The organism is Paraburkholderia phymatum (genome assembly GCF_038900715.1).
GTDB classification, from domain to species: domain Bacteria; phylum Pseudomonadota; class Gammaproteobacteria; order Burkholderiales; family Burkholderiaceae; genus Paraburkholderia; species Paraburkholderia phymatum_A.
This window is the reverse complement of sequence record NZ_JAYMRZ010000005.1, coordinates 285,048-341,453: the sequence shown is the minus strand read 5'-3', so window position 1 is coordinate 341,453 and position 56,406 is coordinate 285,048. Positions and strand designations below refer to the sequence as shown.

At 64.9% G+C, this 56,406-nt stretch carries 55 protein-coding genes (2 of these 55 running past the window's edge); 22 read left to right on the top strand and 33 right to left on the bottom strand.

What is annotated here, in order from left to right:
* Together VSR68_RS12595 and VSR68_RS12590 are read right to left on the bottom strand one after the other, a co-directional pair.
* Nucleotides 1-935 carry the 5' portion of a zinc-dependent alcohol dehydrogenase family protein gene (locus VSR68_RS12595; RefSeq protein ID WP_342940159.1) on the bottom strand. Its footprint begins 46 nt before the window's first position, so 935 of the gene's 981 nt are visible here — the first part of the coding sequence; its start codon is at nt 933-935; the stop codon falls past the left edge of the window.
* 410 nt (nt 936-1,345) lie between these two features.
* Complete coding sequence (locus VSR68_RS12590; RefSeq protein ID WP_342940158.1) at nt 1,346-3,124, bottom strand: hybrid sensor histidine kinase/response regulator; 1,779 nt, start codon at nt 3,122-3,124, stop codon at nt 1,346-1,348.
* A gap of 228 nt (nt 3,125-3,352) precedes the next feature.
* Between VSR68_RS12590 and VSR68_RS12585 the strand changes: the two genes are divergently transcribed.
* Nucleotides 3,353-3,763, top strand: a complete 411-nt coding sequence (locus tag VSR68_RS12585; RefSeq protein WP_342940157.1) for a GFA family protein — start codon at nt 3,353-3,355, stop codon at nt 3,761-3,763.
* A gap of 177 nt (nt 3,764-3,940) precedes the next feature.
* Here VSR68_RS12585 and VSR68_RS12580 read toward each other — a convergent pair whose 3' ends face one another.
* The gene (locus VSR68_RS12580; protein WP_177200307.1) at nt 3,941-4,093 is read right to left on the bottom strand and encodes a DUF6496 domain-containing protein; all 153 of its coding nucleotides are present in this window, start codon (nt 4,091-4,093) and stop codon (nt 3,941-3,943) included.
* A gap of 291 nt (nt 4,094-4,384) precedes the next feature.
* Here VSR68_RS12580 and VSR68_RS12575 point away from each other — a divergent pair, with 291 nt between their 5' ends.
* From VSR68_RS12575 to VSR68_RS12565, 3 genes are all read left to right on the top strand, one after another.
* Nucleotides 4,385-4,723, top strand: a complete 339-nt coding sequence (locus VSR68_RS12575; protein ID WP_342940156.1) for a hypothetical protein — start codon at nt 4,385-4,387, stop codon at nt 4,721-4,723.
* A gap of 160 nt (nt 4,724-4,883) precedes the next feature.
* Nucleotides 4,884-5,165, top strand: coding sequence for a DUF6723 family protein (locus VSR68_RS12570; RefSeq protein WP_342940155.1), 282 nt, complete (start codon nt 4,884-4,886; stop codon nt 5,163-5,165).
* A gap of 178 nt (nt 5,166-5,343) precedes the next feature.
* A complete protein-coding gene (locus VSR68_RS12565; RefSeq protein ID WP_342940154.1) occupies nt 5,344-6,084 on the top strand; it encodes an SDR family NAD(P)-dependent oxidoreductase in 741 nt (246 codons plus the stop codon).
* Nucleotides 6,085-6,123: 39 nt separating this feature from the next.
* Here VSR68_RS12565 and hpnR read toward each other — a convergent pair whose 3' ends face one another.
* Nucleotides 6,124-7,665, bottom strand: coding sequence for a hopanoid C-3 methylase HpnR (gene hpnR / locus VSR68_RS12560; protein WP_342940153.1), 1,542 nt, complete (start codon nt 7,663-7,665; stop codon nt 6,124-6,126).
* Nucleotides 7,666-7,932: 267 nt separating this feature from the next.
* On the bottom strand, nt 7,933-9,231 hold the full coding sequence (locus tag VSR68_RS12555) for a sugar efflux transporter (protein WP_342940152.1): 1,299 nt from the start codon (nt 9,229-9,231) through the stop codon (nt 7,933-7,935).
* Nucleotides 9,232-9,474: 243 nt separating this feature from the next.
* Between VSR68_RS12555 and VSR68_RS12550 the strand changes: the two genes are divergently transcribed.
* Nucleotides 9,475-10,014, top strand: coding sequence for a hypothetical protein (locus VSR68_RS12550; RefSeq protein ID WP_342940151.1), 540 nt, complete (start codon nt 9,475-9,477; stop codon nt 10,012-10,014).
* Here the strand turns inward: VSR68_RS12550 and VSR68_RS12545 are convergent.
* The 5 genes from VSR68_RS12545 to VSR68_RS12525 form a co-directional block, all read right to left on the bottom strand.
* Entirely contained in the window at nt 10,011-10,877 is an 867-nt protein-coding gene (locus tag VSR68_RS12545) for an LD-carboxypeptidase (RefSeq protein ID WP_342940150.1), read from the bottom strand. The genes VSR68_RS12550 and VSR68_RS12545 overlap by 4 nt on opposite strands.
* The gene (locus VSR68_RS12540) at nt 10,874-11,401 is read right to left on the bottom strand and encodes an ankyrin repeat domain-containing protein (protein ID WP_342940149.1); all 528 of its coding nucleotides are present in this window, start codon (nt 11,399-11,401) and stop codon (nt 10,874-10,876) included. Before VSR68_RS12540 ends, VSR68_RS12545 begins: the two co-directional genes overlap by 4 nt.
* 352 nt (nt 11,402-11,753) lie before the next feature.
* Nucleotides 11,754-12,218 carry a hypothetical protein gene (locus tag VSR68_RS12535; protein ID WP_342940148.1) on the bottom strand — a complete coding sequence of 155 codons (465 nt, stop codon included), beginning with the start codon at nt 12,216-12,218 and terminating at the stop codon, nt 11,754-11,756.
* 122 nt (nt 12,219-12,340) lie between these two features.
* Nucleotides 12,341-12,868, bottom strand: coding sequence for a GNAT family N-acetyltransferase (locus tag VSR68_RS12530; RefSeq protein ID WP_342940147.1), 528 nt, complete (start codon nt 12,866-12,868; stop codon nt 12,341-12,343).
* The gene (locus VSR68_RS12525; protein WP_342940146.1) at nt 12,865-13,455 is read right to left on the bottom strand and encodes an XRE family transcriptional regulator; all 591 of its coding nucleotides are present in this window, start codon (nt 13,453-13,455) and stop codon (nt 12,865-12,867) included. Before VSR68_RS12525 ends, VSR68_RS12530 begins: the two co-directional genes overlap by 4 nt.
* Nucleotides 13,456-13,614: 159 nt before the next feature.
* Between VSR68_RS12525 and VSR68_RS12520 the strand changes: the two genes are divergently transcribed.
* Together VSR68_RS12520 and VSR68_RS12515 are read left to right on the top strand one after the other, a co-directional pair.
* Nucleotides 13,615-16,146 (top strand): penicillin acylase family protein, encoded by a 2,532-nt coding sequence (locus tag VSR68_RS12520; protein WP_342940145.1) that lies wholly within the window; start codon nt 13,615-13,617, stop codon nt 16,144-16,146.
* A 33-nt stretch (nt 16,147-16,179) separates the two neighbouring features.
* Nucleotides 16,180-16,548, top strand: coding sequence for a nucleotide pyrophosphohydrolase (locus VSR68_RS12515; protein ID WP_342940144.1), 369 nt, complete (start codon nt 16,180-16,182; stop codon nt 16,546-16,548).
* A gap of 239 nt (nt 16,549-16,787) precedes the next feature.
* Here VSR68_RS12515 and VSR68_RS12510 read toward each other — a convergent pair whose 3' ends face one another.
* Entirely contained in the window at nt 16,788-17,399 is a 612-nt protein-coding gene (locus VSR68_RS12510; RefSeq protein ID WP_342940143.1) for a hypothetical protein, read from the bottom strand.
* Between the two features lie 28 nt (nt 17,400-17,427).
* Nucleotides 17,428-18,822, bottom strand: a complete 1,395-nt coding sequence (locus tag VSR68_RS12505; protein ID WP_342940142.1) for a selenium-binding family protein — start codon at nt 18,820-18,822, stop codon at nt 17,428-17,430.
* A gap of 279 nt (nt 18,823-19,101) precedes the next feature.
* Between VSR68_RS12505 and VSR68_RS12500 the strand changes: the two genes are divergently transcribed.
* From VSR68_RS12500 to VSR68_RS12480, 5 genes are all read left to right on the top strand, one after another.
* On the top strand, nt 19,102-19,920 hold the full coding sequence (locus VSR68_RS12500; RefSeq protein ID WP_342940141.1) for a helix-turn-helix transcriptional regulator: 819 nt from the start codon (nt 19,102-19,104) through the stop codon (nt 19,918-19,920).
* 103 nt (nt 19,921-20,023) lie between these two features.
* Nucleotides 20,024-20,515 carry a hypothetical protein gene (locus VSR68_RS12495; protein WP_342940140.1) on the top strand — a complete coding sequence of 164 codons (492 nt, stop codon included), beginning with the start codon at nt 20,024-20,026 and terminating at the stop codon, nt 20,513-20,515.
* Nucleotides 20,516-20,702: 187 nt separating this feature from the next.
* Nucleotides 20,703-22,067 carry an MFS transporter gene (locus VSR68_RS12490; protein ID WP_342940139.1) on the top strand — a complete coding sequence of 455 codons (1,365 nt, stop codon included), beginning with the start codon at nt 20,703-20,705 and terminating at the stop codon, nt 22,065-22,067.
* A gap of 23 nt (nt 22,068-22,090) precedes the next feature.
* Nucleotides 22,091-23,785: an FAD-dependent oxidoreductase gene (locus VSR68_RS12485; RefSeq protein ID WP_342940138.1), complete on the top strand. Its 1,695-nt coding sequence runs from the start codon at nt 22,091-22,093 to the stop codon at nt 23,783-23,785.
* 28 nt (nt 23,786-23,813) lie between these two features.
* Nucleotides 23,814-23,993, top strand: coding sequence for a hypothetical protein (locus VSR68_RS12480; RefSeq protein ID WP_090864302.1), 180 nt, complete (start codon nt 23,814-23,816; stop codon nt 23,991-23,993).
* 88 nt (nt 23,994-24,081) lie between these two features.
* Here the strand turns inward: VSR68_RS12480 and VSR68_RS12475 are convergent, their stop codons facing one another.
* Both VSR68_RS12475 and hpaR read right to left on the bottom strand, forming a co-directional pair.
* Entirely contained in the window at nt 24,082-24,342 is a 261-nt protein-coding gene (locus VSR68_RS12475; protein ID WP_342940137.1) for a hypothetical protein, read from the bottom strand.
* Between the two features lie 128 nt (nt 24,343-24,470).
* Nucleotides 24,471-24,908: a homoprotocatechuate degradation operon regulator HpaR gene (gene hpaR, locus VSR68_RS12470; RefSeq protein ID WP_342940136.1), complete on the bottom strand. Its 438-nt coding sequence runs from the start codon at nt 24,906-24,908 to the stop codon at nt 24,471-24,473.
* Between the two features lie 330 nt (nt 24,909-25,238).
* Between hpaR and VSR68_RS12465 the strand changes: the two genes are divergently transcribed.
* Together VSR68_RS12465 and VSR68_RS12460 are read left to right on the top strand one after the other, a co-directional pair.
* Nucleotides 25,239-26,201, top strand: a complete 963-nt coding sequence (locus VSR68_RS12465) for a helix-turn-helix domain-containing protein (protein WP_342940135.1) — start codon at nt 25,239-25,241, stop codon at nt 26,199-26,201.
* A gap of 283 nt (nt 26,202-26,484) precedes the next feature.
* Nucleotides 26,485-27,018, top strand: coding sequence for a hypothetical protein (locus VSR68_RS12460; RefSeq protein ID WP_342940134.1), 534 nt, complete (start codon nt 26,485-26,487; stop codon nt 27,016-27,018).
* Here VSR68_RS12460 and VSR68_RS12455 read toward each other — a convergent pair.
* On the bottom strand, nt 27,013-27,582 hold the full coding sequence (locus VSR68_RS12455) for a hypothetical protein (protein WP_342940133.1): 570 nt from the start codon (nt 27,580-27,582) through the stop codon (nt 27,013-27,015). The two genes, VSR68_RS12460 and VSR68_RS12455, sit on opposite strands and share 6 nt — an antisense overlap.
* Before the next feature lie 113 nt (nt 27,583-27,695).
* Between VSR68_RS12455 and VSR68_RS12450 the strand changes: the two genes are divergently transcribed.
* Nucleotides 27,696-28,043, top strand: coding sequence for a winged helix-turn-helix domain-containing protein (locus VSR68_RS12450; RefSeq protein WP_342940132.1), 348 nt, complete (start codon nt 27,696-27,698; stop codon nt 28,041-28,043).
* 226 nt (nt 28,044-28,269) lie between these two features.
* On the opposite strand, the gene VSR68_RS12445 is transcribed toward VSR68_RS12450, so the two are convergent.
* Both VSR68_RS12445 and VSR68_RS12440 read right to left on the bottom strand, forming a co-directional pair.
* The gene (locus tag VSR68_RS12445) at nt 28,270-28,959 is read right to left on the bottom strand and encodes an HD domain-containing protein (RefSeq protein WP_342940131.1); all 690 of its coding nucleotides are present in this window, start codon (nt 28,957-28,959) and stop codon (nt 28,270-28,272) included.
* A 232-nt stretch (nt 28,960-29,191) separates the two neighbouring features.
* Nucleotides 29,192-30,124: a LysR substrate-binding domain-containing protein gene (locus VSR68_RS12440; RefSeq protein ID WP_342940130.1), complete on the bottom strand. Its 933-nt coding sequence runs from the start codon at nt 30,122-30,124 to the stop codon at nt 29,192-29,194.
* 135 nt (nt 30,125-30,259) lie between these two features.
* On the opposite strand from VSR68_RS12440, the gene VSR68_RS12435 reads away from it, so the two are divergent.
* The gene (locus tag VSR68_RS12435) at nt 30,260-31,036 is read left to right on the top strand and encodes a transporter substrate-binding domain-containing protein (protein WP_342940129.1); all 777 of its coding nucleotides are present in this window, start codon (nt 30,260-30,262) and stop codon (nt 31,034-31,036) included.
* Between the two features lie 91 nt (nt 31,037-31,127).
* A complete protein-coding gene (locus tag VSR68_RS12430; RefSeq protein ID WP_342940128.1) occupies nt 31,128-32,243 on the top strand; it encodes a succinylglutamate desuccinylase/aspartoacylase family protein in 1,116 nt (371 codons plus the stop codon).
* A 140-nt stretch (nt 32,244-32,383) separates the two neighbouring features.
* Here VSR68_RS12430 and VSR68_RS12425 read toward each other — a convergent pair whose 3' ends face one another.
* Nucleotides 32,384-33,199 (bottom strand): SDR family oxidoreductase, encoded by an 816-nt coding sequence (locus tag VSR68_RS12425; protein WP_342940127.1) that lies wholly within the window; start codon nt 33,197-33,199, stop codon nt 32,384-32,386.
* A 131-nt stretch (nt 33,200-33,330) separates the two neighbouring features.
* Between VSR68_RS12425 and VSR68_RS12420 the strand changes: the two genes are divergently transcribed.
* Complete coding sequence (locus VSR68_RS12420; protein ID WP_342940126.1) at nt 33,331-34,269, top strand: GlxA family transcriptional regulator; 939 nt, start codon at nt 33,331-33,333, stop codon at nt 34,267-34,269.
* Between the two features lie 75 nt (nt 34,270-34,344).
* Here the strand turns inward: VSR68_RS12420 and VSR68_RS12415 are convergent, their stop codons facing one another.
* From VSR68_RS12415 to VSR68_RS12385, 7 genes are all read right to left on the bottom strand, one after another.
* Nucleotides 34,345-34,932, bottom strand: coding sequence for a BPSL1445 family SYLF domain-containing lipoprotein (locus VSR68_RS12415; protein WP_342940125.1), 588 nt, complete (start codon nt 34,930-34,932; stop codon nt 34,345-34,347).
* 479 nt (nt 34,933-35,411) lie between these two features.
* Nucleotides 35,412-36,296: a DUF2242 domain-containing protein gene (locus tag VSR68_RS12410; RefSeq protein ID WP_342940124.1), complete on the bottom strand. Its 885-nt coding sequence runs from the start codon at nt 36,294-36,296 to the stop codon at nt 35,412-35,414.
* Nucleotides 36,297-36,578: 282 nt separating this feature from the next.
* Nucleotides 36,579-37,691, bottom strand: a complete 1,113-nt coding sequence (locus tag VSR68_RS12405; RefSeq protein ID WP_342940123.1) for a hybrid sensor histidine kinase/response regulator — start codon at nt 37,689-37,691, stop codon at nt 36,579-36,581.
* Between the two features lie 9 nt (nt 37,692-37,700).
* Entirely contained in the window at nt 37,701-38,324 is a 624-nt protein-coding gene (locus VSR68_RS12400; protein ID WP_342940122.1) for a chemotaxis protein CheB, read from the bottom strand.
* 46 nt (nt 38,325-38,370) lie between these two features.
* Nucleotides 38,371-39,219: a CheR family methyltransferase gene (locus tag VSR68_RS12395; protein WP_342940121.1), complete on the bottom strand. Its 849-nt coding sequence runs from the start codon at nt 39,217-39,219 to the stop codon at nt 38,371-38,373.
* 14 nt (nt 39,220-39,233) lie between these two features.
* A complete protein-coding gene (locus tag VSR68_RS12390; RefSeq protein WP_342940120.1) occupies nt 39,234-42,836 on the bottom strand; it encodes a response regulator in 3,603 nt (1,200 codons plus the stop codon).
* A 252-nt stretch (nt 42,837-43,088) separates the two neighbouring features.
* Complete coding sequence (locus VSR68_RS12385; RefSeq protein ID WP_342940119.1) at nt 43,089-43,400, bottom strand: DUF4148 domain-containing protein; 312 nt, start codon at nt 43,398-43,400, stop codon at nt 43,089-43,091.
* Nucleotides 43,401-43,611: 211 nt separating this feature from the next.
* On the opposite strand from VSR68_RS12385, the gene VSR68_RS12380 reads away from it, so the two are divergent.
* On the top strand, nt 43,612-44,661 hold the full coding sequence (locus VSR68_RS12380) for an asparaginase (protein WP_342940118.1): 1,050 nt from the start codon (nt 43,612-43,614) through the stop codon (nt 44,659-44,661).
* Between the two features lie 23 nt (nt 44,662-44,684).
* On the opposite strand, the gene VSR68_RS12375 is transcribed toward VSR68_RS12380, so the two are convergent.
* The gene (locus VSR68_RS12375; protein WP_342940117.1) at nt 44,685-44,945 is read right to left on the bottom strand and encodes a hypothetical protein; all 261 of its coding nucleotides are present in this window, start codon (nt 44,943-44,945) and stop codon (nt 44,685-44,687) included.
* Between the two features lie 29 nt (nt 44,946-44,974).
* Here VSR68_RS12375 and VSR68_RS12370 point away from each other — a divergent pair, with 29 nt between their 5' ends.
* Complete coding sequence (locus tag VSR68_RS12370) at nt 44,975-45,136, top strand: hypothetical protein (protein WP_342940116.1); 162 nt, start codon at nt 44,975-44,977, stop codon at nt 45,134-45,136.
* A gap of 157 nt (nt 45,137-45,293) precedes the next feature.
* Entirely contained in the window at nt 45,294-46,031 is a 738-nt protein-coding gene (locus VSR68_RS12365) for a FadR/GntR family transcriptional regulator (RefSeq protein ID WP_342940115.1), read from the top strand.
* Between the two features lie 42 nt (nt 46,032-46,073).
* Here VSR68_RS12365 and VSR68_RS12360 read toward each other — a convergent pair whose 3' ends face one another.
* The gene (locus tag VSR68_RS12360; protein WP_342940114.1) at nt 46,074-47,816 is read right to left on the bottom strand and encodes an IlvD/Edd family dehydratase; all 1,743 of its coding nucleotides are present in this window, start codon (nt 47,814-47,816) and stop codon (nt 46,074-46,076) included.
* A 240-nt stretch (nt 47,817-48,056) separates the two neighbouring features.
* Between VSR68_RS12360 and VSR68_RS12355 the strand changes: the two genes are divergently transcribed.
* The gene (locus VSR68_RS12355) at nt 48,057-48,986 is read left to right on the top strand and encodes a Gfo/Idh/MocA family oxidoreductase (RefSeq protein ID WP_342940113.1); all 930 of its coding nucleotides are present in this window, start codon (nt 48,057-48,059) and stop codon (nt 48,984-48,986) included.
* Nucleotides 48,987-49,056: 70 nt separating this feature from the next.
* Here VSR68_RS12355 and VSR68_RS12350 read toward each other — a convergent pair whose 3' ends face one another.
* The 6 genes from VSR68_RS12350 to VSR68_RS12325 all read right to left on the bottom strand — a co-directional run.
* Nucleotides 49,057-49,881, bottom strand: a complete 825-nt coding sequence (locus VSR68_RS12350; protein ID WP_342940112.1) for a M55 family metallopeptidase — start codon at nt 49,879-49,881, stop codon at nt 49,057-49,059.
* On the bottom strand, nt 49,878-50,936 hold the full coding sequence (locus VSR68_RS12345) for a P1 family peptidase (RefSeq protein ID WP_342940255.1): 1,059 nt from the start codon (nt 50,934-50,936) through the stop codon (nt 49,878-49,880). Before VSR68_RS12345 ends, VSR68_RS12350 begins: the two co-directional genes overlap by 4 nt.
* A gap of 20 nt (nt 50,937-50,956) precedes the next feature.
* On the bottom strand, nt 50,957-51,862 hold the full coding sequence (gene gsiD, locus VSR68_RS12340; protein ID WP_342940111.1) for a glutathione ABC transporter permease GsiD: 906 nt from the start codon (nt 51,860-51,862) through the stop codon (nt 50,957-50,959).
* Nucleotides 51,863-51,869: 7 nt separating this feature from the next.
* On the bottom strand, nt 51,870-52,790 hold the full coding sequence (gene gsiC, locus VSR68_RS12335; protein ID WP_342940110.1) for a glutathione ABC transporter permease GsiC: 921 nt from the start codon (nt 52,788-52,790) through the stop codon (nt 51,870-51,872).
* An 89-nt stretch (nt 52,791-52,879) separates the two neighbouring features.
* Complete coding sequence (gene gsiB / locus VSR68_RS12330) at nt 52,880-54,442, bottom strand: glutathione ABC transporter substrate-binding protein GsiB (RefSeq protein ID WP_342940109.1); 1,563 nt, start codon at nt 54,440-54,442, stop codon at nt 52,880-52,882.
* A gap of 112 nt (nt 54,443-54,554) precedes the next feature.
* A protein-coding gene (locus VSR68_RS12325; protein WP_342940108.1) for a dipeptide ABC transporter ATP-binding protein crosses the window boundary here: on the bottom strand, nt 54,555-56,406 show its 3' portion. Its footprint extends 86 nt past the window's final position; the window shows 1,852 of its 1,938 coding nt (coding positions 87-1,938); its start codon lies off the right edge, out of view; it ends in the stop codon at nt 54,555-54,557.

Here is a 56,406-nt window from a genome sequence, read left to right as displayed (position 1 = left end):
ATCGCATCGTATGCACGCTCGGCAGATGCGAGATTGAAGCGGCGCGGATCGAGGCGCGGCGTGAGCTTGCGTTGCTCGGCAAGGCGTGTCGCTTGCGCGAGCATCTCGCCATGATGCGCGCGATGCTTGCCCGTCAGCAGCGGATAAAGCGTGAACACGCCCGAGTACGTCGCCTCGCGAAACGACAACGGCGCGAGCGCATGTGTGCCCCAGCCGAGCGCGCTCACCACATGGCCGAAATGCCTGACGGCCGCAAACGATGCATCGAGCGCCGCACCGCCGACGGTATCGACGACGAGATCGAATCCTTCGCCGCTCGTCAGTTCGTCGACGTACTGTTCGACGCTGCGCGACGCGTGGTCGATCGGCGTTGCGCCGAATCGCGCGACGATATCGTGATCGCGCGCGCTTGCCGTCGCGAAGACGTGAGCGCCGAGCGCACGCGCAAGCTGCACCGACACATGCCCGACGCCGCCCGCTCCGCCTTGCACGAGCACGCTTTGACCGGCACGCAGATGCGCGCGGTCGACGATGCCCGAGTACGACGTGATGAATGCGAGCGGCAGCGCGGCGGCTTCGCGCATCGACAGATTGGATGGCTTGTGCGCGAGCAGTTGCGCATCGACGGCCGCGTATTGCGCGAGCGAACCCTGGATGCCGCCGACGCCGCCCGTCATCCCGTACACCTCGTCGCCTGTCTTGAACGCAGTCACGTCCGCGCCGAGCGCGACGACCACGCCCGCGAGATCGATGCCGAGCACGAGCGGCGACGGATGGCACGCATGGGCCGCGTTGCCCGCGCGAATCTTCGTATCGAGCGGATTCAGACCGCTCGCGTGAATCCGCACCAGCACCTGGCCGCGCGCGGGCTCCGGGATGGGCAGCGTCGCCGGTTCGAGCGGACCGTTGTACTGGTTGAGCACGAGGGCTTGCATGGACGTGATGGGCTCCTGCCGTTAGATGAATTGTTGATGCGAGACATCATCGGCCGGGCCGGAACCCTGGTAAATCAACGATTTAGCACGACGGCCAAACGGAAATGCATGGCCTCGAAAGACCGCGCGCGTTGCATCGGCATTCGCCGGTTCCTTACCTGGGTCTGCGAATGGAACCCAGGTTCGACGAAGCGCATGCCATTAAGGTGAGAAGATTCGGGAGTGAGCCGAAAGCGCTTCGAGCGCGCACCGATGCCAGTCGCAAACCCTTGTTCCATAAGGCTTTGCGGGCAGCATCAAAAGTGCGTTGAAGTGCGCCGAGCGGCGATAGGTGAGAGTTTGCGGGACCGGCGAAAAGTGACGTCGACGAACGCACGCCCGCTCACCTTCGCTTCATCGCGCGCATTTCATCAGACAAGACCGCTGACGTTTCTGCCGTCGCGATGCGACAGCACATCGGCGAGCCGTTCCATCGATACAGGCTTCGTCAGGTGATAGTCGAAGCCTGCCGCGAGCGCGCGCGACTTGTCCGACTCCGACGAGTAGCCCGTCAGCGCGATCAGGAATATATGCGCGAGATCCCGGTTCGAGCGGATCGCGCGCGCCACTTCGAAGCCGTCCATCTCCGGCATGCCGATATCGATGATGCCGACTTCCGGCATTTCCTTCGCGGCAACCCGCACCGCTTCGCGTCCGCCGCGCGCGACGATCACGTTGTGGCCTTCGAGTTCGAGCAGCAGATGCAGCGCGTCGAGCGCATCGGCGTTGTCGTCGACCAGCAGAATGCGGCTCGGCGCGGCGCTCGTCGCGATCGGCAGATCCGGTGCGAGTCCAGGCTCGCGATCGAGAATCGGAAGACGCAGCGACACGAACGTGCCGCGCCCGACGCCCAGGCTGTCGAGTGCAATCGTGCCGTCGTGCAGTTCGACGAGCCGCTTCACAACCGCGAGCCCGATGCCGAGGCCGCCTTCGGAGCGGCGCATGCTCGACGGCGATTGCGCGAACAGTTCGAACACATGCGCGAGCGCTTCGGGGCTCATGCCGACGCCGTTGTCCTCGATGACGATCGACACGATGCCGCCGCGTTCGGGATCGATGGCCGGGCTATCCGTATCGACCTGCACGCGTAGCCGCAGCGTGCCGCCCGCAGGCGTGTACTTCGCGGCGTTGGACAGCAGATTGCCGACCACCTGGCTGAGCCGCACGTGATCGGCGCGCACATATACGGGCTCATCGAGTCCTTCGATCACGAGCCGATGCTTGCGCGCGTCGATGTGATGCTTGAGTGCCGTCACGGCGTCGTACACGATCTCGTTCAGCGACGTGCGGCTGAACTTGATCGCGAGCTTGCCGTGCCGCAGCCGCGCGGCATCGAGCAGATCGTCGACGAGCGTGCGCAGCTGACGCATCTGCCGCTGCGCGATGGCGAGCACTTCGTCAGCGGGTTTTTCGCCCGCGCACAGCAGCTTGAGCGCGGCGATCGAGCTGTCGATGGGCGCCATCGGATTGCGCAGCTCGTGGCCGAGCATCGCGATGAATTCGTCGCGCCGGCTTGCCGCATCTTCGAGCGCGCGTCGCGCCTGTTGCGCGGCCGCCGCTTCCGCTTCGGCCGCCTGTTGCGCATCGAGCAGCGTCAGGGCGGCGCCCGCGAGCACCGCGAGATTGCCGAGCAGACGCACGTCCTCGCGGTCGAACTGATGGTCGTCGTGCGACGCAACCCAGATCGCGCCTAGCTGTTTCGAGTCGGCGCCGCGCGCGGGAATCGGCGTAATGATGCCTTCCGTCATCATCGCGCCGGCTTCGCCCAGGCTCGTGAAGTACCGCTGCGGATCGACGAACAGTTGCGGCGCGCCGAGCTGCAGCGTCACGCCGCAAGGGCATTCGGCCCACGCCGTCGTCTGGCCTTCGAGGCCCGCGCAAGCCCCCGCGACCGCGCGCCAGCGGAATACCGCTTCGCCTTCGCTCGTGGTTTCGAGCAGGCTGATGCCGGCGCTGCCTGCGCGGCACGACGCGAGCGCGGCATCGGCGATGGCTTGCAGCAGCGTGTCGCGGCGCCCTGTTTGCGCGCCTGCTACCGTGACCAGCGTTCGCACTTCTGCGGCATGGTCGGGTGTGCGCGCGGGGCGTTCGCTCAGGTCGCCGGTACGTAGTACGCCTGCACGGCGGGCGCTTTCGATGCCGTCGCTCATGGTGCTGGAAGGGTGATGGTTAGCGACGGCCAGATCCGCTTGTCGGGGTCCGTAGCCGGCGTCAATACGCTCGTGTGAAGTGGCCGGCGAGCCGGCAAAGCGCCGGTCCGACCGTTACCGAAGTATAGGCGTTGCGCCTGCACAGGTGCCCGGATTTGTGGGGTTGGCAACGTTTGACGCCGACTGGCTTCGTGCAGCAGCATGAGGCTTCACCCGATGGAGGACACGATGAGTCACGAGTCCCAGCAGCAAATCCATGAAGGCGGTTGCGCATGCGGCGCCGTGCGCTTTCGCGCGGTGGGCGCGCCGATACGAGTCGGCATGTGTCATTGCATGACATGTCGGCGCGTGCACGGATCGGCGTTCGGTTCGTACGCGATTTTTCACCGCGATGCCGTCGCATTGACGGGCAGCACGCGCGAATGGCGAAGCTCCGAACAGGGGCGGCGTCACTTCTGCCCGGCGTGCGGATCGGTCGCGTTCATGATGTACGCGGATCGCGACGAAATCGACGTGCCGCTCGGGGCGTTCGACGAGACAGGCCTGTTCGAGCCGGACTACGAACTGTGGTGCGTCCGCAAGGAACCGTGGCTGCCGCGCGGCGTGCGCCCGGAGTATGACGAGGAGCGCACGCGGTAACGCGCGCGTTTCGCGTCGCTCGCGTCCCGTGCTTCGCGTAAGAGATAAGAAAGCTGGAAAGCGCTCGAAAAAGCGCTGGAAAGAAAAAGGCGCCGCCGGCTGGGCTCGCTCGCCGAAGCCGTCGGCGCATCGCGCGGGCAGATCGCTCCGCCCGCGTCTCGAGCAAACGATGCGAGCCTACTTCTCGCTTTTCTTCGGAATCTTCGCACCAGACTTACGCGCCTGATTCAGCGCAATCGCGACGGACTGCTTCTGCGATTTGCCCGCCTTCTTTTCCGTCTTGATGTTGTGCGAGACGGTTTCCTTCGACGTGCCTCTCTTCAGTGGCATGGCGTTCTCCTTTTTCGATCGATGTGGCAAACGCGCAGCCGTTTCGCTGCGTCATCACTGATATCCGAGCATGCATCGTTCCCGCCGGGAGCATGCGCCGCTCGCGTCGGCAATCGCGGAATACGCATGAACGTGCATGCGAATCTGTGAATCTGCGCATCGGGTGCAGTCATAAGGCGCAGTCGCAAGGCAGTCGCAAAGCCAGCCGCAAACGCCGCCGTGAAGCGCCGCCGGCAAAGCGGAACGTGGTTTGCTGAGCGTTTCCGGACAGGCCAAACGAAGGAGCATGTCGTGAATACGGTTTCCCTTGCAGGCGGCGCGACGGCGGCAATCTTTGCCGGTGCCTCGGTCGCGGCGCCGGCCGCCGCGCCCGTAGTCGCGCCCGCAGTCGCGCCGGTGGTCTATTACGCGCAGACAGACTCGCATCCCGCGACGCAGAGCGATAGGTCGATGGCGACGCCTGGCGTCACTTCTGGCGAACTGAAGACGCCGCAGCCACAGCAGTCGTCGACGCCCGGCATGACGGGCGCGGCCGCATCCGACGCGGGCGTTCCCAATCCGGGCCGCGCCCGCGGCGATCAGCGCGTGCCGGGCATCGGCAAGCCGGGCGGCGGCGGCAATGTGCATTGACGCCGACGGCGCATCGACGCCGCGCGCAGCAGTACAGCATGAACCGACCCGCAATGTGCGCGCCCCGCACTTGTCAAGCGAGGTCACGCGAGACATTGCGTCATTTCAACCGATATGCCGGCAACAACCCGAGCCCGGCATTCAACCCTGGAGTTGCAAGATGACAAGGCCACGGATGATTTTCCCGAAAGCACGCGACACTGTGGCCTCGAAACCCGAGTCGCCGGACGATTACCAGATCTACGCCACCTACCGCCGCACGACGGAAGGGTCGTACATGGGGCAGTTGAAGGTCGTGCGCAAAACCGACGGGCGGCTGCTGTTCCCTTTTGCGGGCGCGCCCGACATCGGGCCGTTCATCGACGGCGATCAGGCGCGCGAGGCCGCGCAGCGCCACGGCGAAATGGTCGTGAGGTCGGATCTCGACAACCCCGAGCCTTGACGCCATTCGCGCTTGCGAGCGGGCGCTTCGACATCTCGGCAGATCAGAAAAACGGCCGCTGCCGCGCGTGTCGTTTCACGGGCGGCGGTTCGCGTTCGGTGCCTATAATCGCGCGACGGTTTCAATGCGCCGTGCTGCACGGCGCGCGGACAATGAAGAACGTCAGCGGAGAGACGCGATGAGGCGGAATAGCGCAATGGTGATCGGCGTGGGCGCCGAACTCGGTCTGGGCGCGGCGCTGTGCAGAAAGATCGCGGCGAACGGATATCACGTGATCGTCGCGGGCCGCACGCAGGCGAAGCTCGATGCCGTGACGAAGCACATCGCGAGTCGCGGCGAATCGGCGGAATCGTTCGTGATGGACGGCGCATCGGAAGCCGACGTCATGCGTCTGTTCGACAAGGCGATGTCGCCGCCCGACGATGTCGACGTGCCTTCGCTCGTCGTCTACAACGTCGGCAACAACCGCTATGTGCCGTTTCGCGACCTGACGCAAGAGCAGATGGAGGACTTCCTTCGCTCGGGGCCCGTCGGCGGCTTTCTCGTCGGACGCGAGGCGGCGCGGCGGCTCGCGCCGCTCGGACGCGGCACGGTGATCTTCACGGGCGCATCGGCGAGTCTGCGCGGCAAGCCCGGCTTCGCGCACTTCGCGGCGGCGAAAGCGGGGCTGCGGATGGTTGCGCAAAGCATGGCGCGCGAGTTCGGGCCGCTCGGGCTGCATGTCGCGCATGTGGTGATCGACGGCGGCATCGACGGCGAGCGTCTGCACAATGCGCGTCCGCAAGTGGCGAACGAGCGCGGCGAGAACGGGCTGCTGAATGTCGATGCGATCGCCGAGGCGTATTGGCAGATTCATCTTCAGCACCCGTCCGCGTGGACGCATGAAATCGATCTGCGGCCGTTCAAGGAGCCGTTCTAAGCGTTCGAACGCAGGCGGCGAGCTTGATGATAGTTGACGCTAACCTGCACCCATGCGGCTCTGATCGACGAACGTTTCCGTCGCGTCGTCGATCTTGCGGCCCTTGCGTCCCGTCGGGCCGTGCACGTAAAGCACCTTGACGTTGCTTTGTTCGGGCGTCTGCGCGGGCGGCGGCGTCATCTCGTAGCGCACTTCGCGCGCATGATCGCGCAGTTGCAGATTCGGATTGAACACCGAGTTGAAGCGCCACAGCATCCGCACGAAATTCGTCTGGCCGCGCATCAGCAGCGAAGCCGCTTCGCCTGCCGCACGATAGAGCGCGCCCCAGCCGAGATGCTTGCGGTTGAGCACCTGCTGCGTGCGCACCAGTTCGCCGTAGAACTCGGGTAGCGGCAGCTTCGTCGGCAGCACGGCGTGCTGAATGTCGTAGAGCCGGTAATCGAGGCTCGTCAGATGGCGCTGTTCGCGCAGCCAGATTTCGGTGCCCGGATACGGCGTGTTCACGCTGATGTTCACGATCTCCGGAATCTCCAGGCACCATTGCCGGATCGTCTCGAAACGCTCGTGGTCCCAGTCGGGATCGGCGATCAGATTGACCGCGACCGTGATGCCGAGCGAGCGCGCAAATTCGAGCGCTTCAAAATTCCTGTCGACGTCGATGCGCTTGCGAAACGCCTTGAGCCCTTCGGCATCGACTGCTTCGAGGCCGATGAACATGTATTGCAGACCGAGCCCGCGCCAACGCTCGAAGACTGCCTTGTTGCGCAAGAGCACGTCGCCGCGCGTCTCCAGATAGTATTTCTTGCGGATGCCGCGCCGCTCCACTTCGCGTGCGATCGCCATGCCGTGATCCGCATGCACGAACGCAACATCGTCGACGATGAACACGCCCGGCTCGCGGATCGACGCCAGTTCGTCGGCCACGACTTCGGGGCTGCGCGAACGATAGCTGCGGCCATAGAACGTCCACGCGCTGCAGAACGTGCAATCCCACGGACAGCCGCGCGCAAACTCGATCGATGCGCACGGGTCGAGCACGCCGATGAAGTACTTGCGCCGATGCCGCAGCAGATCGCGCGCCGGACGAATGTGATCGAGGCTTTCGGTGAAGCCGGGCGGCGGCCCTTCGCCTTCGCGGGTGACGACGCCCGGAATGCGCAAGAGATCGTCGTTGCGCGCAACGGCATCCAGCAGCTCGACGACCTTCGCTTCGCCTTCGCCCTTCAGCACGCAATCGATCGCGCCGTCCGCGTGCCTGAGCATGTCCTTCGCCGTGAACGACGCGCTATGCCCGCCGACGAACACGAAGCACGCCGGCTGCTGCGCCTTGACGGCCTTCGACAGATCGATGATTTCGGGAATGTTGGCGAGATAGTTGCCGGAGAAGCAGACCACGTCGGGACGCCACGTGCGCATCAGCTTGTACAGATCGCGATGCGTTTCGACCTGCAGGTCGATCAGGCGGATATCGTGTCCGGCTTCGCGTATCACGGCCGCGACGGTTTCGAGTCCGAGCGGTTCGAGCCGCAGATACACGCGCGTGTACATCAGGCCGCTTGGGTGAACAGCGAGCACCTTCATGAGATCTCCTTGGCGAAGGGGCGCGCCGCGAGCTATCGCGTGACGTGCCGCGCTTTCGTGCTGGTATCCCTGGTATGGGTCGACTGCCGAGCCTGTGCGTCCTGCCGGACCTCACCGCGAAGGCTCCATCCGATTCTACTGTTCATCGCCTGAGGCTGCTCGCAAGCGGACGTATCGGCGTGAAAGTGAGGGTTTTCGGGAGCGCGTGACATGTGTTGCATCGCTGACGCGCCGGCGATGCGGCGAGCGCATCGCCGCTTCGCGTGCTCATTGCGCCGGATGCCGCCAGTCGTCCCACACGTCGCGCATGCGTCGTGCGATGCGCTTCCACGGTGGATCGGCGAACAGGATGAGCGCGCCGAGCGCGAGGCATCCGCAGACGAGGAACGTTCCGCGATAGCCAAGACCCGCGACGAGCACACCCGACAACACGCCCGACAGAATCGAGCCGACCCGCGACGCGTTGAAGAACAGCGCCGTGGCCGCGCCCGGCGAGCGCGGCATCAAGTCCTGCATGTACGTCATGCCGAGACACGACGTGACGGCCACGACGAACGCATTGAACGCCTGCATCGGAATCAGCACGTTGACCGTGCCCGCTGCCGCGACGGCAATGAAATACACGACATGCACGGCCGCGCAGGCCGCGAGCCAGTTCAGCTTGACGAGCGTGGAGCCGCGCGCGCCGAGCGCGAGCATCATCGGAATTTCGAGGAACGCGCCGAGGCCGAGCATGATCGACACGTCGAGCCGCGTGCCCTTCAGGCCGTGCACGACATAAAGCGGCAGCACGATCATCGTCGCGTTGGCGGCAAGACCGATCAGGGTCAGCGCGACGATGGAGCGCCAGATCTGCCGCTGCGTGCCGGGTGCATGGGGAGGCGAGGGCGGCGGCGCTTCGGCGGGTTCGGGCGTCGTTACTTCGAGCGATGAAGCGGGGTCGCCCGCGTAGTGTGTCGGCGCGCTGTGCGGATCGCCGGCGGGCGATTCGCGCATGCGCCATACGATCGCGCCGCATGCGGCGAAGGACGCGGCGGCGAACAGAAAGAGCCCGTAGTAGCCCGCGCCCGCGAGCACGAGCGCGCCCACCGACGGGCCGAATACCCACGCCATCGACAGCACCGTGCGCAGCGTCGCCAGCGCAAACGCGCGCTCCGCTTCGTCTCGCACGGGCAGCGCGGCGCGCGCGAACGAGAACACCAGCGACATCGACGAGCCGCCCGCGCCGAGAAACGCGACGCCGATAGCGAGCAGCGCCCCATAGTTGCGAACGAAACAAAGCAGCAAGAAGCCGAGCGACGCGGCGATCAGTGCCGCGAGCAGCAACCCGCGATGATGTCCATGCCTGTCGGACCATTTGCCCGCCCACGCGCTAGCGATGACGCCGCTCGCTGCGATCAGCGTCATGAACAGACCGAGCTTCAGCGGCGTCATGCCCGCCTGCTCGACGCCGAACAGCGACAGATACGGCGCGGTGAACGATATCGCGATGCCCAGCATCAGCGTCGCGCCGGCAAGCGGCATGAAGGAATGGATGCGCGTGAGACGGCCGAAGCGGGAGTTCATCGAGGGCGCGTGTTCGAACTGTGGGATGCGCGCGCGAGCGGGAACGCGGCAAGGAAGAGGCATTGTCGAACGCGAGCGCTTCACGTGCAACGCCCGTTTCGTCATGTTGTGTCATGTTGTGCAAAGAATGCGCGTGGCATTCGCGAGGCGGCGAGAGTCCGTGCCCGCGTCAAGGGCAAGCGACGCGCAATGACTCGATGGGCTTAGACTGACCGGCTCGTTTTTACCGACATGGTTTGACCGATGCCCAATCTCAAAGACGCAATCGAATCGTACCTCTACGCGAAGGACGGCAATCGTCCGCATCTTCTGACGGATGCGTTCGCACACGATGCATCGCTTGCGATGACCGTGAAGACAGCGGCCATCGCCTTTCCGCAGCAGGCACAGGGACGCGATGCGATTGCATCGGTGCTGGTCAGCGATTTCGCGCAGAAGTACGAGAACGTTTATACGTTCTGTGTCGGCGCGATGCCCGCCGATGGGCAGCGCGAGTTTTCATGCGACTGGCTCGTCTGCATGACGGAAAAGGGAACGGGTGCGGCGCGCATCGGTTATGGCCGCTACGACTGGACGGGCGATTCGCAAGCGCGATGCTTGACACGGCTGCACATCACGATCGAAGAAATGGCGACGCTGCCGAAAGCATCCGCCGACAGCCTGTTGCGTTGGGCGAGCCGCTTGCCGTATCCGTGGTGCGCGCGCGAGTCGCTGAAAGCAGACGCGGCAGACGCGCCCGACATCGACATCGTCCAACGCGTTCTCGCGCAACTGGCCCGCTAGCGAACCAGCTGATCGCCTTCGATCACCGCGTGCGCGCCATACGTCCACGCGTGATTGCGCGTGCCGTGACCGAACGGAAAGCCCGCATAGATCGGCACGTCATACGGCTTGAGCAGATCGACGAGCATGTCGTGCAGCGTGAAGTCCGCATTGTCGGGCAGCGGACAGCGGATGAAATCGCCGAGCACGAACGCACGCGCGCCATCGAACACGCCCGCTTCGCGCAACTGCATCATGCTCCGGTCGATGCGATAGGCGAGCTCCGTCACGTCTTCGAGCAGCACGATCGCGCCGTCGCAGCGCGCCTGCCATTGCGTGCCTGCAAGACTGGCGAGCATGGTGATGTTGCCGCCCGCAAGACGACCTTCGACACGCGATGTGCCCGGACCGTGCAGACGTTGAAGTGGCACAGGCGCGGCGCGTTCCTCGCGCAGCTCGGCGAGCATGCTGTCGCGCGATGCGTCGTCGAGTTTCGTCGCGAGCCCGTTCAACGTCGGACCGTGGATGACGCGCACATTGGGCATCCCGTGCAGCGCGCCGAACAGCGCCGTCGCGTCCGAAAAGCCGACGACCGTCTTCGCGCAGGGCACTTCCGGCGGCAACGCGTGCAGGCAATAGACGCTGCCATAACCGCCGCGCGCGATCCACACGATATCGACGGATGGATCGGTCAGCGCGCGGTGCAGATCGGCGGCGCGGTCTTCGTGCTTGCCCGCGTGATAGCGATAGCGGTCGCGCACATGCGCGCCCACGTGCACGCGCAGGCCCCAGCTTTCGAGCAGCGCGATGCTGTGCTCGACGTGCTCCATATCGGGCACGCCCGCAGGCGCGACGACGGCGACGGTCTTGCCCGCGAGCTTCATGCGCCCGCCTTCTTCGCGAGCAGCGCGGCCGTGTCGGGCGCGCCCATGCGGCTCGCGGCGTCGGCGGGCGAGACGCCGTTCGCATCGCGCGCGTTCGGATCGGCGCCATGCGCGAGCAGCAGTTCGACCATTTCGGTGCGATTGAACATCGCGGCGATCATCAACGCCGTGCGTCCATCCGGCGACGCGCCTTCGACGTCCGCGCCATGCGCGAGCAAGGTCTCGACGACATCCTTGAAACCCTTGAACGCCGCGCCCGCGATGGGCGTCTGTCCGTTGTCGTTGCGCAGGTTCGGGTCCGCGCCGCGTTCGAGCAGCACGCGCACGGCATCGGCGTGACCGTGATAGGCGGCGAGCATCACGAGGCTGTCGCCTTTCTCGTTGCGCAGATTCGGCGGCGCGCCTTTCTCGATGACGGCGGCCAGCGTGTTCGCTTCGCCGCGGCGCGCGCAGTCGAATATTTCGCGCGCTACTTCGAGCAGATCGGGATCGATGTTTTCGGGGCTGCGCTTGTCGTCTGTCATGAAGCCTCTCCGCTGTTGACGGGACTTGGCGCTTTGGCGCTCACTCCCGTCCCATGCATTTGCTCTGCGGTCTAAGGGGTTGGCGCTTTGGCGCTTAGTGCCGTCTCATGCAGTTTGTCTGCGGTCTAAGGGAGCTGGCGCTTTGACGCTTACTGCCGTCTCATGCAGTTTGTCCGCGGTCGACGCGAGCTGGCTTCTTCAGCGCTTGCTCCCTTCCCACACAAGATGATGATGCGGCCACTCGCGCGGCGCGTCGGTAACAGCAGAGGATACAGGCAATGTGCGCTTGCCGCTGTCGATACACGCTCCGACCCCAACGGTGAGAAGGTTCGGGAGCGGAAAGGCGTCCTTGTCAGGCCTGCTTGCGCAGCGTCGGCTCGGCGTCGCCGTTCGCGATGATGCGGTCGAGGCGGGCGCTCGCATCCGTGAGCGCGCTGAGCGGCGCGCGCTGCAATTGCGCGTCGTAAGTGCTGACGATGTGCGCGAGCAGCTCGACGTGCGCTTCGTCGAGACGCCATTCGTCAGTCGCGTGGCCATGATCGAACGTGGCCGCCATCGCCTGATCGGCGGTTCGCAGCTGGTCGTAGGTCATCGCGCCGTAGCCGAGATCGCACAGAAAGCCGGCGAGCAGCATCGTCTGCGTGAGCGTCTGCGCGGCGCTCTTGCTGCCTGCGCCGCGCCGCAGCGCGTCGAGCGCGATGTGGACGGGCAGGATCAGCTCAGCGGCCATGCTGCGTGGAATGGGCAACAGCAATGCCTTCGCCTGCCGCGCGCGCGCCGCCTGGTTGCCGCCGGGAAACGGAATGGTCTTGGCCATGTCGCCTGCGAGTAGTGGGAATGCTCTCGCGATAACGGCGCGCGGCGGAAAAGATTAAGGGCTGTTTTCGCAAATTCGCAAACGTTTGTCGAAGATCGACTTTCCGTTTCAGTCGAGTCGCGCTAAAGGTGCTTGTAATAAAAGGTCGTTCCGCAGAAAGATCCATCCGGCATCAACGCGTACCTCGGCACCTCGCCGACCCGCTGCCAGCCCGCGCGCGCATACAGGCGCTCGGCGTCGCCGCCCGTCACCGTGTCGAGCACGAGCACGGTCTTGCGTTCGTCGCGGGCCACGGCGTCGGCGGCCGCCATCAACTGCTGCGCGACGCCCCGCCGGCGCGCGCGGCGATGCACGAGCATCTTCGCGACGTCGGCGCGATGCGGCTGGTTGTCCGGCTGCGCGAGCACCAGTTGCACCGTGCCGACGACGCGCCCGTCGCCGTCCTCGGCGACCAGCAGCGCGCGCTCGCCGCGCTCGACGCCATCCGCGATCATTCGCCAGAACGCGACGGCCTTGTCGCGCGCCAGCGGCTGCATGAAGCTGACGGATGCGCCGCCGTCGACGCAATCGATCAGCACATCGGCCAGTTCGTCGACGCATTGCGCCGCTTCATGCGCGGCCACGCGCCGCACGCGGATTGCTTGCGTCATGCGCTTCTCCTCACGGGTGAACGAGGCGCCATCGACAGCGCCACCAGATAGCGCGCCGGCTTGCGCGTCGGGTTGCGGAATACGGTTGGGCAATCGACGCGCATCGCCACGCAATCGCCCGCTTCGAGCCGCCAGTGCTCGTCGCCGGCTGTGATCTCCATCGCGCCTTCGATCAGCCAGATCTGCTGATGAATCTCGGTGTCGCGCGTGCCCGTTTCGTAGGCGACGCGCTGACCGGCAGGGAAGTGAACCTCCACTAACTGGATCGGCGAAGGCAGCGCCGGCGAAAGGCTGCGGCGCGTATAGCCGGACGCGGGATCGGTCCATACCGCCTGCGTGTCCGCGCGCGCGAGCGGCGACGGCGGCTCGGCGGGCGCCGCGCGGGCCTCGAACAGCGACGCCAGCGCGACGCCGAGCGCGGTCGCGAGCTTGTCGAGCACGGCGGCCGTCGGGCTGCTCTGCGCGCGCTCGATCAGCGAAATGTTCGAACGGCTCACGCCGCTCGCTTCCGCGAGGGCTTCGAGCGACAAACCGTGGGCGTCGCGCAGTTCGCGAACGCGCCGCGCAATCAGGGTGTTGATGTCCATGTCGTCCAGCATACTGGATCAAAAATCCAGCATGCTGGAGAGGGTGTGCGGTTTCGTCACGGCCGTATGCGAAAGTGCAAACGGCTTCGGGCACAATGCCCGGACGCCTCGACTCCGCAATCCCTCAAACTCCAGCGAATTCCAAACGATCAGCCAGCAATGAGCCGTCGCCGCGCCGTCACACGCCCGTTCTCGGGAAAATCAATCGGTCGGACCGTCGGGATCGCCGCGCTCGCGCTGGCGGGACTCGTCGTCGCGCTGCTGTGCGCGGCGCTGCTCGGCGGCTGGCTGCTGCTGCGCGGCAGTCTCGCGCAACTGGATGGAACGCAGCGCGCGCCGTCGCTGTCGTCGGCGGTGACGATCGAGCGCGACGCGCTCGGCGTGCCGACGATACACGGCGCGTCGCGCGCCGATGTCGCGTATGCAACCGGCTTTCTGCACGCGCAGGACCGCTTCTTTCAGATGGACCTGCTCAGGCGCGTCGCGGCGGGCGAGGTGTCCGCGCTGATCGGCCCGAATGCGCTCGATCTCGACAGGCGCAACCGTCTGCATCGTTTTCGCGCCCGCGCGCACGCGATCGTCGAGGCGATGCCCGCCGACCAGCGGCAAATCGTCGAGCGCTATACGGCGGGCGTCAATGCCGGGCTCGCCGCGCTGTCGTCGCGGCCTTTCGAGTACTGGATGCTGCGCACGCAGCCCGAGGCGTGGCGGCCCGAAGATTCGCTGCTGGTCGTCTACGCGATGTACTTCGATCTGCAAGCGTTCGAGACGCGGCACATTCTCGCGCGCGCCGTGTTGCGCGAGCGCGTGCCCGCCGATCTGTACGCGTTCCTGCTGCCCTCGGCGAGCCATTGGGACGCGCCGCTCGATAGCGCATCGACGCCGCCCGTCGAGCCCATGCGTATTCCCGCGACGCGCCCGGACTGGCTATCGGCGACGAAGCCCGTGAGCGCCGCGAGAGACGTGAAAGACGCGAAAGACACGAGAGAAGCAAGCGACGGCCTCGACGACGCGGGCGCGAACAGCTCGGCTGTGGGCAGCAACGGCTGGGTCGTCGACGGCGCGCACAGCGCGCATGGCGGCGCGATCCTCGCGAGCGACATGCATCTCGGGCTGTCGCTGCCGAACATCTGGTATCGCGTGTCGCTGACGTGGCCCGCGCAGGACGGCCAGCCGATGCATGCGCTGACGGGCGTGAGCCTGCCGGGCACGCCGCTCGTGATCGCGGGCAGCAACGGCAAGATCGCGTGGGGCTTCACGAACAGCTACGGGCGCTACATCGATCTGATCGAGCTGCATCGCAATCCCGCCGACCCATTGCAGTACCGCGCGCCCGATGGCGCATGGGCGCGCGCGGACGTCCATCACGAGAGCATCGGCGTGAAGGGCGGCGCGAGCGTCGACTTGCCCGTGATCGAGACGCGCTGGGGGCCGCAGATCGACGTCGGCGAGCGTGCGTATGCGCTGCGCTGGGTCGCGCATGACCGCGAGGCCGTGAACCTCAACCTGCAACGGCTCGAAGACGCGAAGACGATCGACGAGGCGCTGCACGTCGCGCAGACGAGCGGCATCCCGACACAGAACATCATGGTCGCCGACTCGCGCGGCAACATCGGCTGGACGCTGGCGGGTCCGCTGCCGCAGCGCGACCCGAGCGACGCGCAAAGCGGCCCCGACAGCGACACGCCATACGATTCGGCCACGTACAAAGGCTGGCAGCACTATCTGCTGCCCGCGTCGTATCCGAAGCGGATCGATCCGCCGCTCGGCCGCTTGTGGACGGCGAACAATCGCGTGCTGACATCGGACGAAGCGGCGCGGATCGGCGATGCAGGCGCGGACCTCGGCGCGCGCGCATCGCAGATACGCGACGATCTGCTCGCGGCGCCGAGCCCCGACGAGCGCGCGATGCTGTCGATCCAGACCGACGACCGCGCGCAATGGATCGACGTGTGGCGGCGCGTCGCGCTCGAAGCGCTCGACGCGAGCGCGCTCGTGGGCCATCCGCAGCGCCTCGCGTTCCGGCAGCAACTGCTCGCGTGGAACGGGCGCGCGGATGCCGACGCCGTCGGCTACCGGCTCACGCGCGGCTTCTTCTTCGCGCTGTACGACGCATGGTTCGGCAGGCTCGACGCCGATCTCGCCGGCGCGATGCCGGGCGACGGCGGCGGCAATGGCCCGCCCGGATTGCGCGTCGCGAGTTCGCGCTACGAAGCCGTGATGGAGACGCTCGCCGAGCATCACGCATGGGTGCCCGATGGATTTATCGACTGGCGCACGTTCATGCTCGACCGCATCGATCATGCGATCGCGCAGTTGCCTGCGGACGTTGCGATCGACGACGCGCGCTGGGGCGATCGCAACCGCGCCGCGATCGAGCACCCGTTCGCGCGCATGGTGCCCGCGTGGCTGCCGTGGGTGCGCGGCTGGCTCGGCGCGCCGCATGATCCGCTGCCCGGCGACATCAACATGCCGCGCGTGCAGACGCCGAATTTCGGCGCATCGGAGCGGATGATCGTGTCGCCGGGGCGCGAGCAGACGGGCATCTTCGAGATGCCGGGCGGACAGTCGGGCAATCCGCTGTCGCCGTATTTCCTCGCGGGTCACGAAGCGTGGGTGCGCGGCGCGAAGGCGTCGTTTCTGCCGGGCCCGCCCGTGCATCGGCTGACGCTCGGCCGCGCCGGGCAATGATCGCTATATTGATGGTTTTCGTGGAGTGACGGTATGGAGAAGGAACGCAGCAGCGATCTCGTCGCGATGCGCGATCTGTTGCGGCAGTTCGTCGGCGAGCGCGACTGGTCGCGCTTTCATTCGCCGAAGAATCTGGCGACCGCGTTGAGCGTCGAAGCGAGCGAATTGCTGGAGCCGTTTCAATGGCTGGAGTCAGGCGAAAAAAGCGAGCTTGCCGACGACAAGCTCACCGCGATCCGTCACGAAATGGCCGATGTGCTCGCGTATCTCGTGATGCTCGCCGATCGTCTCGACGTCGATCTGTACGCGGCCGTGCTGGAGAAGATCGAGCTGAATCGCGCGAAGTATCCGGCGCACAAGGTGCGCGGCGATTCGCGCAAGTACTCCGAGTACGGCGAGTAACGTCGTTCCGCCCGGTGTCTTCCGCATAGAAAAACGGGCGCGAAGCCGCTTGAGGTGAGGAAATACGGGAGCATTTGACAGTTGCCGCAATGGTGAGCCTGCCGGATGCCGATGCGCTCACGAATGCGCTTGCGGTGAGGCTATTCGGGAGCCGCGCGATGGTGAGCTGCCTCGCAATCCGCACGGCACTGTCGCTAAAGGTGAGGTTTTTCGGGGCGCGGGCGCGCAGTGCGGAACGGCTAGCCGGTGACGATCAGCAGCGCGCCCGTGACGGTCAGCGCGCCGCACCAGAGCCAGTCGAAATTGATCCAGCCACGTCGCAGCATGCCGAGTCCCAGGTACTGATAGGCCGCGAGCGCGATTGCGCCCGCCGTCGCGAGCGTTACGACGGTGTGCACGGCCGTGACCTGGCCGACCGATTCGAGCGAACTGCCGACGGGCATCCCCGCGCCGCATAACGGCAACAGCGCGGGCAGCAGCATCAGGCCCGCGCCGTGCATCGTCGCCATGGCCGCCGACCACAGCGCCAGTCCGACGAAGCCCGCCGTCATGCCGATGCGCACGCGCTGCCGGTGTCCGTAGAAATGGTGATACGCGGCCCACGCGATCAGCAGCGCGCCCATGAACATGCGCAAGTGCTCGGTGTGCGTGAAGAGCCCGAGCGCGACGGCGGACGTGGTCAGGAACATCACGGACACCGCATGCCCGAGCGCGAGCGGCGGCAATGCCATCAGCAGCGCCTTGCGGCTGCCGTGCTGAAGCCCGAGCGCGGCGGCGAAGAGCCACCCCATCGCGGGATTCACGCCGTGGAAAATCCCGCTGCCGATCACCGTTGCCCAGACGCCGTTCATCGCGCTCGCCTTTCGCTGCCGCCTGCGCTCACGGATAGCAGTACGAATCCGACGACGCGTCGCCGCCTTCGAGCCGTATCTGATGCGGACGATGCGAATTCGGCCAGTCGACGAAAAAGTCGTCCGAGACCGTGAGCCCGCCGCTCTTGTCCGCATTCAGCCGGACCATCCAGCCGTCGATGCCTTCCGTGTAGAACTGCTCGTCGATCGCGCCGTACAGCGAGTTCGTGAAGTACACGCGGCTGCCGTCGCGGCTCACTTCGACCATCTGCGGGCCGCCGTTCAGCGGACGGCCGCCCGCGCCCGCATGCGTCGCGCGCGCGGCAATGCCGCCGATGCGCACCGTGCCCGTCAGTTCGGGCCGCATCGGATCGGAGACGTCGTATTGCTTCAGATCGCCCGTGCCCCAGCACGACACGTACAGAAAGCGGTCGTCGAGCGACAGCGCGATGTCGGTGACGAGCGGCGGCACCGCGCCGAAGCCTTTGAGCAGCGGCGGAAGCAGCGAAGCATCGGCGGGTTCGGCGGGAATCTCGATGACCTTGCGCGCGGCCCATTGATCGCCTTCGCGATACCACGTCCAGATCGACGCCGACAGGTCCTTGAGGCTGATCACCGAGTTGACGAAGCCATAGGCCCTGGTCGGATCGTGCGCGGGGCGCAGTTCGAACACCAACTGGTTCTCCGCGCCGAAGTCGACGACCTGTTTGTGCTTGCGCGTGTTCATGTCCCAGAAGTGCAGGCGATGCCCGTACTGGCCGCCGAGCAGCACTTCCGGCACGAGGCCGTTTTCGAAGGTCGCGGGCAGGCCCCATTCGCTCGTCACGACGGTGTCGTAGCCGAGATGCCACCAGCCGTCGTAAGAGAGCTGCTGCGGGCCGCGATCGATTTCCCATTGGCCGCGAATGTCGAACGTTTCGTGGTCCATCAGGAAGATGCCGCCGGGCGCTTCGCCCTGCGCGTTCGCAAGCGCGACGACGTAAATGCCCGCCGGCCCGCAATGCACGGTGTGGGGCCGCGTATAGCCGGCTTTTTCCGCGACTTCGGCGGGTTCTAGCACGCGCACGATCGGCGGATTCCGCTTGTCGGGCTTCGTGTCGAGGATGTGGATGCGCGATGAGCGCAACCCAGGCACGACGAGATAGCGGCGCTCCGTATGCGGATGCGGCGCGTTCGGGCACAGGCACGAACTGCACGCGTTCCAGCCGAAGTGATGCAGTTCGTCGCCCGTGTTTGGCATCGGCACGCTGCTGACGATGCGGCCATAGTCCGCCGAGCCGGGATCGACATCGACGACGGCGAGCTCGTCGGGCGTCTCGCGCGACGGATCGAAGCTTGCCACATACGCGATGGTTTCCTTCGGCGCGCTGCCCGCCATGCGGGCGGAAGGATAGAAGGTCGGATCGGGTTTCCAGGTCGCCATATCTCACTCTCCGAAGGATGTTGTGATGCGGCACGCGGTGCATGCGCGCCGGCTACAAGGAAACGGCGCGCACGTATGAGGTTTTCACTGTAGGCAATTTAAAGGCAGAGCGTGGGCTGATTCGCCTTTGGAACGGTTTTTGTGCGTGCGCCGGCGGCGCGGCGGACGCGATTGCAGCGGATCGGACGCGATTGCGGCGTTCACGCATGTGCGCGCCCCGCGCAGATTAAAATAATGCGATTACTCCGTCTTTTCTCGCTGCTTCCGTAGCAATCGATCATGCGTTCATGGCGTCTCGACCGTCCCGTTTCGCAAGGGCAGCTGGATCTCAGCCGCGCGACGGGGCTCGTGTCGTCGATCGGCAGCGACGACTCGAACGCGCTCGCCTCCGAAGTGCTGAAGCTGCTCGGCGATATCGCCGCGATTTCGCAGTGCACGATCTTCGCGTATGAGTTCGGCAACCGGCCGCGCACGGTGTCGGTGGCCGATCATCGCGGCGGACGCTTTCTGCGCGATGTCGCCGATACTTACGCGCGCCACTTCTACGCGCTCGACGGCAACCAGAAGATCGTCTCGTCCGCGCGCAACGACAGGCCCGGCTCGACGCTCGTGCTGCATCAGCAGACAAGCGACGACATTCTCAACGAAGCGTATCGGGCCGCGTGCTATCAGCAGCCTAACGTGTCGGATCGCGTGTCGCTGCTCGTGCAGCCGACACCCGATATCTGGCTCTCCGTGAACCTGTATCGCGACCGCCGCTTCGGCAATTACCATCCGCGCGAAATCGCGTTGATCGAAGCGATGGCGCCGCTGATCGCGCACGCGGCGAAGCATCACTACGCGATCTGCGGGCAGCGCGACATGGCGATCTCGCATCTGATGCTCGCGCGCGTGCGGGGGCTTTGTCCCGAACTGTCGAAGCGCGAGCTCGACGTGTTGACGGGCGTGCTCGAAGGGCGCACCGCGCAGGAAATCGGCGACACGATGGGCATCAAGGCGACGAGCGTCGTCACGTATCAGAAGCGCGCGTTCCGGCGGCTCGGCATTTCGAGCCAGCGGCAACTGTTTGCGCTGTGCGTCGGGCCGGGCAAGGTCTGACGTTTTCCGTCCTGTACCGGCAAGCCGCGATGGCCTACGCTTAACAGACGAACCCGCGGCGCGATCAGGTTCGACCCGCTGACGTACACGGGGGGAACGAGATATGAACAGGCAACGCTGGCTGGCGCATGCAGCAGTTCTTGTGTGCGGCATGGGTGCTGCGGCAGGCCATGCCGCCGATGTCGTCAACATTCCCCTGCGAGCCTCCGCGCAGAATGCAGGTCAGACGGGGAGTGTCTCGCTCGCGTCGCAGGGAAGCGAGACGTCTCTTCTATTCATCATCAGCGGTGTGTCGCGGACGACGACGCGTCCTCTGCGCGTCTACACATTTATCTATGAAGGATCGTGTGCAAGCCACGCGGACAAGCCCGCCTATTCGATGAACCAAACCCTCAGGCCCGTCAACGATGCGCCGGCCGGGCCGTGGCGCTTTTCGAGGAGCGCGCCCGTTGCATACGACAGGCTTGTCGCGGGGAACTATGCGTTCGTGGTTCGAGCGGGCCCTTGGGACGGGGGGATGGATCTTTTCTGTGGCGAGATCGGGACATCGAGTCACGCGCTCGCAAAATTCCGCGAAAGCCCCTATTTCCGCTGACCTATCCGCGTTTTCCCCAGGCCCGCGCGGGGCTTGAGTTGTACCCAATTTGAGGACAGGCGGCGCAACGCCGCGCTCCATACTGCGACGCATCGCCACGTGTCGCCAATCGTCGAATAGCGGTCCGTTGAAGCGATTGCATCGGGCCGTTGGTGTCCGAGATAGCGTGATCATCGGAGACATCAGTATGGAATCCACCTCGCGAGCCGGTGCACTGGATGCAACGCCGGCAACCCACGCGCAGCAAGCGCAGCCACAGTCCGTAATCGCCAAGGTATCGCGGCATCTGCTGTGGTTCCTGTTCGTGCTGTTCTTCTTCTCGTTCCTCGACCGCATCAACATCGGCTTCGCCGGCCTGACGATGATGAAGGACCTGGGCCTCACCAGCACGCAGTTCGGCCTCGCGACCACGCTCTTCTACGTCGCGTATATCGCGTGCGGCATTCCGAGCAATGTCGTGCTTGCGCGCGTCGGCGCGCGCAGATGGATCGGCACGATCATGATCGCGTGGGGACTCGCATCCACGGCGACGATGTTCGCGACGAGCCCCGGCACGCTGTACGTGTTGCGCGTGCTGGTCGGCGTGACGGAAGCGGGCTTCCTTCCCGGCATCCTGCTGTATCTGACCTACTGGTTCCCCGCCGCGTACCGTGCGCGCGCCAACGCGCTCTTCATGATCGCGATGCCCGTGACGGCGGCCGTCGGTTCGGCGCTGTCGGGCTTCATCCTCGGACTCGACGGCACGTTCGGACTGAAGGGCTGGCAGTGGCTCTTTCTCGTCGAAGGCCTGCCGTCGGCGATTCTCGGCCTCGTGGTCTACGCGTATCTGCACGACAGCCCGCAAGACGCGCACTGGCTCGACGCGGATGAAAAGCGCACGCTCGCGGTGACGCTCGCCGTCGAGCACCGCAACGACCCGACCGCGCAAGCGCAATCGGGCCACGACAAAAGCATCGTCAGCGAACTGCTGTCGCCGGCCGTCGTGAAGTTTGCGATCGCTTACTTCTGCCTCGTGAATACGCTCGCGATGGTCGCCGTGTGGACGCCGCTCATCGTGAAGAGCTTCAGCGCCGATGCGAGCAATCGCACGATCGGCCTGCTCGCGGCGATTCCGCAGGTGTGCACGATCGTCGCGATGATCTGGTGGGGCCGCCGTTCGGATCGCAAGCAGGAGCGCAAGTGGCACCTGATGCTGCCGATGCTGTTCTCCGCCGCAGGCTGGCTGTGCACGGCCTGGTCGCCGAATCCGGCGCTGCGCATGCTCGGCGTGTGTCTCGCGTCGGCGGGTTCGTACACGGCGATGTCGATCTTCTGGACGACGCCTGATCATGCGCTGAGCTTCCGCGCACGGGCCATCGGCATTGCTGTCATCAACGCGACGGGCAACATCAGCTCGGCGCTGAATCCGCTCGTGGTCGGCTGGCTGAAGGACGCGACGCGCAGCTTCTCGGCGGGGCTGCTGTATTCGGCGGCGCTGCTCGTGATCGGCGCGATCGTCGTGATGTTGTTGCCGATGGACAAACGCGAAGCGCCGCATGCGCGTGCCGCCTGAAGGTATTGAATCTGGAGCATCGAATGAACAAGGCATTCAAACCCTATCCGTTCACCGCGAAGCAATACAAGGCGCGTGTGCCCGAACTGAAGCAGGGCGTGGACGCGAAGCGTCATGCCGTGACGATCGTCGGCGGCGGGCCCGTCGGCCTCGCCGTCGCGTCGGGTCTCGCGAATCACGGCGTGCGATCGGTGCTGATCGAAGCGGACGATTCCGTCTGCTACGGCAGCCGCGCTATCTGCATTTCGCGCCGCAGCCTGGAGATCATCGAGCGGCTCGGCGCAGTCGATGGCTTTCTGAAGACCGGCTTGCCGTGGACGGGCGGACGCAGCTTCTACCGCGATACGGAAGTGCTGCACTTCACGATGCCGCAGGACGAAAACCAGAAGCTCCCGCCGATGGTCAACCTCGCGCAATATCACATCGAACAGTTCCTGCTCGACGCGGCGGAAAAGCGCGCCGATCTGATCGACATCCGCTGGCAGACGCGCGTGAAGTCGATCGATGCGCGCGACGACGGCGCGACGCTGCAACTCACGACAGCCGATGGCGATTACGCGCTCGACACCGATTGGGTCGTCGCGTGCGACGGCGGGCGCAGCACGATCCGCGAAGCACTCGGACTGCAATTGCAGGGCACGAGCTATGAAGGGCGCTACGTGATCGTCGATATCGAACTCGACAGCGAGCGTCCGACGGAACGGCTCGCTTACTTCGATCCGTCGTCGAATCCGGGTTCGACGGTGCTCGTCCACAAGCAGCCCGACAACGTGTGGCGCATCGACTATCAGTTGCGCGACGGCGAGGACGCCGAGCAGGCCGTGAAGCCTGAAAACGTGATGCCGCGCGTGCAAAGCCTGCTCGACATGATGGGCGAGAAGGGCGCGTGGGCGCCGATCTGGATCACGATCTACAAGGCGAATGCGTTGACGCTGGAGCGCTACCGGCACAACCGCGTGATGTTCGCGGGCGATGCCGCGCACCTCGTGCCGATCTTCGGCGTGCGCGGCGCGAATTCGGGTATCGACGACGCGGACAACATCGCGTGGAAACTTGCGCTCGTCGTGAAGGGACTGGCATCGCCGGCGTTGCTCGACAGCTATTCCGATGAGCGCGTCGCCGCAACGCACGAGAATCTCAGCTACGGCACGAAGAGCACCGAGTTCATGGCGCCGCCGTCGTTCGCATTCGATCTGATGCGCAGGGCCGTGCTGAGTCTTGCCGTCAAACATCCGGGCGTGCGCTCGCTGATCAATCCGCGGCAGACGTCGGCGATTACGTACGCTCAGTCGCCGCTGAATGTTGCGGATGCCGAAGCGTTTGTCGCGGGCCCCGTGCCGGGTGCCGTGCTGTCCGAGTATCCCGTGACGATCGCGGAAGGCGGCCAGGCACGCGAGGCGCATCTGACCGATCTCGTCAGCCCGCGTTTCACGGCGCTGTGCTTCAGCGACGAAGGCGATGTGCCTGCCGGTTTCAACGAGCTTGCCGAAACGATGCGCGAACGCGGCGTGCCGTTCAGGATCGTGCCGCTGAGCGCGCGCCTGCATCCCGAGACGAACGGCGTCCACGCGTGGGACCACACGGGCCGTCTGTTCGAGCGTTACGACGCGAAGCCGGGCACCGTGTATCTCGTGCGTCCCGATGGCCACGTGCTGGGCCGCTGGCACAATGCGCGCGCCGCCGACGTCGAAGCGGCGATCACGCGCGCGCTGTCCTGATCAACTGACTGAACGAATGGAGAACGCGATGACCGATGCAGAACTCGATGTCGTCTATACGCGGCTGTGCAAGACGATGACGCAACTGGGCGAGGCGCATGCGCCGCTGTTTCTCGCGCGCTTTGCGCTGCTGGCGATCCAGAAGGTCGACGATCCGGATGTGTCGCTGAGCTTGATCGATGCGGCGAGCGAAGGGATGGGAGATTAACGGCCGGCCCCGTTTTTGAGATCTTGCGCGGGGCCTCTTCAATACAATCGTGCCCGGATGTTTCCCCCAAGTTCGGGGATCATCCAGATCATTGGCAGTCCGGAAACACCAGGAGCACGATTGAATGAAAGTAGTAGAAGCAACCGCGATTCAACCGGCGCAAGCCGCGCACGGCGATAACGCGCACGGCGATAACAAATAGCATGGCCAGGGGAATACTGGCTGCGGCTTTTATCTGGGTGATCGGCGTGGAGATCGTGGCCTGGTGGTGCATCGACGTGAGCGCGCTCGGCGGCGAGGCGTTCTTGCCGGACGTCGTTTGGGGCGTGACGCCTGTTTCGATTCTCACCGGCATTTTGGTCGGCCGCGCGGGAGGTCGTGGGCGGCTGGACAGGCGCACGGATAATTGAATCCTGAATCGTGTCGTGTCGTGTCGGCGGCGTTACGCTGCGGCATCGAGTGCCCGCCGCACGCCTCCTACTCCGGCTCGCCTTCCTCGCCTTTCGCCAGCTCGCTGATCAGCGCATCGACGGCCACATACAGATCGTCGATGATCTGCGTACCGACCTGCCTTTCCAGCGCGCGATATTCGGCCTCCAGAAGCGGCGCCATCCGTTCGACGATCTCCGCGCTTTGCGCCGTCAGCGACACGCGCACGCGCCGCTGATCGTCTTCGAAACGCTCTTTCGTCACGTGACCGAGATCCTCCATGCGCGCGAGCACGCCAGCAAGACTCGGGCTCGAAATCGTGCAGAGCGCGCATAGCTGGCGCGGCTCCAGCGGACCGTTTTCGTGCAGCGCGCGAATGATGCGCCACTGCTGCTCGGTGAGCCCCTGCGCCGTCAGCAGCGGACGAAAGCGCGCCATCATGAGTTCGCGCGCGCGCAACAGCAGCATCGGCAGATTGCGATGCATCGGGCGCGGCTCGGGAGTGCGGGACCGGGTCATGAACGTCGACGTCGAAGCGAGAAAAAGCGATTCGCTAGGATATAAGCAAAGCGGCCCGCACGACAGTGGCGCAAACCGGTTTTGATTTTCGACGCTGGCTACAATCGTTGGGCCGGCTGTCGCGCGACGTCGGCGGAAGTCGGGCAGCGCGATGCGAAAACGCCAATCCGCCAATCCGCGAACCGCGAACCGCGAACCGCGAACGGCCCAGGACATACCCTTGGATATCTATCCCCGACCGCTTGGTCGGTTTATTCTACGAAACTTCGCTGTTTTTCCCGGATAGTTGGGGGCATTGTGTTCGTCCATCACCAGTTCTTCGACGATGCCGATCAGCACGCGGCCGCGCTGCGGGGCTGGGATCAGCGTTACGACCAGATCGGCGCCGGCGCGTTTCGCAGCGCCGTGAAGCAGATCGAGTTGAACGGCGTACACCTCTTTCACGAGTCCGCCAATTTGCGCGTCGTGCAGCGCGGATACTTGCCGTATGGTCAGATGACCTTCGGCGTTCCGCTCACGGGCGCGGGTTCGTTCACGTTCGGCGGCGCGCGCGTCGATCGCGGCGCATTCGTGATGGCGCCGGGCGGCGAGCCATTCGAGTTCCATTCGCCCGATGAGATGTCGCTGGTGGGTGTCGTGATCGGCTCGGACATGCTGCAAGGGATCGCCGACAGCGCGGGCGTCGATTTGACCGATGCTCTCTTTCGACGCACGGTCGTCGATATTCCGAACGCCGCCTGCGCACGCGCCGGATTGCAGATCGCGGTGCTGCTCGAAAGCGTGCTCGCGCAGCCTGATGCATTCGACGACGCGCGCGCACAGCACGCGCTGCGCAGCCGCGTCGGCGAGGTGCTCGTCGATCTGCTCGCGTATCACGTGCCTGCATCGACGAACCGGCTCACGCACGCGTGCCAGTCCGATATCGTGCGGCGCATTCACGACTTCGTGATCGAGCATCCCGAAGAGCCCTTCGACATTCAAAGCCTCTGCACGCAGTTGCGCGTGAGCCGGCGCACGGTGCAGAACAGCTTCCAGGCCGTCGTGCAGACCAATCCGTTGACGTATGTGCGTTCGCTGCGTCTGTCGCAGGTGCGGCGTCTGCTGCTCGATACGCGGCAGGCCGATCTGTCGGTCAGCGACGCCGCCGCCCAATGGGGATTCGTGCATCTCGGACATTTCGCCAGTGCGTACAAGGCGCAGTTCGGCGAATTGCCATCGCAGACGGCGCGCCGATCGTCGCGCGCGCCCACCGCACGATGACGTCGGCCCGTTCCTTTTCGGGCTTCTGCTGAACGTCGAAGCACAGCACACGAAATCGTGCGATCCATCTTGCGCGATCGCCCGCTCATCGTTATATTTTTTATAGCTAACGCCAAACGGCGGCGGCGCGATGTGTATCGCATGAACGATCGCTGACGGACAACGTTGTCGATGGACGACAGATGCGAGCGGACCTCGCCATCGGTGCCGCTATATTGTTATAATTTCTATAACGATGAACCTGAGAGAACCAGTGCAAACAGCGGTACATAAGGAGCGCGCTGTGCATTCATATACGCCGCAAGAGAACGGCGAGGTGGACAGCAGCGCTCCATCCGAATGGCTGACGCGCTACCCGGCGTTTCGTGATGCGCTTCATCACGGCGCGACGCGTTTCGGCGCGTTGCCGCTGCCGGCGAAAATGGCGGCGATGCGGCGCACGCACGCTGACGCATCGAGTTATCACGGCATCGCGCCGTATATCGATGACGTCGCGGCATCGTACGTCGAAATGTTCGCGCACCAGGTGGACGAAGCCGTGACGGGGCATTTCGCCGCGCAGTTCGGCGACGGCGAAGACGCCAGGGCGGCGGCGCGCGCGCAACTGGAAGAGCTCGCGCGCGAGGCGCCCGTGATGCGCTATCCGGCGATCGCGCGGCCGCCGTGCCTGCTGTCGACGGGCAAGGCGGTCATCATGGAAGGCTGGATGCGCTACTTCTTCTATCGCGCGCGAGGCGATGCGACGATTCCGTTGCTGGCCGTCGACTGGCCGCGCTTCGACGCACAGCTTCAGCGGTGCCGCGCGCGGTCTTCATGAACCCGGCTCGGCCCGTCGCGTAACACGGCGGCGCGACAGCAGCGACAGCACGCCCTTGAGCGCATAGATGACGATCAGCGTGCCCGCCAGATCGCCGATCACCATCGCGAGAAAGCGCTCGACGATGTTCTGCGTATCGCCGCGCAACGCGAACCAGATGTGATGCAGCAGCGGGCTCGCGATCGAATACGCGAGCACGAGGATCAGCAGGCGTTTTGCCGTGAGATTCGCGAGCGAGGCCTGCAGACCCCAGAGCTCGCGCGAGAGACGATAGACGCCGTATGGCGCCGCCGTCGCGATGATGCCGCCCGCGAGCGAGCGCACGATGTCGTTCGGAAAGAAGTACGCGAAGTTGACGATCCAGCTTGCGATCAGCAGGCCGAGCGCGCCGTCGGCGCCGAGCAGCAGCGTGCTCAGCAGGCGGATGCCCGCAGGCAGATAGATCCAGTTCACGCCGCGCACGAATTGCGAGTGCGTGAAGATCCGCTCGTTTGCCCATAGCGAGAAGATGAACACGACGACCGTGCCCGTCACCGAATACAAGTGCAACTGAAAGCGTGACACCGTCGTAAAATCCAATTGTTGCTGTTGCACACAGCGGCGATGATAGCCCACCCAACTTTTCTGCAACCAGAACCCGAGCGCGCCCGGCAAGGCGCCGAACCGGAACTTCGTGCATGACGCGTCCCGCGGACATCTACCTTCGCTTCCTGCAACTGGCCGACGCTTTGCGCGGCCTGCCGTCGTTGCCTTCGCTGGACCCGCTGGAAGAGAAGATTCTGGAACTGGTCGCGCGCGCGGGGCAGAGCAAGGAGCGCCTGTCCGTGCGCGACATGATGGCGAGGAGCGAACTGGGCTCGCCCGCGACGCTGCATGCGCGGCTCAAGTCGATGCGCGACAAGGGCTGGATCATGCTCACGGATACGGAAGACACGCGCCGCAAGCAGATCGAACTGACACAGGCGGCGCTCAAGCACTTCGACAAGCTGTCGGAGTGTCTTGTGAAAGCGGCGAAGAGCCGCTAGTTGCCAACGCCACTACCAGCCAGCCACAGAATTGGCCACTCGCGCGAAGTGGTCGCGCAAAACGCGATGGGTCGCGCGAAAAAAAGAATCCGCGCTCGGACGAACGCGGATTCAAACGCACGCTTGAGCGGAGACTGCAAGCGGCTTGATCGTCAACAGACTTTGACGAGGAGAGAGCGCGGTCTTTCGAGAGCGGTCTTTCTCGCTTACGCTGCGCGGGCTGCGCTTACCCGTGGTTATGCGCCGGATTGCGGCACGCGCCGACCTGCACGTTCGAGTCGTTCCACGCCGAGCCCAGGATGATGCTGCAGAAGTTCAGGCGCTTGTATTCCGGATCTTTCAGCGCGAGCACATCGGCCTTCACGTTGCCGAACGTCGTCAACGGCTTGTGCTTCGTGCCGTTCGCGAACGCTTCGATGATGTTTTCCTTGAAGCTCTCGCCGCGCGGATGCGCAGCCACGATCAGCTTGCGGTCCTCCGAAGAGAACTCGTCGTAGGCGAGACCCAGCACGTCCATCTCGACGCCCGCCGTCACCAGCGCGACCACGGGCTTCTTGTACTGCGGAATGCCTGGCGTCGTATGCAGCGCGATCGCGTCCCACACCATGTCGATGTCGTTTTCGTCGATGCCATAGCCTTGCAGGAAATTGCGCGCAGTGTTCGCGCCGTCGACTTCGAAGCGGTCGTGCTTGCTGCTGTACTTCTCCGTCAGGCCCATGTCATGAAACATCGCGCCGATATACAGCAGCTCCGGGTCGTACTTCAGCTGCTTGCGCTCGCCCGTCAGCGCGCCGAACAGAAAGACGCGGCGCGAATGGTGATAGAGCAGATCGGTTTCGGTGTCGCGCACGAGCTGCGTCGCTTCGCGCGCCAGCTTGCTGTCGGGGATCTTGATGCCTGCAATGATTTCGCTCATTTCGGGTTCTCCAGAACGTGGTCGGCGGTGGCCGTTCGCTTTGCCGATGCGAGCGAGCGGCGTATGACCCAAGTGTAGGGAGAGCCCTTGCGCGCGGCAAAAGCATTGATACGCGCGATGTTGCCAACCGCGCGCGGTTTTCTGCCAACGTCCGCCGATGGCGCTTATGGCGCTTAGGTGAGGATTTTCGGGAGCGTCGCAGCGCGTTCGATGCAGCTCACGCGTGCCTGTTTTACGCTTGCCTGTTCCGCGCGCGCACGGTGCGCGTGTACGACGCGATCATCGTCGCGAGTTCCTGCGCGGCGGGCGTGAGGGGCGCGGCCGCGCGTTGCAGCACGCACACCTGCTGCTCGCCCGCGCGCTCGCGCACGTCGATTGTGGTCAGCACGCGCGCAAACGGCCCGCGCTTCGTGACCACCGATGCCTCCAGCGACAGGCAATCCGTTTCGCTCACGAGATGCAGCGACTCGAACAGCCCTTCGACCGTCGCGACGATTGTCGGCGGCTTGAGCCGATGGTTTCTGAACAGATCGTTGAGCCGATGCGCTTGCGGATCGTCGGTGAGATTGGGCGAGCGCGTTGCGATCCACGCGCAGTCCGCGAGTTCGGCAAGCGACTTCGCGTGCGCCTTCGGATGACCGCGCCGGCATACGATGACGGGATCGGACGCATAGAGTTTCGTGACGGAGAGGTCGGTCGTATCGGTGTGCTTCGACACCAGCGCGATCGCGAAATCGAGCGTGCCCTCGCGTATCCACGAGATCATCATGCGCGACGTGCCCGTCCGCATATGCACGGCGACGCGCGGGAAGCGCTCACGGAACTCCGTCAGCACGGGCGCGCCCGCGTCGATCAGCGGTTCGGTCGTCATGCCGAACGTCACCTGTCCCGTGTACTCGCCGCGCAGTTGCTGCGCTTCGTGTTCGGCGCGCGCGCATTCGCCGAGGATCGTCGCCGCGCGTAGCAGCATCCGTTGCCCGAGCGCGGTCAGCGCGATGCCGCGATTCGTGCGCGTGAAGAGCGTCGCGCCGAGCATCGCTTCGAGGTTCTGCAACTGCTGCGTGACGCCGCTTTGCGCGATGCCGAGCGCGCGCGACGCGGCGCGGATGCTGCCGTGCTCGGCGACGGCGGTGAATACGCGTAGCTGCGAAATGGTCAGGGGCATCGTCGAAAGAGGGGAGATGCGGCGGAAATCGCGCGTTCGGTAAAAGTGATCATGATAGACAGATTTGCACTTTTTCGGATCACGGCTGGGCCGTACGATCGAGCGCAACTGATTCCCTTCCGTCGCCTGACAGCCATGAAAAAGCCACTGTTGATCGTTGTGCTCGCCGCATTCGGTTTTGCAAGCCACGGCGCGTTCGCGCGTGATAACGACGCGATCCGCCTCGGCATCGACCCGACCTATCCGCCGATGGATTCGAAAGCGCCCGACGGCAGCGTGAAGGGTTTCGACGTCGATCTCGGCAATGAAATCTGCAAGCGCATTCACGCGCGCTGCGAGTGGGTCGAGCTGGAGTTTTCGGGCATGATCCCCGCGCTGCAGGCGCGCAAGATCGACGCGATCATGTCGTCGATGGCGATCACCGCGAAGCGCGAGCAGCAGATCCTGTTTTCGTCGAAGCTGTTCCAGTTCAAGTCGCGTCTGATCGCGCGGCCGGGCGCGGGGCTGAACGGCAGCGCGCCCGCGACGCTCGCCGGCAAGCAGATCGGCGTGCAATCGGGCACGCAGTTCGAGTCGTTCGCGCAGACGCATTGGGCGCCCGCAGGCGTGCACGTGGTCGCGTACAAGGGCCAGGACGAAGTGTTCAACGACCTGATCAACGGGCGTCTCGACGGCGCGCTGCTCGGCACCGTCGAAGCCGACTATGGCTTTTTGCGCACGCCGCAAGGCAAGGGCTTCGCGTTCGTCGGCGAGCCGCTCGACATGGGCGATCGCGGCGTCGGCATCGGACTGCGCAAGGACGAAGCCGCGTTGCAGGCGTCGATCAACACGGCCATCGCGTCGATGCTGAAGGACGGCACCTATGCGCAGATCGCGCACAAGTATTTCGACTTCGATCCATACGGTAACTGAACCGCAACCGACCCCGCAACTGACCCGCAACCAACCCTGCAACTGACGCACAAGTCATCCCTCAAGCGATTTACGGCCACGCAAAGATCACATGAACAGGCAATCGATTCCGCTTCTCTCGCCGGCTATCGGCACCTCGCGCGAACTGGTCGCGTTTCATTTCGGCCCGCAAAACAGCGGGCAAAAAATCTACATTCAATCGTCGCTGCACGCGGACGAAACGCCCGCGATGCTGACGACGGTGCTGCTCAAGCGACGTCTCATCGAACTCGAAGCGCAAGGGCTGCTGAGCGCCGAAATCGTGCTCGTGCCCGTCGCGAATCCTGTCGGTCTCGGGCAACACGTGCTGGGCCAGTTTCTTGGCCGCTTCGAAGCGGGCAGTGGCAAGAACTTCAACCGGCATTTCATGCAGTTCACGGCGTTGCTCGACCGCGCGAAAGACCGTCTCGGCGACGATGCGCAGGCGAATCGCAATCTGATTCGCGAACTGGTGCGTGAACAGCTGGATGCGCAAAAGCCGCTCACCGAGTACGAGTCGCTGCAACTTGCGCTGCTGAAGCTCTCATACGATGCCGACGTCGTGATCGATCTGCATTGCTCGCTCGAAGCCGTGATGCACGTCTACACGAGCGAGGCGGGCTGGCCGGAGATCGAGCCGCTCGCGCGCTACTTGCGTTCGCAAGCGTCGCTGATTGCAACCGACTCGGGTGGCCAGGCATTCGACGAAACGCACAGCCTGCTGTGGTGGCACCTACAACAGCAGATGCCCGCAGGCAAGCCGGTGCCGACGGGCACGGTCGCGGTGACGATCGAATGCCGGGGACAGCGCGACGTGTCGTATGAAGTCGCGCAACGGGACGCGGATGCGCTCGTCGACTATCTGACGTATCGCAAGGCCATCGAGGGCAGCGCCAAGCCGCTGCCCGAACTGCCGATGCCCGCGACGCCGCTGGCAGGCAGCGAGCAGTTCTATGCGCCCGTGAGCGGCATCCTCGTGCACCGGGCGAATATCGGCGACATGATCCGCGTCGGCGATCCGCTGTTCGATATCGTCGATCCGTTGACCGACGAGACCACGACCCTCACCAGCCATACGGAAGGCGTGTTCTACATGCGCCGGGCGATCCGTTTCGTGACGGCGGGCGCGCCGCTTGGCCGCGTGACGGGCACACGGCCTGTCAGGACGGGCGTGCTGCTCGGCGCATGAAGTTGCTGGCCGAGTTGCTGGCGACAGTGCCGAACGAGGTTGCACAGCCCTCGGGCGCGAGTTTAGGCGCATAAACTCGCCGTGCGAGGGACGGGCACGCGGCGCGAGCCTCTAGCCGCGCCGCATGCCGCAGTACAGCGTCAAGCCACGTTGAACCGCTCGGCGGGGACGCTGCGCGACAGGTTCGGCCCGAGTGCCGCGCGTGCCGTTTCGAACGCCTGCCAGTCCGCGTAATCGGGCAGCGACGGAATCGTCGCGAGTTCGCCGCGATCGAAGCCGACGAGCGACGCATCCACCATCTTTTCCGCCGACATCACGATGCCTTGCTCTTCGAGCATCCCGATCGGTACGCCCGCGACATCGAAGAACTCGGTGCGCGTCGCGCCCGGCATCACGGCTTGCACCTTGACGCCCTTGCTCGCCAGTTCGTGATGCAGCGATTGCGTGAACGCGAGCACGAACGCCTTCGTGCCGCCATAGACTCCGTTCAGGATTTCCGGCGCAATCGCCACAATCGACGCGATGTTGATGATGTTGCCGCCGCCGCGCGCGACGAACGCGGGCGCGACCGCGTAGGTGAGCCGCGTCAGCGCGACGACGTTCAGCTTGATCATCGATTCCATCGTATCGACGTCCGCATCCAGCAGCGGCGCGGCCGCGCCGAAGCCCGCGTTGTTCACCAGCGTCGTGATGCTTGCGTCCGTGCGCAGCAGGTTCTCGATGCGACGGATGTCGGCGTCGTCGTTGAGGTCGGCGGTGACGATTTCGACCGAGCGGCCCGTTTCGTTCGTGATGCGCTTGGCCAGTTGTTCAAGACGCGCGCGGTTGCGGGCGACGACGATCAGATCGTAGCCGCGGCGCGCAAGGCGGTCCGCATACACGGCGCCGATGCCCGACGAGGCGCCCGTGACGACGGCCGTGCCAATGCTAGCGGTGGGATTCGAGGAATTCGACATGACAATGCTCCTGAAGAAAAGGGAAAGCAGGTTCGACGTCGCGTCGGCTGCATGTCCGCAAGATTAGGTGCATACTCATGTGGCCTCAATGTCATAGATGCCACTTTTTAGGACATCGCTGGAGCGAAGCCATGCTGCGCGTCGGAATCGTTTTGTTCCCCGGTTTTCAGGTGATGAATCTGGGCATGACGACGGTGTTCGAGTTCACCAACCGCGAGGTGAGCGAGCCGTTGTACGAGTTCGTGCTGCTCTCCGAGCGCGGCGGGCCAGTGCGCTGCTCGTCGGGCTTTACGGTGACGACCGAGCCTTTCGACGACAGCCGCTTCGACACGATTCTGATCGTCGGCGACAACGATCTGTTGCCGTCGACGCCATCGCTGATCGAGTTTCTGAAGCGCGCGGCGCCGTCCGCGAGGCGTGTCGCGGCGGCGTGCACGGGCGCGTTCCATCTGGCCGAGGCCGGGCTGCTCGACGGGCGGCGCGCCACGACGCACTGGTTTTACGCGGAGGATCTCCGCAAGCGTTACCCGGCGGTGAAAGTCGAAGAGGACCGCATTTTCATCATCGACAACGACGTGTGGACGTCGGCGGGCATGACGGCGTGCTTCGACCTCGCACTCGCGTTCGTCGAAAAGGACGCGGGTGTGGAACTCGCGCGCCACGTCGCGCGCAAGCTCGTGCTGTATCACCGGCGCGCGGGCGGGCAATCGCAGTTCTCCGCGCTGCTCGAACTGGAGCCGAAGTCCGATCGCATCCAGACGGCGCTCTCGTATGCGCGGCGCAATCTGCACACGCCGCTTTCCGTCGAACAGCTCGCGGACGCCGCGCATCTGAGCCCGCGCCAGTTCACGCGCGCATTCAGGGAGGAAACGGGGCAGACGCCGGCGAAAGCGGTCGAGCGCTTGCGCGTCGAGGCGGCGCGCCTGATGCTCGAGACGGGACGGCACGGCGTCGATGTGGTCGCGCGCGACACGGGCTTCGGCGACCGCGAGCGCATGCGCCGGGCATTCTTGCGCGCCTACGGCCAGCCGCCGCAGGCGATTCAACGGATGACGCGGGGGATCGAGTGATGTCCGCCACACTTCCACGGATACTCACGCGCGCCGCTGCGCAACCACAGCCCGCGGCGCGCGCGTGCCAGCCGTTCAGATCGTCAGCTTCGAGACCTTGGTGCCCGCGAGCGACACGTCGGCCATCAGCCCCGAGTTCGTCATCACGATGGCTTCGACGGGCGCGGTCGCCGTCGAGGTATCGATTGCGCCGTTCGCTCCCACCTTGATCAGCGCCACCGACGCGTCCGCGCCCGCGGACCAGCCCTTCGCGTTCTGGAACGTGTCGAGTGCGTCCTGTGTCATGAACAGGAAGATGATCGCCTTCGACTGCGCGCCCGCCGTGAGTCCGAAAGATCCGGAAACCGTGCTGTAATAGCCCGCCGTGCTGCCGCCGACACGCAGCGCACCCTCGCCATACTGCCCGCCGACGACGAACCCGACCTGCAGCACCGAAGGGAACACGAGCACGCCGCGCGCTTTCGACACCAGTTCGCGCGAGCCCTGCACGCTGGTATAGAGCTTGGCCATCGTGCCGTCGACGCTCGCGTCGATCGACTGGCGCTTGGACATGTCCGTAGCGGCCGATTCCCCGCTACTCGTGGTGGTGCTGCAACCGGACAGCAACAGACCGCCGTACGCGAGGGCAGCAACACTTGCTGTTACGAAGTGTCTTCTTTGCATTGTCGTTCTCCGTGTATGAAGCGTTGAGGGAAATGCACATCTGCACGCGCGATTGCGCGCAACACGCAATCCGCGACACGTCCGTCACGCATCGCGGCATGCGTTCGCGATCGCGCGCGGTCCTCCCGATCTCAAGCGCTCGACCCTCGTAGCATTGGCATGACGATCGGGAACAGTAGATCGAAGTGGTCCATCAGCGAAGGGTGTTCGGGTGCGTAGACATACGGAAACCCGACAGCCGCGCTGCTTCAACCAATATCAGAAATGGGCGGAAGTTGCGAAAAACAGTCGCGTGAATAGCGCCAAAGAGACCTTCGGCGCTGGGCTATTCTTCATGAGGTAGCGCCAGTGTGTCGCGAGGCGAAACGCGATGCGCGATCGTTTCCCTGGCCGAGCCATTGGAAACAAAAATCGCCGCATGGCAGCGGCGATTTTCGATTCGGACCGATGCAGCGAAGGCGCGCTTGCGACTACCGCGACTACTGCGGCGACGCTGTAGCGCCCGATGCCGGCGACGCTGCAATCGCGGGCGTGCTGTCGAGTGCCGTCGTTTCGTGCGCGGGCATCATCGGGACGGTGGGGACGAGCGGTGTCAGGGGCGCGATGGGAGCCGCAACGGGCGCCGCGGGTGTCGCGGGTACTGCCGATGTTGTGGGTGTTGTGGGTGTTGCAGTTGCCGCCGCTGGCGCTTGCGTCGCAGGCATGATGACGGGCGCCGCGTTGCCGCCCAGCGTTGCGGGCATCGGCGTAACGACGAGCGCGGGGGGAGCGGGGGGCATGGGCAGCGGCGTGGCGCTGACGGTATCGCCGGGCACGGGCGAACTGCGCACCACGCTCGCAAGATAGTGGCCGACGAGATCGAAGAAGCCGTTATAGAACTTGCCCGACTGGATCGTCTCGCTGGAGATCTTCACCATCGCGTCGCTGTTCGAGCGGATAGGCAGCGACAGCGAGCCGAGCACGCTCAGCCCGACGCTCGCCGACGTATCGCTCTTCTTCAGCGCATAGCCGCTCTGCACCGCGTTCGCATAGACGATGCTGCTGTTCGTCGCATCGTCGCCCGCCGTGCAGACGATATGAAATTCGACGGTGAAATGCGAATCGCTGGCGGGCTGGAAATTCTTGCTCGCGTCGACGGTATCGGGGCGCACCAGCGTCGTCATGTAGCCCTGGCTGAGCAGCGCTCGGCGCGCGCCTTCGCAGGCTTCTGTGCTTCCCACCTGGAACGTGCGCGTATAGGGGCTCGCGCTGCTGTTGACGAAGTCTTCCTGAAGCTTCGCCTTGGGCGGCGTCGAACACGCGGCGAGCACGGCAAGCGCGGGCAGGGTCAGAGCGAGAGCGACTCGGGACGGGCAGCTGAACATGGCGAAAAAAGCGGACTACGAGACGTCGGACGGCATGCATTGTAGTGCGGTTTCAGCCAGGCCGTTATGACGGGCGGCGATGGTCGTGCGGGACGCAACACATGTCGCGACACATGTCGCCGCATCGGGCGACAGACGCCGCAACGCGCGTAAAACGGGGCGCGGACGCCCGTCCGCGCCGCGCAAGTGCCGCAAGCAAGTGTCGCCAGCAACGCAGCAAACCTTTCGCCAGCGCATGACGAACGATTCCGAAAGCCGCGGCACGATGCGCCCGCGCGTCGCTCAGCGCACCCAGCTTTGCGCGACGCGCGGCAGGTCGAGAGAAAACACCGTCCCGGCGAATTCATCCGACTTGCCCGTCACCTTGCCTCCATGCATGTGCACGATCTTGTGGACGATGTGCAGCCCGAGCCCGAGCCCTTCGCGCGACCGTTCGCCGTCGCCGTTCGAGCCGAATGCCTCGAACAGATGCGGCAGCACGCCAGCGGGAATCACGCCGCGATTGCTGATCGTCAGCCTGATCCAGTTCGGCGCTTCGCCGTCGACGTCGACGGCAATCGCGCTGTCGTGCTCGCCGTGGTGCAACGCGTTGCTGATCAGATTCGAAATGGCCTGCCACAGCAGATCGGTGTCCCAGCTTCCCGTCGAATTGCCGCGCGCGTTCAGCGTGATCTGGCCGGCGCGCTCGTGCGTCGCGAACTCTTCGATCACGCCCCGGCACAGCGCCGCCAGCTCGGCTGTGCGCGGCTGAAGCTGCATGCGTCCGCCTTGCAGGCGCGCGAGATTGAGTAGCTGATGCACCATCCGCGACATGCGCATCGAGCTGTTCTTGATGCGGCCCGCGACCGTGGCGGACTGCTCGTCGGGCGCATTGCGCGCCAGATATTCCGCCGACGCGAGCACCGTGCCCAGCGGCGTGCGCAGATCGTGGCCGAGCACGGCCATCAGCATTTCGTTGGCTTCGAGCAACTGGCGCGTGGTCAGCAACTGATCGGCGAGCTGTCGCTTGTGCTGCTCCAGCTGCACGAACACGTCCACTTTCGATTGCAGGATGCGCGTATCGATTGGCTTGTGCAGGAAATCGACGGCGCCCGCTTCGTAGCCGCGAAACGTGCGCGATGCGTCTTCGGTCGTGGCCGTCAGGAAGATGATGGGCACGTGCGACGTGCGCGGGCTGCCGCGCATCAGCGATGCCAGCTCGAAGCCGTTCATGCCCGGCATGTTGACGTCGAGAATCGCGAGCGCGGCTTCGTGCTTGAGCAGCAGATCGAGCGCGGCCGTTCCCGAGTTCGCGACCAGCAGCTCGACGCCCGGACGCGCGAGCAGCGCTTCGAGCGCCGTGATGTTATGGGCGATGTCGTCGACGATCAGAATGTTGACGGGTGAATTCGTCATGTCATCGTTCTAGTGTGTGGCTGGCAATCCGGCAAGCCGCCGGGCCATCAGGGTTGGAGAAAGCACTTCGTCGGCGGCGCCGCGCTCGATGGCCGCGCGCGGCATCGGCGTGGAGGCGGCCGTATCGGGGTCCTGCACCCACGCGAGCCCGCCCATCGCGCGGATGATTTCGAGGCCGTGCGCGCCGTCGTCGTTGGCGCCCGAAAGCAGGATGCCGAGCAGCCGCTCGCGATAGACGTGCGCGGCGGATTCGAACAGCACGTCGATCGACGGCCGCGAAAAGCACACCGTCGAATCGAGCGACAGCGCGATGGTACCGTCGTCTTCCACCAGCATGTGATAGCCGGGCGGCGCGAGATGCACGCGTCCCGGCAACACCGGCTCGCCAGCATCGGGCTCGATGACGGGCAGCGCGCAGCGATAGCCGAACGCTTCGGGCAGATAGCTCGGCGCATCGGCGGGCACATGCGTGACGATCAGAATCGCGGCGCCGAACCCGGCAGGCAGCGCGGGCAACAGCACGTTCAACGCGTCGATGCCGCCCGCCGACGCGCCGATCACGACGGCGTCGAACGCGCGCGCATCCGTCGGCGCGGCTGCGCTGGGTGCGGAAGGCGGACGAGGTGTGTTCATACGGCGTCGATAGATCGGTGGAAACTGGACGGCGACGGTGTACACGCTAACGCTTCTGGTAAATGCGCTCGCGATCGCAGAATTCGTCGAAAGCATCGTACTGGTTCGAAAAACGCAAGCTCTCCTTGCTGCCCAGACCGAGAAAGCCGCGCCGCACCAGCGTGTCCCTGAAGAGGCCGAGCGCACGGTCCTGCAAGCCGCGATCGAAATAGATCAGCACATTGCGGCACGACACGAGATGGGCTTCGAGGAAAACTTCGTCGGTGGACAGGCTGTGATCCGCGAACACCACGCGTTCTTTCAGCGAGCCCGCAAAGCGCGCGCTGCCATACGCCGCATGATAGTAGTCGGCGAGCGAGCGCTTGCCGCCCGCGGCCAGATAGTTGCGCGTAAAGCCCGCGATCCGGTCGAGCGCGTAAATGCCCGCTTCGGCGCGCGCAAGCGCGTCGGGGTTGATGTCGGTCGCGTAGAAGAGCGTGCGCTCGGTGAGGCGCGCTTCGTCGAAGAGAATCTTGAGCGACCACAATTCCTCGCCCGTGCTGCAACCGGCCACCCACACCTTGATCGACGGATAGGTCTGCAACACGGGCAGCACGTGGTCGCGCAGCGCGAGAAAGTAGGGCGGGTCGCGGAACATGTCGCTGACCTGCACCGTCAGGTAGTGAAAGAGCCGCGTGAAGTCCGTCTCGCTGCGCATGATCTTGTCCTGCAACTGCGACAGCGTTCCGACGCTGAACTCGTCGAGTGCGAGCGCAAGACGCCGCCGCAGCGAAGACATCGAATAGTGGCGGAAGTCATGCTGATACTTCAGATAGATCGCTTCGAGCAGCAGCTTCAACTCGATGTCGAAGTCTTGCGCGCTTTGCAGCGAATCGTCGTATGGAAAACGGCTCATCGTGGCTCCGCTCGCTATCGTTGCCGCAGCCACACACGGCAAAGCGAGATCAGCTTGTCGACGTCGATCGGCTTCGAGATGTAGTCGTCGGCGCCCGCTTCGAGGCAACGCATGCGGTCCTCCGCCATCGCCTTGGCAGTCAGCGCGATGATGGGCAGATGCGCGAAGCGCGCGTCGCCGCGAATGTGGCCGATGGCCGTCAGGCCGTCCATCTCCGGCATCATGATGTCCATCAGAACGAGATCCACGTCGCGCCCGTTGGCGAGCACGTCGAGCGCCTCGCGGCCGTTGCGCGCGATGGCGAGCGTCGCGCCGAGCGGCTCGATCACATGCGAGAGCGCGAAGATGTTGCGCACGTCGTCTTCGGCGAGCAGGATCGTGCGGCCTTCGAACTGGTTGTCGCGCTGACGCACGGTGCGCAGCATGCGCTGCTGTTCCGGCGCAAGCGACGACTCGACGCTATGCAGGAACAGCGTCACTTCGTCGAGCAGCCGTTCCGGCGATTTCGCGCCCTTGATGATGATCGATTTCGAATAGCGGCGCAGCCGGTGCTCTTCGTCGCCCGACAGCATGCGGCCCGTGTAGACGATCACGGGCATCGTCTGATGGGTGACGTCGGCGGCGAGTTGTTCGAGCAGATCGTAGCCGGTGCCGTCGGGCAGCGCGAGATCGGTCACGACGCAATCGAAGTGCGTCGACGACAGATGATCGAGCGCGTCGGCCAGCGTCGCGGCGGCGACGATCTCCGTCGTCTCGCTTTGCAGCAGCGCGCGGATGCTTTCGCGCATCGCCGCGTCGTCCTCGATCACCAGCACGTGTTTCATCCGCTGCTGCAGACGGCTTTCGAGGCGGCGGATCGCGGCTTCGAGCGTCGTGCGCGCCGTGGGCTTCAGCGTGTAGCCGACGGCGCCCAGATGCAGCCCTTTTTCCGCGTGATCGGTCGCGGACACGATGTGAATCGGGATGTGCCGCGTGGCGGGATCGTTCTTCAGCCATTCGAGCACCGTCAGCCCCGAGCGGTCGGGCAAGCCGACGTCGAGCAGCACGGCCGTGGGCTGCATGTCGCGCACCAGCGCGAGACCCGTCGTCCCGTCGGCGGCGTGCACGAAATCGAAGTCGAGCTCGTGCGTGAGGTCGCGCAGGATTTCGGCGAACGCGATGTCGTCTTCGATCGCGAGTATCAGGCGGTTTTCGTGGCGGCGGTTCGCGCGGTCGTCGGCGATCGTCTGCGGGGCGGTGTTGTTCGGCGTATTGATCGATGCGCTGATCGGCGCCGGCTCCGCGCGCTGATGCGCGGGCCTCGCGACAGGCGAGGGCGCCGGCGCGGGATGCGTCGACCGCTCGGCGGCGGGCGGCGCGGGCCTTGCGGAATGCGTCAGCGGAACCGTCAACGCTTCGGCATCCGGCGACGCGGCAGGGTGCGCGTCGCCCGTCCGTTGCAACGGCAGCCACAACGTAAACACGCTGCCCTTGCCAGGCTCGCTCGCGACGCTCACGTGACCGCCCAGAAGCCGCGCGAACTCTCGCGAGATCGACAGGCCGAGACCGCTGCCGCCGTACTGGCGGCTCGTCGAGCCGTCCGCCTGCTGGAACGCTTCGAAGATCAGTTCGAGCTTGTCGGCGGCGATGCCGATGCCCGTGTCGCGCACGTCGAAACGCAGCGTGCCCGCGTCGCCTGCGGCGACCGTCAGCGCGACTTCGCCGTGCTCGGTGAACTTCAATGCGTTCGCGAGCAGGTTGCGCAGAATCTGCGTGACGCGCTGGCTGTCGGTGACGATCGTATCGGGTACGTCCGGCGAGGTTTCGACCGAAAACTTCAGCTGCTTCGCGGCCGCCATCGGCTCGAACATTTCGTGAAGCGATTGCAGCATCGACTCGATGCGCACGGTTTCGTCGTCGATCGTGATCTGCCCGGCTTCCACTTTCGACAGATCGAGAATGTCGTTGATCAGCACCAGCAGATCGCTGTTCGACGCATGGATCGTTTCCGCGTAGCGCACCTGTTCTTCCGTCAGGTTGCCCGAGCGGTTCTCCTGCAACAGGCGCGCGAGGATCAGCGAGCTGTTCAGCGGCGTGCGCAATTCATGCGACATGTTCGCGAGGAACTCGGACTTGTAGCGGCTCGACTGCTCGAGACGCGCGGCGTTCGCGGCGAGTTCGTCCTGTGCCCTCAGCAGATCGGCTTTCTGGCGCTCCAGACGCTTCGCGTAGTCTTCGAGCTGGACGTTGGTCTGCTCCAGTTCGGCCTGCTGCGCTTCGAGGCGCGCCTGCGATTCGACGAGCGCGCGGCCGCGCTCTTCGAGTCCCTCGTTCGATACGCGCAGTTCTTCCTGCTGCACCTGTAGCTCTTCGTTCAGTTGCTGCGTTTCGGCGAGCGCGTCTTGCAGGCGCTCGCGATACAGCGCGGCCTCGATGAAGTCGCCCATGCTGTTCGCGATCAGTTCCAGGAACTCGTGATCGCGCGCCGAGACGCTGCGCATGAAGCCGAGCTCGACCACGCCGTTCACGGCGCCGTCGTTTTCGATGGGCATCACGATCAGATTGCGCGGCGGACTCATGCCCGTGCCGGACACCACTTTCACGTAGTCGTCGGGCACGTCGTTCAACACGACCGTGCGGCGCGACACGGCTGCCTGGCCGATCAGGCTTTCGGCTTCGCGGAACGAGCGCGCCGCCTGTTCGCTCTCCTCGCTGAAGCCATAGGTCGCGATGCGCTTGAGGCTGGCCGTGGCCCGCTCGCGCACGTACAGCGCCGCGACGACGACGTCGAGATACTGCGCGAGAACCTCGAGCATCGCGCGGCCGACGAGCGCGGGGCTCGACTGGCCGACGATCTTCTCGGCGAGCAGGCGCTGCCCCGAGCGCAGCCAGATCTGCTGCTGCAACACTTCGTTATGTTCGGTCTGGCGCGCGAGCACGGCGTCGTAAGACTCGGACAGGGTCAACAGATCGCGCCGCCCGCGATAAGCGATCAGGCCGCTGATCGACAGGCTGACGAGGAGAAACACGCCGACCAGAATGGCCGTGACATTGCGCGCGTCGCTGGAGCGCTGCTGCCGCAACGCCTCTTCGACCGACAGGAACTCGCCGAACAGCCTGCGCGTCTCGTCGAATTCGACCTTGCCGCGCCCGGCTTTCACGTCGGCCGTGTAGTCCATGTTGCGCCGGCGCAGATCGATCATTTCCTCCGCGTATTGGTCCCAACGCTGCTGCACGGCGCGAATGCGCTTGAGGTGCTCGGCTTGCGAAGCTTCGTCGGATACCGATTGGATCAGCGAATCGATCTGCGCCCGGAAGCGCGGCTTGCCGAGCTGATAAGGCGCGAGAAAGGTCTCGTCGCCGGTGATCAGAAAGCCGCGCATCGCGGACTCGCGATCGACGGCGAGTCGCAGCATTTCATTCGCATCGCCAATCACGCGCTCCGAATGTTCGACCCAGCTGATCGTATTGACGAGGTAGGAAATCAGCGCGACGAACATCGCGATCGTGACGAGTCCGAGCACGAGCGGCAGTGCGATATTGCGGCGGATGACGCGACGAAAGGCGATTCGATCGACAGTCTCGACGGTGGTCAATTTTTCCCGGCGGCCGTCGGTATCGTGAGATGAGTTCGGCATTTTTGACTTGAAAAGCAGTGGCGTCTGTAGTTTTTAGCCAGAACGTGCGGCTGCACGGCTACGTGCATGATTCAGCACGCAATCCGTTGCGCGGTCAAGCGTCCGAAGTATCACACAGAGAAATTCGTGCCGGAGCTGAACGCGGCAATGAGAAGAGACATGGCGATGCGATTCGCGACGGCGTTGCGCCGCACGCGATCGCGGGGCCGCACGCAAAGAGTACCGCGTGCGGCGCGGTGATTCGAATGACGGTTACTGGCTCGCGCCTTGCCCGATGCCCGCCTTCTTCTGCGCGTTTTGCAAATCCTGCGGGTAGTTCGGATCATTGTGGGACGGCTTGTAGCCCGCGTCCTCGAGCTTCTTCAATTCGGCGTTGCGCTTCGCGCGCGCTTCCTTGCTCGCCTGCTTGCGCTGCGCCTTGGTCGGCTTCGCGGTGGACGCGGCAGCGCCCGCCGTGTCGGCGCCGCCCGAGGCGTCCGTGTTTTGCGCGAACGCAGGCGCAGCCGCGCCGACTCCCAGCGAGGCCGAGGCGAAAAGGACAATCAGTTTTCTCGCGATGTGCATTTCTTTCTCCTGTGCCATGGAAGAGGGTTGCTGTTCTCACGTCGGACGACACGCCGATCCTGCCGGTCCAATGTATCCGACACGCAGGGATCGCGCCTGGAAGGGGGCTGCGTCTGTTTCGAACGTCCCGAACGTCCCGAACGTCCCGGTAGAATCGGGCGGCCTTGTCGCGCTGTTTCTGCGGACACCACCGAAAACGAAAGGAGACCCGATGTCCATTGCTGCCACCGTCTATCGCGGCGCTATCGTCGAGAACACGCATGCTGCTCACATTGCCGTCGTCGATACGGAGGGACGGCTGCTGGCTTCGTGCGGCGACCCGTCGCGCGTGACGCTGGTGAGATCGGCGGCCAAGCCGGCTCAGGCGCTGGCCGTCGTCGAAACGGGCGCGCTCGAACGCTTCGGTTTCGACGAAGCCGACCTCGCGCTGATGTGCGGCTCGCATAACAGCGAAGAGCGGCACATCGAACGCGCGTGCAGCATGCTCGCGAAGGCGCGGGCCACCGAGGCCGATCTGCGTTGCGGCGGGCATCCGCCCATTTCGGACGACGTCTACCGCGAATGGATCAAACGCGACTTCGTGCCGGGCCCCGTGTGCAGCAACTGCTCGGGCAAGCACGCGGGCATGCTGGCGGGCGCGCGGGCGATCGGCGCGGCGCTCGCGGACTATCACCTCGCCGGACATCCGTTGCAGCAGCGCGTGAAGCACACGGTCGCGCAAGCGTGCGATCTGCCCGACGACGGCGTGCAATGGGCCATCGACGGCTGCAATCTGCCCACGCCCGCCTTCGCGCTCGACCGCCTGGCGCGTCTCTACATGAAGCTCGCGCGCGCGGCCGACGCGCAGGCGTCGGCGGGTTCGCTCGAAGACGAAGCGCTCGCCCGCATCTATCGTGCGATGACGTCGCATCCGGAGATGGTCGCGGGCGAGGGGCGGTTCTGCACGGCGCTGATGCGCGCTTACCAGGGCGCGCTGGTCGGCAAGTTCGGCGCCGACGCGAGCTATGCGATCGGCGTGCGCGCTTCGGCGCAGACGGCGAAGCTCGGCGCGAAGGGCGCGCTGGGCATCGCCGTGAAGGTGGAGGACGGCAACTCGACGATTCTCTATGCGATCGTCGCGCAACTGCTGACGCAGCTGGGTATCGGCGATGACGCGCAGCAGCGTGCGCTCGATCCGTTCCGGCTGCGAACCATGCGCAATACGGTCGGCCTCGAAACGGGCCGCGTCGAAGTGGCGTTGCCGCTCAGCACGGCCCGCTAGAAGGCTCGATGGCTAACAGCCGGCTAAGACCCGTCAGAGCCTGCCTGGCTCGAAGGCGAGTCGTCATCGTCGGGGGCGTCGAACATCGCCTGGCAATTCGGCGACAGCTTGTCGTAGTGGGCCTTCATGCACGCTTCGATCTTCTGCCTGTTCGGGATGTGGATCGCGCAGAACTTGATCGCGTCGTGCTTGCACGCCTTGGTCTGCTCATCGCGCGTGGCGGCCGTGCCGACGTTCGCCGCCGCCACGCATGCAACAAGGAAGGCTAGTGATGTCAGCTTCATTGCCGTGGTCCGTGTCGAGGTGAATGCGCGTGTTGCTTCTGTGGTCACGCCTCTTCTCGTTCGGTTCGAGGGTGGCGCTGGCGCTGCTCGCGTTCGATTCGAGTAAAGCAGCCGTCCCGACGACGATCAAGCAAAAAATGAACCCCACCCTCATTGGCCGCGCGCGCGACGATATGAGCCTATCGACATGACGCGCGCCTCGCATACATCGCCGAAGCAGCGAGCGGCGCTTGTCCCCCATGCTATGCTTGCATGGCCCATATGGAGCGATCGCGCGAGCCTGATCGATGGCGCGCCGCAACGGATCGGTCCGGTCATCCGCACACGCACGGTTAAAACAAATAGATCATGGACTACCGGCATCTTCAGAAACGCAAAAGCCTGCATGCGCGGATCGTGCAGGAGCTCGGCATTGAGATCGTCAGCGGCCGGCTGCTGCCGGGCGAACGGTTGCCCGCCGAGGCGACGCTCTGCGAAAAATACGGCGTGAGCCGCCCCGTGCTGCGCGAAGCGACGCGCGTGCTCGTGGCCAAGGGCCTCGTGATTTCTAAGCCGCGCGTGGGCAGCGTCGTGCGGCCGCGCGAAGAGTGGCACATGCTCGACCCCGACGTGCTCTACTGGACGCTCAACAGCATTCCCGAAGGCGAGTTCTTTCTGTCGCTGATGACGGTGCGCCGCATCATCGAACCGGCGGCGGCCGCGCTCGCCGCAACGGCGGCAACCGACGAAGACCTCGCGCGCATCGGCTCCGCGTTTGAGCGCATGGAACGCGCGCAAACGGCCGGCGATCTGCTCGAGCCGGACCTCGAATTTCATCGCTCGATCATGGCTGCGACGCACAACGACATGCTCGGGTATATCGGCAACATGATGTCGCTGGCGCTGTCGGAATCGATCAAGCTGACGAGCCGCCATCCCGACACGTACGCGCTGTCGCTGCCGCGCCATAAAGCGATTCTCACGGCGATCCAGAACCGCGATCCGCTCGCCGCGCGTCAGGCAAGTCTCGTGCAGCTCGAAAACGCGCGCGCCGACGCCGATACGATTCTCGGCATCGACACGCAGACACCGGCGCGCACCGCCTGACGTGAGTCGCACAGCAGCGCCATATCGTTCGTTCCGGCGCGCTTAGTGCGAATGCGGCGGCACTTCGGCGCCGCGGCAGCCCACCAGAAAGTCGAAATCGCAGCCCTGATCGGCTTGCAGCACGTGCTCGACATAGAGCTTGCGATAGCCGCTCGCATCGGCGGGATTGCTTTGCTGCGCTGCCTTCCAGCTCGATAGACGCCCGGCCATTTCCTTCTCGTCGATATCGACATGCAGGCGGCCCGCGTCGCAGTCCAGTTCGATCCAGTCGCCATCGCGCACGACGGCAAGCGGCCCGCCCGCGCGCGCTTCCGGCGCGACGTGCAGCACCACGGTGCCGTATGCGGTGCCGCTCATGCGCGCATCCGATACGCGCACCATGTCCGTCACGCCTTGCGCGAGCAGCTTCGGCGGCAGTCCCATGTTGCCGACCTCGGCCATCCCCGGATAACCCTTCGGACCGCAGTTCTTCATCACCAGCACCGAGTCGGGCGTCACGTCGAGTTGGGGATCGGCGATGCGCTTCTTGTAGTCGTCGAAGTTCTCGAACACGACGGCGCGGCCGCGATGCCTGAGCAGCGCAGGCGTCGCCGCCGAGAGCTTGAGCACCGCGCCATCCGGCGCGAGATTGCCGCGCAGCACGCACAGGCCGCCGTCTTCGCGCAATGGCTTGTGCAAAGGCCGGATCACTTCGTCGTTGTGGATCGGCGCGTCGACGCAGTTTTCCCATAGCGTCTTGCCGTTGGCCGTGAGCGCGTCGGGATGCGGCAGCAGGCCCGCTTCGCCCAGACGCCGCAGCACGGCGGGCAGGCCGCCCGCGTAATAGAACTCCTCCATCAGAAAGCGGCCCGACGGCTGCAGATCGACGAGCGTCGGCGTGCCGCGTCCGATGCGCGTCCAGTCGTCGAGTTCGAGTTGCACGCCGATACGCCCCGCAATCGCTTTCAGATGAATCGCGGCGTTCGTCGAGCCGCCGATCGCCGCGTTCGCGCGGATCGCGTTTTCGAAGGCTTCGCGCGTCAGCAGTTTCGAAAGCCGCAGGTCCTGCAACGCCATCTCGACGATGCGCATGCCCGACAGATGCGCGAGCACGTAGCGGCGCGAGTCGACGGCGGGAATGGCCGCGTTGTGCGGCAGCGCGGCGCCGAGCGCCTCGGCCATGCAGGCCATTGTCGACGCCGTGCCCATCGTGTTGCAGGTGCCCGCCGATCGCGACATGCCCGCTTCCGCCGACATGAATTCGTGGATCGAGATCTTGCCCGCCTTCACCTGTTCGCTCAACTGCCACACGACCGTGCCCGAGCCGATGTCGCGTCCCTCGTGCTTGCCGTTGAGCATCGGACCGCCGCTCACGACGATCGCGGGCACGTCGCAACTCGCGGCGCCCATCAGCAGCGCGGGCGTGGTCTTGTCGCAACCGACGAGCAGCACGACGGCATCGATGGGATTGCCGCGTATCGCTTCCTCGACGTCCATGCTCGCGAGATTGCGCGTGAACATCGCGGTCGGCCGCAGATTCGACTCGCCATTGGAGAACACGGGGAATTCGACGGGAAAGCCGCCCGCTTCATAGACGCCGCGCTTCACGTGCTCGGCGAGCTTGCGGAAATGCGCGTTGCACGGCGTCAGTTCGGACCACGTATTGCAGATGCCGATGATCGGCTTGCCGGCGAATTCGTGATCGGGGATGCCCTGGTTCTTCATCCAGCTTCGGTACATGAAGCCGTTCTTGTCGGCGGTGCCGAACCAGGCAGCGGAGCGCAGTTTGCGACGTTGGTCGGTCATGATATCTCGTCCAATCGTTCTGATTTACAGTAAGACTATATGCGTTGTTTGGACAGTGTCTAACCAGGCATATACGCGGACTTTTGAAAACGACCAGCCACGACCGGATGCTGCGGTGCATATCGTTGGCTGATTCGCTAGCGGCACGCGCGCTGCGGCTTCGTGCGTGAAACAGGTGCGCTTGCGTTACGCTGAGCCCACCGACAACCGCTACTTCCTCGAAGCTCCATCGCTCACACCATGAACACCCAACTTTCAATCGGCATCGTCGGCGTCGGCAAGATCGCGCGCGACCAGCATCTGCCCGCGATTGCCGCGCTCGACGGCTTCAGGCTGGTCGCGTGCGCGAGCCGCAATGCTCAGGTCGACGGCGTGCGCAACTACAAGACAATCGACGAAATGCTCGCCAACGAGCCGCAACTCGACGCCGTGTCCCTATGCGCGACGCCGCAGGTGCGCTTCGATCAGGCGCGCGCCGCGCTGGCCGCGGGCAAGCACGTGATGCTCGAAAAGCCGCCGGGCGCGAGCGTGCATGAAGTGGAGGTGTTGCGTTCGATGGCGCGCGCCGCGGGCCGCACGCTGTTCGCGACATGGCACTCGCGCTATGCGCCCGCAGTGGAGGCGGCGCGTGAATGGCTCGCGGCGCGCACGCTGCAATCGGTGCAGGTGCGCTGGAAGGAAGACGTGCGCCGCTGGCATCTGGGCCAGGCGTGGATCTGGACGCCGGGCGGACTCGGCGTGTTCGATCCGGGCATCAACGCGCTGTCGATCATCACGCACATGCTGCCGCGCGAAGTCATATTGCGTGCGGCGACGCTGTCAGTGCCCGCGAACGTGCAGACGCCGATTGCCGCCGAACTCGATTGCATCGACGAGACAGGCGTGCCCGTGCGCGCGGAGTTCGACTGGCGTCATGGCCCCGTCGAGCAATGGGAAATCGAAGTAACGACGACGGACGGCATGCTGCTCCTGAGCGAAGGCGGCAAGAAGCTCGCGATCGCGGGCAAGCCGGTGGAGGTCGGCGCCGAGCGCGAATATCCGTCGCTGTATGAGCGGTTCCATTGGCTCATCACGCATGGCGAACACGACGTCGACGTGCGTCCGCTGCGGCTCGTGGCCGATGCATTCCTGCTTGGCCGTCGTCAGGAGGTCGAGGCGTTTTACGACTAGCGCCGGTGACAGTCGCGTTGGCGCTGGCCTGATATCAACGCTGATATCAGCGCTGATTCCAGCACTGACCTCAGCGCAACATGAACGACATCGCCGACAGACAGTTCAGCGTGCGCACCGCGTGCTCGACGGATGGCGTCGAAAAGCTCAGTGTGACGCCGTCCACGCGTTCCAGCGACGGCATCTGACCGAACAGGTCCGCGAGCGCAGTGGTTTGCACGCGCAGTTCGATATCGACGGCCTGGGGCGTTGCGCGTTGCAAGGCGTCGCGTGCTGCATGGCTCGCAATGGCATCCGTTGCCGCCTGCCTGATCGCGATGCACGCACGCTCCGGCGTCAGCGTCGAGCCGCTTGCATAACCCGTCGCGTGCTTCGTGACCACAAACGTCGCGTCGGGAAACGACGGCTTCGTTTCTTCGGCGAACACATCGTCGCCGGAAAGCAGCGCAACACGCGCGCCGTATTCGCTTGCGAGCGCGCCGTAAAGTCCCGCCTCGCCCACGTCGCGACCGTTCATCTTCACGTGCGTGAATGCAAAGCTGTTGATCGTATGCGCGAGCACGCCGCGGCTTTGCGACATCGCGTGATAGCCGATCATGAACACGAGCTGCGGGCCGTATTCGAGGCCCGCCATCATGCCGAGCATGCGCGGCTTGCCGAGTATCGCGTTCGCGCGCGCATCGAGCATGTCGGGCAGCAGATTGCGAAAGCCGCCGTGCGAATCGTTGACCCACACGTGCGTTGCGCCGCCCGCGAACGCGCCTTCGATCGCCGCGTTGGCTTCGAGCGTCATCCAGCGGCGGGCGCGTTCGTATTCGCTGTTGCCCGCGCGCGTCTGCTCGGGGTTGACGACGCCCGCGACGCCTTCTATATCGACGGAAATCAGGACTTTCATGGGCTAGATTGCTTGACGCGTTGTTCGAGATCGGGCACGGCATCATGCAGCGACAGACGCGTGTGACCGTCGCGACCCGTGACCGACGTAGCGGACCATAGCGCATCGACGATCGCCTGCTCGACGCTATCGGCGCATGCATGGAACAGCGGATCGAGGCGCGCATCGTTGAGCAACGGCGGCGTCGCGACGAAATCGCCTTCATGCGCAACGGTCCACGCCGTCGAGAACGCGAGCGCGATGTCGCCGCTGCCGTGCCCGTAGACCGAGCCCGTGCGCGCGAGACCGGCGGCGGCGCGCATCGAAAGACGCTTGAGCTGGCGCGCGTCGAGTGGCGCATCGGTGGCGACGATCATGATGATCGAGCCTTGCTCGGGCTTCGTTGCGGTTGCTTGCGCTGCCTGCTTGCGCAGCGCGAGCGCGAGTTCGCGGCCAACAGGCACGCCGTCGATGGTCAGCATCGGCAGACGGCCGAAGTTCGCGAGCACCAATGCGCCGACCGTGAAATCGCGGCCCGCCGCGCTAACCACGCGCGACGAAGAACCGATCCCGCCTTTGAGATCGAAGCACGACATGCCGCGCCCTGCGCCGACCGAGCCGCGTTCGAACGAAGCGGCCGTTGCATCGAGCGCCTGCGCGTAGTGCGTCGGCTCAATCGCGAGCGCCTGAATGTCGTTGAGATAGCCATCGTTGCATTCGAACACGAGCGGATTGACGGTCGGCCACTCGCGCCCGATCTGCGGATTGCCCGCGATGGCGGCGCGAATCTGCGCCTGCGCGACGGCGGCGACACCGAACGTATTGGTCAGCGCGATCGGCGTTTCGAGCACGCCGAGTTCTTCGACCTGCACGAGGCCGATGCTCTTGCCGAAGCCGTTGATCACGCTTGCGGCAGCGGGCACCTTCTGACGATACGGATCGTCGCGATGCGCACGGATCACGGTCACGCCCGTCTGTATAGGACCTTGATCGAGCGTGCAATGACCGACGGTCACACCGGACACATCGGCAATCGTGCAGAGCGTGCCCGAAGGCAACACGCCGACATGCGGCATGTGCGGCGTCTGTGGCGCGCTCACGGCCGGTCCAGCTTCGGATCGAGCGCGTCGCGCAAACCGTCGCCGAGCAGGTTGAACGCGAGCACCGTCAGGAAGATCGCAAGGCTCGGGAAGAGCGCGATATGCGGCGCAGTGACCATGTCGGCGCGCGCTTCGTTGAGCATCGCGCCCCACTCGGGCGTCGGCGGCTGCGCGCCGAGTCCGAGAAACGACAGGCTCGCGGCCGTGATGATCGACGTGCCGATGCGCATCGTCAGATACACGATCACGGACGAGATCGTGCCCGGCAGAATGTGCCGCATGATGATGGTCCAGTCCGACGCGCCGATGCTGCGCGCCGCTTCGACATACGTCAGGTGCTTGAGCATCAGCGTATTGCCGCGCACGAGCCGCGCGAACGCGGGAATGCTGAACACGGCGACAGCCGCGATCACGTTGATCATGCCGTTGCCGAGAATCGCGACGATGCCGATTGCGAGCAGGATGCCAGGGAACGCGAACAGCACATCGGCGACGCGCATCGTGATGCGGTCCCACCAGCCTTCGTAATAGCCCGCGAGCAGCCCGAAGAGCGTGCCGACGATCGCGCCGATCGCCACCGAAACAAACCCCGCCGCGAGCGAGATGCGCGTGCCCGCGACGATGCGGCTGAAGATATCGCGGCCCAGCGAGTCGACGCCGAACCAGTGCGCAGCGGATGGCCCCGCGTTCAGCGCGTCATAGTCGAAATAGTTTTCGGGGTCGTAGGGCACGATGTGCGGCCCCGCGATCGAAACGGCGACGAGCAGCAGCACGAACATGCCCGCCGCGAGGGCGACATGCTGCTTGCGGAACTTGCGCCAGAACTCGCTCCACGGCGTGCGGATCGCGCGCTCGCCTTGAGGAGACGCGACGGCGCGGGTGTTGTCGGCGGTCGTGCTCATGCGTGCCTCACTTGAAACGGATGGTCGGATTGATGACGGCATAGAGCACGTCCACGACCAGATTGATGACGATGAATTCCAGCGAGAACAGCAGCACTTCGGCCTGAATCACGGGATAGTCGCGCATCGCGACGGCGTCCACCAGCAGGCGTCCCATGCCCGGCCAGTTGAACACCACTTCAACGACGATCGAGCCGCCGAGCAGAAAGCCGAACTGCAAGCCCATCATCGTGACGACGGGAATCATCGCGTTGCGCAGGCAGTGCTTGACGACGACCCATTGCTCCGCGACGCCTTTCGCGCGCGCGGTGCGCACGTAGTCTTCGTTCAGCACCTCGACGAACGACGCGCGCGTGAAGCGCGCCATCACGGCGGCGACGGCCGCGCCGAGCGTGATCGACGGCAGCACGTAGCTGCGCCACGAACCGTCGCCGACGATGGGCAGCCAGCCGAGCTGCACCGAGAACACTTCCATCAGCAGCATGCCGAATGCGAACGCGGGGAACGAAATGCCCGACACGGCGAGCGTCATGCCGAGCCGGTCGGGCCACTTGTTGCGCCACACGGCCGACACGATGCCGATCGCCATGCCGAAGATCACGGCCCACACCATGCTGACGAGCGTGAGCATCAGCGTCGGCATGAAGCGCTCGCCGATCTCCGCGGCAACGGGACGCTTGCTGCGCGTCGACGTGCCGAAGTCGCCATGCGCGATGCGCACGAAGAAGTTCACGAACTGCTGCGGCATCGGCTTGTCGAGACCGAGGTCGGCGCGCACGAGCGCGACGGTTGCATCGTCGGCTTCGGGGCCGGCCGCGAGCCGCGCGGGATCGCCGGGCAGCAGGTGCACGAACAGGAACACGAGGCCGGCGACGATCACGAGCGTCGGCAGCAGGCCCAGCAGGCGTTTGACGAGAAAATTCAGCATGAGAGCGATCCGCTATCGAAGAGCATGCGCGGCGTGAAGCGAAAGCACGGGCCCCGAAACGCGCGCTTCGGGACCCGCGTTGCGCGCGCTTACTTCACCGCGATTTCATCGAAGTTGAACGAGCCGTCCGGCGCGACATACGCGCCCGACAGGCGCTTGCTGCGCGCGTAGACGATCTTCTCCTTGACGAGGAAGATCCACGGCGCGTCGGTCCAGATGCGCTTCTGCGCGTCGCCGTAGAGCGCGGCCTTCTGCGCGCGGTCCGTCGTTTCGAGCGCCTGCGACAGATCGCTGTCGACTGTATCGTTCTTGTAGTAAGCCGTGTTCACGAGCTTCGGCGGGAACGACGACGACGCGAGCAGCGGCGTGATGCCCCAATCCGCTTCGCCCGTCGACGACGACCAGCCGATGTAGTACATGCGCACGGGCGCCGTCGCCGGGTCTTGCGCGCTTTCCACCTTCGCGACGCGCTGGCCTGCTTCGAGCGCTTCGACGCTTGCCTTCACGCCGACTTGCGCCAGTTGCTGCTGCACGAACTGGATCGTCTTCTGCGACGTCGAGTTGTTGTACGCCGACCAGAGCGTCGTCTCGAAGCCGTTCGGATAGCCCGCTTCCTTCAGCAGCGCGCGCGCTTTTGCCGGGTCGTAGGGCCACGGGCCGAGCTTCGTCGCGTAGTCGACGCCTTCGGGAATCACGCCGTCGGCGGGGATCGCGTAACCGGAGAACGCGACCTTCGCGAGCGCTTCCTTGTTGATCGCGTAGTTGAGTGCTTCACGCACCTTCGGGTTGTCGAACGGCTTCTTCGTCGTGTTCAGGCTGACGTAGCGGTTGATGATCGACGGCGTCGCGATGATGTCGACCTTCGGGCTCGATTGCAGCGCCGCTGCCTGCTCGAACGGAATGCGGAACGCGAAGTCCGCTTCGCCCGTGCGCACGAGCGCGGCGCGCGTGTTGTTGTCGACGACGGGCTTCCAGTCGATCTCGTCGATCTTCGGATAGCCCTTCTTCCAGTAGCCAGCGAATTTCTTCACGGTCAGATCGCCGGCGGGGTCCCACTTCACCAGCTCGAACGGACCCGTGCCGACGGGATGGAACGCGATGTCCTTGCCATACTTCTTGATCGCTTCGGGAGACATCATCACGGCCGACGGATGCGCGAGCACGTTGACGAACGCCGAGAACGGCGCCTTCAGCGTGATCTTCACCGTGTACGGATCGACCACTTCCGTCTTTTCGATGCGGCTGAACATGTTGTAGCGCTTCAGCTTGTTCGCCGGATCCGTGATGCGGTCGAACGTGGCCTTCACGGCGGCCGCGTTGAAGTCGGTGCCGTCCTGGAACTTCACGCCCTGGCGCAGCTTGAACGTGTAGACGCGCGCATCCGGGCTCGCTTCGTAGCTCGTCGCGAGCACGTTGACGAGCTTCATGTCCTTGTCGAAGCCGAACAGGCCCTGGTAGAAGGACTTCGAAACGGCTTGCGAGAGCGTGTCGTTCGCGTCGTATGGATCGAGCGTCGTGAACGTCGAGTCGACGGCCATCACGGCCGTCTGCGCCGCATGGGCGGCACCTGACGCGAGCATCGCAAAGACCAGCGCGCCGCTCGTCACGAGCGAACGCAGGCGCAACGGTTGAAACATCAAGGGCGTAGTCATCGGTTCTGAACTCCACTGAGCAAAGGAACTGCTTGTTGTCATGCCGCTGGTCCGCGCGGCTTCTGTGTGCTGCCGGTAATGCGTGATCGGCCTTGCCTGCCCGATCGATAAGCTAGTAAGCGCCGCCGATCCGATGCGCGGCCACGAAATGATCCGGCCCGACGGCGACGAGCGGCGCGACGACGGGTTCGTCGTCGAGCGTGCGAATCGGGCTCGGCAGTTCGTCGGCGGCGAGCATGCGCTTCGCGTGGCGGCGCGCCGGATCGGCGACGGGCACCGCGCCCATCAGCTTCTTCGTGTACGGATGCTGCGGCGATTCGAACACCGCGCGGCGCGGGCCGATCTCGACGATCTGCCCGAGATACATCACTGCGACGCGATGACTGATGCGCTCGACGACAGCCATGTCGTGCGAGATGAACAGATATGCGACACCCAATTCGCGCTGCAAATCGAGCATCAGATTGACGATCTGCGCCTGCACGGAAACATCGAGCGCCGACACCGATTCATCCGCGATCACGACTTTCGGATTGAGCGCGAGCGCGCGCGCAATCGCAATGCGCTGACGCTGGCCGCCGGAGAATTCGTGCGGATAACGGCGCGCGGCATCGGCGGGCAGGCCGACCTTGTCGAGCAGCCACGCGACGCGGTCTTGAGCCGCTTTGCCGCTCGCGACGTTGTGCACGAGCAGCGGCTCCATGATCGAGAAGCCGACCGTCAGACGCGGATTGAGCGACGCGAACGGGTCCTGGAAGATGAACTGGATATCGCGCCGCAATGCCTGCAACGAAGGACCGCTGAGCGAGCTGATGTCCTTGCCGTCGAACTCGATGCTGCCGCTCTGGCTTTCGACGAGACGCAGCAGCGAGCGTCCCGTCGTCGATTTGCCGCAACCCGATTCGCCGACGAGCGCAAGCGTTTCGCCTGCATGCAGATCGAAGCTGACGCGCTCGACGGCATGCACGCGGCCCGTCAGCTTGCCGAACAGGCCGCTGCGCACGGGAAAGCGCGTGACGAGATCGCGCACGCGAAGAATCGGCTGCGCGGTTTGCGTCTGTGTGGCTTCGGCTTGCGCGGCGCGTGCTTCGCCCGACGGCTGCGCGTGCTCGCCATCGAGCGTGAGCAACGGAAACTTTGCGGGCGCATTCGTGCCCTGCATCGAGCCGAGCTTCGGCACGGCGGCAAGCAGCGCTCGCGTATAAGGATGCGCGGGCGCGGCGAACAGCGCGCCCGATTCGCCTTCTTCCACCTTTTCGCCGCGATACATCACGAGCACGCGATCCGCGACTTCGGCGACGACGCCCATGTCGTGCGTGATGAAGATCACGCCCATGTTCATCTCGTCCTGCAGGCCGCGTATCAACTGGAGGATTTGCGCCTGGATCGTCACGTCGAGCGCGGTGGTCGGCTCGTCGGCGATCAGCAGCGACGGCTTGCACGACAGCGCCATCGCGATCATCACGCGCTGCCGCATGCCGCCCGACAGTTGATGCGGATAACGCGCGGCCACGCGGCGCGCTTCGGGAATGCGCACGAGATCGAGCAGACGCAGCGTTTCCGCGTGCGCGTCGCTGCGGCTCATGTTCTGATGCAGCGCGATCGCTTCGCCGATCTGGTCGCCCACCGTGAACACAGGGTTGAGCGACGTCATCGGCTCCTGGAAGATCATCGCGATGTCCGCGCCGCGAACGCCGCGCATCGTCGCTTGTGACGCTTGCGCGAGATCGAGCACGCTGCCGTTGCGCCGGCGAAACGCGATGCTGCCGTTTGCGATGCGTCCGCCGCCATGTTCGACGAGGCGCATCAGCGCGAGCGACGTCACCGATTTGCCCGAACCCGATTCGCCGACGATCGCGAGCGTCTCGCCGCGATCGACAGTGAGCGACAGGTCGCGCACTGCGTCGAACGTGCTTTCGCCGCGACGGAACGAGACCGTCAGACGGTCGATATCGACGACACGT

Coding starts and splice junctions, on each gene's coding strand:
- VSR68_RS12590 (WP_342940158.1), bottom strand. CDS start 3,124: ATGAGCGACGGCATCGAAAGCGCCCGCCGTGCAGGCGTACTACGTACC.
- VSR68_RS12585 (WP_342940157.1), top strand. CDS start 3,353: ATGAGTCACGAGTCCCAGCAGCAAATCCATGAAGGCGGTTGCGCATGC.
- VSR68_RS12580 (WP_177200307.1), bottom strand. CDS start 4,093: ATGCCACTGAAGAGAGGCACGTCGAAGGAAACCGTCTCGCACAACATC.
- VSR68_RS12570 (WP_342940155.1), top strand. CDS start 4,884: ATGACAAGGCCACGGATGATTTTCCCGAAAGCACGCGACACTGTGGCC.
- VSR68_RS12565 (WP_342940154.1), top strand. CDS start 5,344: ATGAGGCGGAATAGCGCAATGGTGATCGGCGTGGGCGCCGAACTCGGT.
- hpnR (WP_342940153.1), bottom strand. CDS start 7,665: ATGAAGGTGCTCGCTGTTCACCCAAGCGGCCTGATGTACACGCGCGTG.
- VSR68_RS12555 (WP_342940152.1), bottom strand. CDS start 9,231: ATGAACTCCCGCTTCGGCCGTCTCACGCGCATCCATTCCTTCATGCCG.
- VSR68_RS12550 (WP_342940151.1), top strand. CDS start 9,475: ATGCCCAATCTCAAAGACGCAATCGAATCGTACCTCTACGCGAAGGAC.
- VSR68_RS12545 (WP_342940150.1), bottom strand. CDS start 10,877: ATGAAGCTCGCGGGCAAGACCGTCGCCGTCGTCGCGCCTGCGGGCGTG.
- VSR68_RS12540 (WP_342940149.1), bottom strand. CDS start 11,401: ATGACAGACGACAAGCGCAGCCCCGAAAACATCGATCCCGATCTGCTC.
- VSR68_RS12535 (WP_342940148.1), bottom strand. CDS start 12,218: ATGGCCAAGACCATTCCGTTTCCCGGCGGCAACCAGGCGGCGCGCGCG.
- VSR68_RS12530 (WP_342940147.1), bottom strand. CDS start 12,868: ATGACGCAAGCAATCCGCGTGCGGCGCGTGGCCGCGCATGAAGCGGCG.
- VSR68_RS12525 (WP_342940146.1), bottom strand. CDS start 13,455: ATGGACATCAACACCCTGATTGCGCGGCGCGTTCGCGAACTGCGCGAC.
- VSR68_RS12520 (WP_342940145.1), top strand. CDS start 13,615: ATGAGCCGTCGCCGCGCCGTCACACGCCCGTTCTCGGGAAAATCAATC.
- VSR68_RS12515 (WP_342940144.1), top strand. CDS start 16,180: ATGGAGAAGGAACGCAGCAGCGATCTCGTCGCGATGCGCGATCTGTTG.
- VSR68_RS12510 (WP_342940143.1), bottom strand. CDS start 17,399: ATGAACGGCGTCTGGGCAACGGTGATCGGCAGCGGGATTTTCCACGGC.
- VSR68_RS12505 (WP_342940142.1), bottom strand. CDS start 18,822: ATGGCGACCTGGAAACCCGATCCGACCTTCTATCCTTCCGCCCGCATG.
- VSR68_RS12500 (WP_342940141.1), top strand. CDS start 19,102: ATGCGTTCATGGCGTCTCGACCGTCCCGTTTCGCAAGGGCAGCTGGAT.
- VSR68_RS12495 (WP_342940140.1), top strand. CDS start 20,024: ATGAACAGGCAACGCTGGCTGGCGCATGCAGCAGTTCTTGTGTGCGGC.
- VSR68_RS12490 (WP_342940139.1), top strand. CDS start 20,703: ATGGAATCCACCTCGCGAGCCGGTGCACTGGATGCAACGCCGGCAACC.
- VSR68_RS12485 (WP_342940138.1), top strand. CDS start 22,091: ATGAACAAGGCATTCAAACCCTATCCGTTCACCGCGAAGCAATACAAG.
- VSR68_RS12480 (WP_090864302.1), top strand. CDS start 23,814: ATGACCGATGCAGAACTCGATGTCGTCTATACGCGGCTGTGCAAGACG.
- hpaR (WP_342940136.1), bottom strand. CDS start 24,908: ATGCATCGCAATCTGCCGATGCTGCTGTTGCGCGCGCGCGAACTCATG.
- VSR68_RS12450 (WP_342940132.1), top strand. CDS start 27,696: ATGACGCGTCCCGCGGACATCTACCTTCGCTTCCTGCAACTGGCCGAC.
- VSR68_RS12445 (WP_342940131.1), bottom strand. CDS start 28,959: ATGAGCGAAATCATTGCAGGCATCAAGATCCCCGACAGCAAGCTGGCG.
- VSR68_RS12440 (WP_342940130.1), bottom strand. CDS start 30,124: ATGCCCCTGACCATTTCGCAGCTACGCGTATTCACCGCCGTCGCCGAG.
- VSR68_RS12435 (WP_342940129.1), top strand. CDS start 30,260: ATGAAAAAGCCACTGTTGATCGTTGTGCTCGCCGCATTCGGTTTTGCA.
- VSR68_RS12430 (WP_342940128.1), top strand. CDS start 31,128: ATGAACAGGCAATCGATTCCGCTTCTCTCGCCGGCTATCGGCACCTCG.
- VSR68_RS12425 (WP_342940127.1), bottom strand. CDS start 33,199: ATGTCGAATTCCTCGAATCCCACCGCTAGCATTGGCACGGCCGTCGTC.
- VSR68_RS12420 (WP_342940126.1), top strand. CDS start 33,331: ATGCTGCGCGTCGGAATCGTTTTGTTCCCCGGTTTTCAGGTGATGAAT.
- VSR68_RS12415 (WP_342940125.1), bottom strand. CDS start 34,932: ATGCAAAGAAGACACTTCGTAACAGCAAGTGTTGCTGCCCTCGCGTAC.
- VSR68_RS12410 (WP_342940124.1), bottom strand. CDS start 36,296: ATGTTCAGCTGCCCGTCCCGAGTCGCTCTCGCTCTGACCCTGCCCGCG.
- VSR68_RS12405 (WP_342940123.1), bottom strand. CDS start 37,691: ATGACGAATTCACCCGTCAACATTCTGATCGTCGACGACATCGCCCAT.
- VSR68_RS12400 (WP_342940122.1), bottom strand. CDS start 38,324: ATGAACACACCTCGTCCGCCTTCCGCACCCAGCGCAGCCGCGCCGACG.
- VSR68_RS12395 (WP_342940121.1), bottom strand. CDS start 39,219: ATGAGCCGTTTTCCATACGACGATTCGCTGCAAAGCGCGCAAGACTTC.
- VSR68_RS12390 (WP_342940120.1), bottom strand. CDS start 42,836: ATGCCGAACTCATCTCACGATACCGACGGCCGCCGGGAAAAATTGACC.
- VSR68_RS12385 (WP_342940119.1), bottom strand. CDS start 43,400: ATGCACATCGCGAGAAAACTGATTGTCCTTTTCGCCTCGGCCTCGCTG.
- VSR68_RS12380 (WP_342940118.1), top strand. CDS start 43,612: ATGTCCATTGCTGCCACCGTCTATCGCGGCGCTATCGTCGAGAACACG.
- VSR68_RS12375 (WP_342940117.1), bottom strand. CDS start 44,945: ATGAAGCTGACATCACTAGCCTTCCTTGTTGCATGCGTGGCGGCGGCG.
- VSR68_RS12365 (WP_342940115.1), top strand. CDS start 45,294: ATGGACTACCGGCATCTTCAGAAACGCAAAAGCCTGCATGCGCGGATC.
- VSR68_RS12360 (WP_342940114.1), bottom strand. CDS start 47,816: ATGACCGACCAACGTCGCAAACTGCGCTCCGCTGCCTGGTTCGGCACC.
- VSR68_RS12355 (WP_342940113.1), top strand. CDS start 48,057: ATGAACACCCAACTTTCAATCGGCATCGTCGGCGTCGGCAAGATCGCG.
- VSR68_RS12350 (WP_342940112.1), bottom strand. CDS start 49,881: ATGAAAGTCCTGATTTCCGTCGATATAGAAGGCGTCGCGGGCGTCGTC.
- VSR68_RS12345 (WP_342940255.1), bottom strand. CDS start 50,936: ATGCCGCATGTCGGCGTGTTGCCTTCGGGCACGCTCTGCACGATTGCC.
- gsiD (WP_342940111.1), bottom strand. CDS start 51,862: ATGAGCACGACCGCCGACAACACCCGCGCCGTCGCGTCTCCTCAAGGC.
- gsiC (WP_342940110.1), bottom strand. CDS start 52,790: ATGCTGAATTTTCTCGTCAAACGCCTGCTGGGCCTGCTGCCGACGCTC.
- gsiB (WP_342940109.1), bottom strand. CDS start 54,442: ATGACTACGCCCTTGATGTTTCAACCGTTGCGCCTGCGTTCGCTCGTG.